The organism is Calidifontibacter terrae (genome assembly GCF_054778835.1).
The window spans coordinates 574286-630890 of sequence record NZ_BAAGZF010000006.1; the positions used below are offsets into that span (position 1 = coordinate 574286).

General features: G+C 66.2%; 53 protein-coding genes, 1 tRNA gene and 2 pseudogenes (2 of these 56 cut by a window edge). 24 read left to right on the plus strand and 32 right to left on the minus strand.

Annotated features, from left to right (window positions below):
- On the minus strand, positions 1 to 710 hold the 5' portion of the coding sequence (locus ACYU98_RS10895) for a M16 family metallopeptidase (protein WP_460468228.1). 565 nt of this gene lie to the left of the window's left edge; only the first 710 of its 1275 coding nucleotides appear in the window; its start codon is at positions 708 to 710; the stop codon falls past the left edge of the window.
- 159 nt (positions 711 to 869) lie between these two features.
- Here ACYU98_RS10895 and ACYU98_RS10900 point away from each other — a divergent pair, with 159 nt between their 5' ends.
- From ACYU98_RS10900 to ACYU98_RS10915, 4 genes are all read left to right on the plus strand, one after another.
- Entirely contained in the window at positions 870 to 1991 is a 1122-nt protein-coding gene (locus ACYU98_RS10900; RefSeq protein WP_460468229.1) for an FHA domain-containing protein, read from the plus strand.
- 43 nt (positions 1992 to 2034) lie between these two features.
- Positions 2035 to 4644: an FHA domain-containing protein gene (locus tag ACYU98_RS10905; protein ID WP_460468230.1), complete on the plus strand. Its 2610-nt coding sequence runs from the start codon at positions 2035 to 2037 to the stop codon at positions 4642 to 4644.
- A gap of 61 nt (positions 4645 to 4705) precedes the next feature.
- On the plus strand, positions 4706 to 5185 hold the full coding sequence (gene smpB / locus ACYU98_RS10910; RefSeq protein WP_460468231.1) for an SsrA-binding protein SmpB: 480 nt from the start codon (positions 4706 to 4708) through the stop codon (positions 5183 to 5185).
- Positions 5186 to 5191: 6 nt separating this feature from the next.
- Positions 5192 to 6391, plus strand: coding sequence for a PQQ-dependent sugar dehydrogenase (locus tag ACYU98_RS10915; protein WP_460468232.1), 1200 nt, complete (start codon positions 5192 to 5194; stop codon positions 6389 to 6391).
- 15 nt (positions 6392 to 6406) lie between these two features.
- On the opposite strand, the gene ACYU98_RS10920 is transcribed toward ACYU98_RS10915, so the two are convergent.
- The 3 genes from ACYU98_RS10920 to ftsE form a co-directional block, all read right to left on the minus strand.
- On the minus strand, positions 6407 to 7675 hold the full coding sequence (locus ACYU98_RS10920; protein WP_460468233.1) for a peptidoglycan DD-metalloendopeptidase family protein: 1269 nt from the start codon (positions 7673 to 7675) through the stop codon (positions 6407 to 6409).
- A 61-nt stretch (positions 7676 to 7736) separates the two neighbouring features.
- Complete coding sequence (gene ftsX, locus ACYU98_RS10925) at positions 7737 to 8660, minus strand: permease-like cell division protein FtsX (protein WP_460468234.1); 924 nt, start codon at positions 8658 to 8660, stop codon at positions 7737 to 7739.
- A gap of 4 nt (positions 8661 to 8664) precedes the next feature.
- Positions 8665 to 9387, minus strand: a complete 723-nt coding sequence (gene ftsE / locus ACYU98_RS10930) for a cell division ATP-binding protein FtsE (protein WP_460468235.1) — start codon at positions 9385 to 9387, stop codon at positions 8665 to 8667.
- Between the two features lie 231 nt (positions 9388 to 9618).
- On the opposite strand from ftsE, the gene ACYU98_RS10935 reads away from it, so the two are divergent.
- The gene (locus ACYU98_RS10935; RefSeq protein ID WP_460468236.1) at positions 9619 to 10650 is read left to right on the plus strand and encodes a hypothetical protein; all 1032 of its coding nucleotides are present in this window, start codon (positions 9619 to 9621) and stop codon (positions 10648 to 10650) included.
- A gap of 122 nt (positions 10651 to 10772) precedes the next feature.
- Here ACYU98_RS10935 and prfB read toward each other — a convergent pair whose 3' ends face one another.
- The 8 genes and pseudogenes from prfB to ACYU98_RS10975 form a co-directional block, all read right to left on the minus strand.
- Positions 10773 to 11882, minus strand: coding sequence for a peptide chain release factor 2 (gene prfB / locus ACYU98_RS10940; protein WP_460468237.1), 1110 nt, complete (start codon positions 11880 to 11882; stop codon positions 10773 to 10775).
- Between the two features lie 69 nt (positions 11883 to 11951).
- On the minus strand, positions 11952 to 12419 hold the full coding sequence (locus ACYU98_RS10945; RefSeq protein WP_460468238.1) for a pilus assembly protein TadG-related protein: 468 nt from the start codon (positions 12417 to 12419) through the stop codon (positions 11952 to 11954).
- Positions 12416 to 12859 (minus strand): pilus assembly protein, encoded by a 444-nt coding sequence (locus ACYU98_RS10950; protein ID WP_460468239.1) that lies wholly within the window; start codon positions 12857 to 12859, stop codon positions 12416 to 12418. Before ACYU98_RS10950 ends, ACYU98_RS10945 begins: the two co-directional genes overlap by 4 nt.
- Positions 12856 to 13248 (minus strand): TadE family protein, encoded by a 393-nt coding sequence (locus tag ACYU98_RS10955; protein WP_460468240.1) that lies wholly within the window; start codon positions 13246 to 13248, stop codon positions 12856 to 12858. The genes ACYU98_RS10950 and ACYU98_RS10955 overlap by 4 nt, the downstream gene beginning before the upstream one ends.
- Positions 13232 to 13426 carry a hypothetical protein gene (locus ACYU98_RS10960; protein ID WP_460468364.1) on the minus strand — a complete coding sequence of 65 codons (195 nt, stop codon included), beginning with the start codon at positions 13424 to 13426 and terminating at the stop codon, positions 13232 to 13234. The genes ACYU98_RS10955 and ACYU98_RS10960 overlap by 17 nt, the downstream gene beginning before the upstream one ends.
- Before the next feature lie 52 nt (positions 13427 to 13478).
- Positions 13479 to 14405, minus strand: a complete 927-nt coding sequence (locus ACYU98_RS10965; RefSeq protein ID WP_460468241.1) for a type II secretion system F family protein — start codon at positions 14403 to 14405, stop codon at positions 13479 to 13481.
- Positions 14402 to 15262, minus strand: coding sequence for a type II secretion system F family protein (locus ACYU98_RS10970; RefSeq protein ID WP_460468242.1), 861 nt, complete (start codon positions 15260 to 15262; stop codon positions 14402 to 14404). Before ACYU98_RS10970 ends, ACYU98_RS10965 begins: the two co-directional genes overlap by 4 nt.
- Positions 15259 to 15630: pseudogene (locus ACYU98_RS10975) on the minus strand (CpaF family protein); the annotation flags it as partial. The pseudogene ACYU98_RS10975 and the gene ACYU98_RS10970, both read right to left, overlap by 4 nt.
- A 50-nt stretch (positions 15631 to 15680) precedes the next feature.
- Between ACYU98_RS10975 and ACYU98_RS10980 the strand changes: the two are divergent.
- The gene (locus tag ACYU98_RS10980) at positions 15681 to 17171 is read left to right on the plus strand and encodes a recombinase family protein (protein WP_460468243.1); all 1491 of its coding nucleotides are present in this window, start codon (positions 15681 to 15683) and stop codon (positions 17169 to 17171) included.
- On the opposite strand, the gene ACYU98_RS10985 is transcribed toward ACYU98_RS10980, so the two are convergent.
- Positions 17172 to 17759, minus strand: coding sequence for a hypothetical protein (locus ACYU98_RS10985; protein WP_460468244.1), 588 nt, complete (start codon positions 17757 to 17759; stop codon positions 17172 to 17174).
- Positions 17760 to 17853: 94 nt separating this feature from the next.
- Here ACYU98_RS10985 and ACYU98_RS10990 point away from each other — a divergent pair, with 94 nt between their 5' ends.
- The 3 genes from ACYU98_RS10990 (at position 17854) to ACYU98_RS11000 (ending at position 19578) form a co-directional block, all read left to right on the plus strand.
- Positions 17854 to 18471, plus strand: coding sequence for a DUF4145 domain-containing protein (locus ACYU98_RS10990; protein WP_460468245.1), 618 nt, complete (start codon positions 17854 to 17856; stop codon positions 18469 to 18471).
- A gap of 31 nt (positions 18472 to 18502) precedes the next feature.
- Positions 18503 to 19150, plus strand: coding sequence for a hypothetical protein (locus tag ACYU98_RS10995; RefSeq protein ID WP_460468246.1), 648 nt, complete (start codon positions 18503 to 18505; stop codon positions 19148 to 19150).
- A 263-nt stretch (positions 19151 to 19413) separates the two neighbouring features.
- Positions 19414 to 19578, plus strand: a complete 165-nt coding sequence (locus tag ACYU98_RS11000; protein WP_460468247.1) for a DUF1508 domain-containing protein — start codon at positions 19414 to 19416, stop codon at positions 19576 to 19578.
- 182 nt (positions 19579 to 19760) lie between these two features.
- On the opposite strand, the gene ACYU98_RS11005 is transcribed toward ACYU98_RS11000, so the two are convergent.
- The 6 genes from ACYU98_RS11005 to ACYU98_RS11030 all read right to left on the minus strand — a co-directional run bounded on the left by ACYU98_RS11005 (position 19761) and on the right by ACYU98_RS11030 (position 24138).
- Positions 19761 to 20450, minus strand: coding sequence for a recombinase family protein (locus ACYU98_RS11005; RefSeq protein WP_460468248.1), 690 nt, complete (start codon positions 20448 to 20450; stop codon positions 19761 to 19763).
- A gap of 69 nt (positions 20451 to 20519) precedes the next feature.
- The gene (locus ACYU98_RS11010; protein ID WP_460468249.1) at positions 20520 to 20915 is read right to left on the minus strand and encodes a C1 domain-containing protein; all 396 of its coding nucleotides are present in this window, start codon (positions 20913 to 20915) and stop codon (positions 20520 to 20522) included.
- A gap of 488 nt (positions 20916 to 21403) precedes the next feature.
- Positions 21404 to 22564: an AAA family ATPase gene (locus ACYU98_RS11015; RefSeq protein ID WP_460468250.1), complete on the minus strand. Its 1161-nt coding sequence runs from the start codon at positions 22562 to 22564 to the stop codon at positions 21404 to 21406.
- Entirely contained in the window at positions 22561 to 23541 is a 981-nt protein-coding gene (locus ACYU98_RS11020; protein WP_460468251.1) for a bifunctional DNA primase/polymerase, read from the minus strand. The genes ACYU98_RS11015 and ACYU98_RS11020 overlap by 4 nt, the downstream gene beginning before the upstream one ends.
- Positions 23534 to 24010 (minus strand): hypothetical protein, encoded by a 477-nt coding sequence (locus ACYU98_RS11025; protein WP_460468252.1) that lies wholly within the window; start codon positions 24008 to 24010, stop codon positions 23534 to 23536. Before ACYU98_RS11025 ends, ACYU98_RS11020 begins: the two co-directional genes overlap by 8 nt.
- Positions 24007 to 24138, minus strand: coding sequence for a hypothetical protein (locus tag ACYU98_RS11030; protein ID WP_460468253.1), 132 nt, complete (start codon positions 24136 to 24138; stop codon positions 24007 to 24009). The genes ACYU98_RS11025 and ACYU98_RS11030 overlap by 4 nt, the downstream gene beginning before the upstream one ends.
- Positions 24139 to 24810: 672 nt before the next feature.
- Here ACYU98_RS11030 and ACYU98_RS11035 point away from each other — a divergent pair.
- The 4 genes from ACYU98_RS11035 (at position 24811) to ACYU98_RS11050 (ending at position 26309) form a co-directional block, all read left to right on the plus strand.
- Positions 24811 to 25416 carry a hypothetical protein gene (locus ACYU98_RS11035; RefSeq protein WP_460468254.1) on the plus strand — a complete coding sequence of 202 codons (606 nt, stop codon included), beginning with the start codon at positions 24811 to 24813 and terminating at the stop codon, positions 25414 to 25416.
- Positions 25417 to 25540: 124 nt separating this feature from the next.
- Entirely contained in the window at positions 25541 to 25705 is a 165-nt protein-coding gene (locus ACYU98_RS11040) for a hypothetical protein (protein WP_460468255.1), read from the plus strand.
- On the plus strand, positions 25705 to 25977 hold the full coding sequence (locus ACYU98_RS11045) for a hypothetical protein (protein WP_460468256.1): 273 nt from the start codon (positions 25705 to 25707) through the stop codon (positions 25975 to 25977). The genes ACYU98_RS11040 and ACYU98_RS11045 overlap by 1 nt, the downstream gene beginning before the upstream one ends.
- A complete protein-coding gene (locus tag ACYU98_RS11050) occupies positions 25977 to 26309 on the plus strand; it encodes a hypothetical protein (protein ID WP_460468257.1) in 333 nt (110 codons plus the stop codon). Before ACYU98_RS11045 ends, ACYU98_RS11050 begins: the two co-directional genes overlap by 1 nt.
- Before the next feature lie 147 nt (positions 26310 to 26456).
- On the opposite strand, the gene ACYU98_RS11055 is transcribed toward ACYU98_RS11050, so the two are convergent.
- The 7 genes and pseudogenes from ACYU98_RS11055 to ACYU98_RS11085 form a co-directional block, all read right to left on the minus strand.
- Positions 26457 to 26834, minus strand: coding sequence for a hypothetical protein (locus tag ACYU98_RS11055; RefSeq protein WP_460468258.1), 378 nt, complete (start codon positions 26832 to 26834; stop codon positions 26457 to 26459).
- Between the two features lie 50 nt (positions 26835 to 26884).
- On the minus strand, positions 26885 to 27049 hold the full coding sequence (locus tag ACYU98_RS11060) for a hypothetical protein (protein WP_460468259.1): 165 nt from the start codon (positions 27047 to 27049) through the stop codon (positions 26885 to 26887).
- Positions 27049 to 27189: a hypothetical protein gene (locus tag ACYU98_RS11065; protein WP_460468260.1), complete on the minus strand. Its 141-nt coding sequence runs from the start codon at positions 27187 to 27189 to the stop codon at positions 27049 to 27051. The genes ACYU98_RS11060 and ACYU98_RS11065 overlap by 1 nt, the downstream gene beginning before the upstream one ends.
- Entirely contained in the window at positions 27186 to 27773 is a 588-nt protein-coding gene (locus tag ACYU98_RS11070) for a hypothetical protein (RefSeq protein WP_460468261.1), read from the minus strand. The genes ACYU98_RS11065 and ACYU98_RS11070 overlap by 4 nt, the downstream gene beginning before the upstream one ends.
- Positions 27770 to 28186, minus strand: a complete 417-nt coding sequence (locus ACYU98_RS11075) for a hypothetical protein (protein ID WP_460468262.1) — start codon at positions 28184 to 28186, stop codon at positions 27770 to 27772. The genes ACYU98_RS11070 and ACYU98_RS11075 overlap by 4 nt, the downstream gene beginning before the upstream one ends.
- On the minus strand, positions 28183 to 28443 hold the full coding sequence (locus tag ACYU98_RS11080; RefSeq protein WP_460468263.1) for a hypothetical protein: 261 nt from the start codon (positions 28441 to 28443) through the stop codon (positions 28183 to 28185). The genes ACYU98_RS11075 and ACYU98_RS11080 overlap by 4 nt, the downstream gene beginning before the upstream one ends.
- A 103-nt stretch (positions 28444 to 28546) precedes the next feature.
- Positions 28547 to 29434 (minus strand): annotated as a pseudogene (locus ACYU98_RS11085) (CpaF family protein); the annotation flags it as partial.
- Between the two features lie 182 nt (positions 29435 to 29616).
- Here ACYU98_RS11085 and ACYU98_RS11090 point away from each other — a divergent pair.
- A complete protein-coding gene (locus ACYU98_RS11090; RefSeq protein ID WP_460468264.1) occupies positions 29617 to 33654 on the plus strand; it encodes an FtsK/SpoIIIE domain-containing protein in 4038 nt (1345 codons plus the stop codon).
- 9 nt (positions 33655 to 33663) lie between these two features.
- Here the strand turns inward: ACYU98_RS11090 and ACYU98_RS11095 are convergent, their stop codons facing one another.
- Positions 33664 to 33951: a DUF732 domain-containing protein gene (locus tag ACYU98_RS11095; protein WP_460468265.1), complete on the minus strand. Its 288-nt coding sequence runs from the start codon at positions 33949 to 33951 to the stop codon at positions 33664 to 33666.
- A gap of 336 nt (positions 33952 to 34287) precedes the next feature.
- Between ACYU98_RS11095 and ACYU98_RS11100 the strand changes: the two genes are divergently transcribed.
- Complete coding sequence (locus tag ACYU98_RS11100) at positions 34288 to 37761, plus strand: ricin-type beta-trefoil lectin domain protein (protein WP_460468266.1); 3474 nt, start codon at positions 34288 to 34290, stop codon at positions 37759 to 37761.
- Positions 37762 to 37812: 51 nt separating this feature from the next.
- Here the strand turns inward: ACYU98_RS11100 and ACYU98_RS11105 are convergent, their stop codons facing one another.
- Positions 37813 to 38307, minus strand: coding sequence for a YflT domain-containing protein (locus ACYU98_RS11105; protein WP_460468267.1), 495 nt, complete (start codon positions 38305 to 38307; stop codon positions 37813 to 37815).
- A gap of 137 nt (positions 38308 to 38444) precedes the next feature.
- Here ACYU98_RS11105 and ACYU98_RS11110 point away from each other — a divergent pair, with 137 nt between their 5' ends.
- Genes ACYU98_RS11110 through recD form a run of 4 tightly spaced genes read left to right on the plus strand, consistent with a single transcriptional unit; the run spans position 38445 to position 47742 of the window.
- Complete coding sequence (locus ACYU98_RS11110; protein ID WP_460468268.1) at positions 38445 to 39260, plus strand: transglutaminase-like domain-containing protein; 816 nt, start codon at positions 38445 to 38447, stop codon at positions 39258 to 39260.
- Between the two features lie 60 nt (positions 39261 to 39320).
- Positions 39321 to 42653 (plus strand): exodeoxyribonuclease V subunit gamma, encoded by a 3333-nt coding sequence (recC, locus tag ACYU98_RS11115; RefSeq protein ID WP_460468269.1) that lies wholly within the window; start codon positions 39321 to 39323, stop codon positions 42651 to 42653.
- On the plus strand, positions 42650 to 45976 hold the full coding sequence (locus ACYU98_RS11120; protein ID WP_460468270.1) for a UvrD-helicase domain-containing protein: 3327 nt from the start codon (positions 42650 to 42652) through the stop codon (positions 45974 to 45976). Before recC ends, ACYU98_RS11120 begins: the two co-directional genes overlap by 4 nt.
- Positions 45973 to 47742 carry an exodeoxyribonuclease V subunit alpha gene (recD, locus tag ACYU98_RS11125; protein WP_460468271.1) on the plus strand — a complete coding sequence of 590 codons (1770 nt, stop codon included), beginning with the start codon at positions 45973 to 45975 and terminating at the stop codon, positions 47740 to 47742. Before ACYU98_RS11120 ends, recD begins: the two co-directional genes overlap by 4 nt.
- Before the next feature lie 90 nt (positions 47743 to 47832).
- On the opposite strand, the gene ACYU98_RS11130 is transcribed toward recD, so the two are convergent.
- Positions 47833 to 47909: transfer RNA gene (locus tag ACYU98_RS11130), tRNA-Met, on the minus strand.
- 205 nt (positions 47910 to 48114) lie between these two features.
- Here ACYU98_RS11130 and ACYU98_RS11135 point away from each other — a divergent pair.
- The 3 genes from ACYU98_RS11135 to ACYU98_RS11145 are packed head-to-tail and all read left to right on the plus strand — an operon-like array spanning position 48115 to position 50218.
- Entirely contained in the window at positions 48115 to 48903 is a 789-nt protein-coding gene (locus ACYU98_RS11135) for an ABC transporter ATP-binding protein (protein ID WP_460468272.1), read from the plus strand.
- Positions 48900 to 49634, plus strand: coding sequence for an ABC transporter permease (locus tag ACYU98_RS11140; protein ID WP_460468273.1), 735 nt, complete (start codon positions 48900 to 48902; stop codon positions 49632 to 49634). Before ACYU98_RS11135 ends, ACYU98_RS11140 begins: the two co-directional genes overlap by 4 nt.
- Positions 49631 to 50218, plus strand: coding sequence for a TetR/AcrR family transcriptional regulator (locus ACYU98_RS11145; protein WP_460468274.1), 588 nt, complete (start codon positions 49631 to 49633; stop codon positions 50216 to 50218). The genes ACYU98_RS11140 and ACYU98_RS11145 overlap by 4 nt, the downstream gene beginning before the upstream one ends.
- A gap of 1 nt (position 50219) precedes the next feature.
- On the opposite strand, the gene ACYU98_RS11150 is transcribed toward ACYU98_RS11145, so the two are convergent.
- Positions 50220 to 53108 (minus strand): UPF0182 family membrane protein, encoded by a 2889-nt coding sequence (locus tag ACYU98_RS11150; protein ID WP_460468275.1) that lies wholly within the window; start codon positions 53106 to 53108, stop codon positions 50220 to 50222.
- Between the two features lie 61 nt (positions 53109 to 53169).
- On the opposite strand from ACYU98_RS11150, the gene ACYU98_RS11155 reads away from it, so the two are divergent.
- Positions 53170 to 53712 carry a PPA1309 family protein gene (locus ACYU98_RS11155; RefSeq protein ID WP_460468276.1) on the plus strand — a complete coding sequence of 181 codons (543 nt, stop codon included), beginning with the start codon at positions 53170 to 53172 and terminating at the stop codon, positions 53710 to 53712.
- Positions 53713 to 53715: 3 nt separating this feature from the next.
- On the opposite strand, the gene ACYU98_RS11160 is transcribed toward ACYU98_RS11155, so the two are convergent.
- Positions 53716 to 54843, minus strand: a complete 1128-nt coding sequence (locus ACYU98_RS11160) for a YlbL family protein (protein WP_460468277.1) — start codon at positions 54841 to 54843, stop codon at positions 53716 to 53718.
- Complete coding sequence (locus tag ACYU98_RS11165; RefSeq protein ID WP_460468278.1) at positions 54840 to 55265, minus strand: molybdenum cofactor biosynthesis protein MoaE; 426 nt, start codon at positions 55263 to 55265, stop codon at positions 54840 to 54842. Before ACYU98_RS11165 ends, ACYU98_RS11160 begins: the two co-directional genes overlap by 4 nt.
- A gap of 147 nt (positions 55266 to 55412) precedes the next feature.
- Between ACYU98_RS11165 and ACYU98_RS11170 the strand changes: the two genes are divergently transcribed.
- Positions 55413 to 56605, plus strand: the 5' portion of a protein-coding gene (locus tag ACYU98_RS11170; RefSeq protein ID WP_460468279.1) for a zinc-dependent metalloprotease. 301 nt of this gene lie beyond the right edge of the window; only the first 1193 of its 1494 coding nucleotides appear in the window; the start codon lies at positions 55413 to 55415; its stop codon lies beyond the right edge, outside the window.

Sequence of the window (56605 nt, forward strand, 5' to 3'; positions counted from 1 at the left end):
GGCTCGGTCAACGGCGGCAGCGGATCACTCAGCGGGGTCGGCGCAACGTCGACCCGCGGCAGATCGCCGAAGTACTTCTGCGCCAGAGCCACGCCGTCATCGGCCGTGACATCGCCGACCAGGGTCAGCACCGTGTTGTTCGGGCCGTAGTGGCGCCGGAAAAAGTCGTGAACGTCCTCCAGCGTCGCCGCGTCGAGATCGGCCATCGAGCCGATCGTCGAGTGGTGATAGGGGTGCGTCTCGGGGAAAAGATGGGCGTAGACGTCATCGAGCGCGTGACCGTACGGGCGGTTGTCGTAGCGCTGCTGCTTCTCCTCCTTGACCACTGCACGCTGGTTGTCCAAGCAGGTCTGGTTGATCGCATCGAGCAGGTGACCGTGGCGGTCCGCCTCCATCCAGAGCGCCAACTCCAGCACTCCGCTAGGCACCGTCTCGAAGTAGTTCGTGCGGTCGAACCAGGTGGTCGCGTTCAGGCGTGCGCCGTGAGCCATCAACACCTGCATGTGTTCGCCTTCGGCGACGTTGCGTGAGCCCTGGAACATGAGGTGCTCGAACAGGTGGGCCAACCCCGTACGGCCGGGGCGTTCGTGGCGCGAGCCAACACCGACCCACAGGTTCACGGCAACGATCGGCACGCTCGGGTCTGGGCTGACCACGACGCGCAAGCCGTTGGGCAGCGTGTGGTCGTGGATCGGGAAGTCCGTCGACATGGGCGCAACACTACGTCGGCACCCTTGTGCTTCTGTCGCGACCTTCTGCCGACGAAGTGGCAGGTCAGCGCGTGCCGCCCGGTAACCTGATGGCGGTTCGGAGGGCCTGATCGGGAGCTCCGGGCAACCATGCACCGCCTCGATGACGTCGGAGACCTGATGAGCAACGAAAACGATCCTCGGTACACCCACCCGCAAGGGGCCTCCCCCGCACAGATCGTGTGGCACTCCGACGCGCCCGCCACGACGCCGGCCTGGCAGGGGCCCGGTGCGTTCTCCGCCGAGCCGGCAGCCGCTGAACCCGCTGCTCCGCAGCCACCCGCGTCGTCGCTGTCGACCGCATGGGCAACCTCCTCAACCGATGACTCGTCCGCGAGTGCTCCCGACGCGCCCGCGCAGTGGGCCCCGTCCGCCCCGGCTGCCGCGTCGACGTCGCCGGCCGCACCCGAGGCGGCGCGGCCCACCGACGATGTCGCTGCGCCAGCTGCGCCGCAGGATCCCTGGGTCAAGCCCGGCGCTGCCGACACCGCCGAGGAGGTCCACCGCGACTGGACCGACCGCAACGGTGACCTGGCCCCTTCGACGCAGACGTCGCAGCAGAACGCCCCGGCGCCGCACACCGCATCGCCCTACGCCGAGCCGCAGCAACAGAACGCGCCGTCGCCGTACGCCGACCAGGATCGCAACGCGCCCGCCACCTCGTGGTCTGACGAGGGCAACTCCGGCTCCTCGTGGGCCGACCGGCAGGCGCCTGCCGCCCCGGCCGCACCTCCGGCGCCTTACGCCGGCGGGCCTGCCGGAGCTCCGGCGCAGGGCAGCCAGTCCTCGACGGCGTACGACCCCTACGCCCGCCCGCGCGAGGAGACCATCGCCCCGGCGCAGGGTGGCCAGGACCCGCAGGGTGCCCAGGACGCGTGGGCCGCCCACCACGCGCAGAACGCCGACTCACCGATGGCCGAGGACCCGGCGCAGGGTGACGCCATTCCCGCACCGCCGCAGAACGACGCACCGTCGTCGGCCGAGCCGGCCTCCGACGAGGACGCGCTGAGCATTGGCCGCGGGCGCGAGAACTCGATCGTGTTGGACGACATGTTGGTGTCCCGCAAACACATTCGGATCACCGCGGACGACCAGGGCCTGCTGCTGGAAGACCTCGGCAGCCGGAACGGCACCTACGTCAACGGCCAGCGAGTCGACCGCGCGCACCTCGAAGAGGGAGACCGCATCGGGGTCGGCGCGACGACCTTCGAGGTCCGCGATGGATGGCTCGTGACGATCTGAGCGCCGCTGACCGCACCCGCACGAGCACAAAGGGGGACGGGTCGTGAGCGACCTGCGTATTTCGTACGGCGAAAACCTGCGCCGCATTCAGAACAACGAGATCCTGACCATCGGCCGCGGCCGAGAGAACGACCTGATGATCACCGATGCCGGTGCGTCGCGGCGCCACGCGCAGTTGCACCGTCGGGGTGAGCAGATCGAGGTCTCCGATCTCGGTTCGTCGAACGGCACCTTCGTGGACGGGCGACGGATTTCCGGCCCGACGCTCGTGGGACCAGGCGGGCGGATCCAGCTCGGCGGACCCGACGCGATGCCGTTGGGTGTCGTCCTGCGCCAGGCGCCAACCGCTCCCGGCGGCAGCCCGGACCGTACGTCGAACCCGTCGTCCGCCACCGGCGCACCCTCCCGATCGGCCTCGGGCCCGCTCCCCCAGAAACGCGGTAGTGGTCCGAGCGGTCCACTGCCACAGGGGAACTCGACGAGCCGCCCGGCCTCCCAGCCGGTCGCTGCGGTGAACCGACAGACCAGTGGGCCACTGCCCCGCCGGCTTCCGGCCGCCGCGTCGGTGCCGCGCGTTCCCACCCACACCGGCGTCGTCTTCGACCGCTACGAGTTGGAACGAGCCATGCAACCGGTTGGTGCACCGAGCGGCAACACCGCACTCACCGGTGCCCGCCCGCAGCTGGTCCAGCAGCAAGGTCAGGCCGCCGCACCCTTCACCGTCGGTCGCGGCTTGGAGAACAAGGTCGTCGTCGACGACCTGCTGGTCTCTCGGCAACACGCGCGCCTATCGCCAGCCCCCGGCGGCTTCGAGGTCGTCGACCTCAGCTCCCGCAACGGGACCTACATCAACGGTCGTCGGATCGACCGCGGTCGCCTGGGCGAAGGCGACCTGCTCGCGGTCGGCCACTCCCGCTTCACGGTTCTGCATGGCGAACTAGTCGCCAGCATCGACGAAGGTGACGTCAACTTCGTCGCCAACCACCTGACCTTCCAGCTCGACAACGGCAAGAAGTTGCTCGACGACATCTCGTTTGCGCTCGAAGGTTCGAACCTGCTGGCGGTGATCGGCCCTTCCGGAGCCGGCAAGTCGACCCTGCTGAAGGCGCTGACCGGTTCGCAGCGCGCGACCACCGGCGAGGTCTACTACGACGGCCGAGACCTCTACGAGAACTTCGATGACCTACGCCACCGCATCGGCGTCGTCCCCCAGGACGATGTGGTGCACCGCCAGTTGACCGTCCGTCAGGCGCTGCGGTTCGCCGCGGAGCTGCGCTTCCCGGACGACCTCGACAAGCACCTGCGCGACCAACGGGTCGATGAGGTGATGGCCGAACTCGACCTCACCCCCCACGCCGGCACCCGCGTCGACAAGCTGTCCGGTGGCCAGCGCAAGCGCACCTCGGTGGCCCTGGAGTTGCTCACCCGCCCGTCCCTGCTCTTCCTGGACGAACCCACCTCAGGCCTTGACCCGGGTCTAGACAAACAGGTCATGCAGACGCTGCGCGGACTCGCCGACGGCGGCCGTACGGTCGTGGTCATCACCCATTCCGTCGCCAACCTCGGAGTCTGCGACAAGGTGCTCCTACTCGGCCCGGGCGGCAAGGTCGCCTACTTCGGCCCACCGGAGAAGCTGTTGCCCTTCTTCGGTCTCAGCGATCACGCCGATGTCTTCACCTCCGTTGCTCGCGACCCCGAGGGCGCGCAACAGCGATTCAAGGCCTCGCCGCTGGAAGCCGAACAGATCGAGGCGCCATTGCGCGCGCCCCGACCGGCTGCTCAGCCGCTGGAGAAACCCCCGCGCCAACAGTCGATCCCCTCTCAGTTGTCCACGCTCGCCCGTCGTCACCTGCGGGTGATCCTCGCCGACCGCGGATATGCGGCCTTCATGTTGCTGCTGCCGGTGGCCCTGGCGGTATTGGCAATGGTCGTTCCCGGCGAGAACGGGTTGGCCTTCCCGGCCCCCGGCGCGATCGTTCGGCTCAGCGAACCGATGACGCTGCTGGTCGTCGTCATCGTGGGAGCCCTGTTCATGGGCACCGCCGCGAGCGTGCGCGAACTGGTGGGCGAGCGCGCGATCTACCAACGGGAGAAGGCTGTCGGGCTCTCCCCCGCGGCCTACCTCTGGGGAAAGCTGACCATCTTCGGGCTGCTGACCCTGATCCAATCGGTCGTGCTGGTGTTGCTGGTCACCCTCGCCAAGAGCGGACCCACCGATGCGGTGCTGCTGGGATCGCCGACCACCGAACTGATCATCGGAACCTGGTTCACCTGCTTCGCCGCGGTGGCTCTCGGGCTTCTGATGTCGAGTTTCGTGTCGACCTCGGAGCAGGTGATGCCGCTGCTGGTGGTGTCGATCATGGCCCAGATGGTGTTGTGTGGCGGCTTGTTCGCCGTTGACGGGCGCCCCGGCCTGGAGCAGCTGAGCTGGTTCACGCCCGGACGTTGGGGCTATGCGGCCGCCGCCTCCGTCACCGACATGAAGGGCATGCTGCCCGACGACCCCCGCTATACCGCGTCGCGCTCGAGCGTTGCCGACCCGCTGTGGGATCACAACTTGCTCACCTGGCTGCTGGCGTTGGTGATGTTGCTGGTGTTGAGTGCCATTTTCGCGGCCATCACCCAGTGGCGTTTGGCGCGCAAGAACGACTGATCCCCCGACCGTTCGGAAATCCGCGAGCCGTCTTGTGTCGCGGCCCCGTATCCTGGACGGCATGCCCCGCGAGTCCGGCAAGAAGATCATTGCCAACAACAAAAAAGCGCGTCACGACTACTTCATTGAGGAGACGGTCGAGGCGGGCTTGGTTTTGATGGGCACCGAGGTCAAGAGCCTGCGGATGGGCCGGGCGAACCTCACCGACGGTTTCGCCAGCGAACGCAGTGGCGAGTTGTGGCTGGAGAACGTCCACATCCCCGAGTATCTCCAGGGCACCTGGACCAACCACTCGGCCAAGCGGCGCCGCAAGCTGCTGCTGCACCGCCACGAGATGGCCAAGCTGATCAGCAAGTCGCAGGAGTCCGGCCAGACGCTCATCCCGCTCTCGCTCTATTTCCTCGACGGTCGAGCCAAGGTCGAAATCGGCCTCGCCCGCGGTAAGAAGCTCCACGACAAGCGCGAGACGCTCCGCGAGAAGCAGGACAACCGGGAGGCGGCGCGCGCAGTGTCGGACTCCTTCAAGCGCGGACGCCGCTAGGCCACCATGCGCGGCGGGCAGGTCACCGGATGGGTGCTGCTCGCCGGGCTTGTCGCTGGCTGCTCGACCCCGACTGCCATCGAAAAAACCACCTCCGCCACCTCAACACCGCTCATGTCCTCAGCTGCCGACACCGGCACCCCACACCTTCAGGTCACCGAGGTGGTCCGCGGCCTCGACAATCCGTGGGACATCGCCTTCCTGCCCGACCGGAGCATGCTGGTCAGCGAACGCTCGGGGCGGCTGCGGATCGTGCCCGCCGGTTCTGGAACAGCCCACACCGTGCGCGCCGATCTGAGCGAGGTTCGCGCGCGCGGCGAAGGCGGCCTGATGGGACTGATCCTCTCCCCCGACTTCACCACCAGCCGGGAGTTTTTGACCTGCCAGACCTGGCAGGGTGGCGCAGCGGCCGGCGACATTCGTGTCGTACGTTGGCGGTTGGCCGCCGACGGCTCGTCGGCCACTGTGGATCGCCCGTTACTGACCGGAATCCCGTTGTCCGACAGCGGCCGTCACTCTGGTTGCCGCCTGCTCATCGGCCCCGACGGAGCCCTTTATGTCGGAACAGGCGACACCGCCTCGGCGCGGGTCCCACAGGACCTCACCAGCCTCGGCGGGAAGATTCTGCGGCTCAATGCCCTCACCGGCGAACCGATGCCCGACAACCCGTACGCCACCGCTGCCAACCACAACGAGCGCTACGTGTGGTCCTACGGCCACCGCAACGTGCAGGGGCTGACGACGTGGCAGGGCAAGGTCGTCTCCGCCGAACACGGACCAGACAACAACGACGAGGTGAACCTCGACGGCCGCGGGATCAACTTCGGCTGGGATCCCTCGCGCGGCAGCAGCCGGCGGGACTACGACGAATCGGTCTCGATGACCGACCTGACCCGCTTCCCGCAGGCCCGCTCCGCGCTCTGGTCATCGGGCAGCACCACACAGGCGATCTGCGCGATCACAACCCTGCAGGGCGCCGCCTGGGGTCGCTGGAACGGCGCGTTCGTGGTCACCGCATTGAAGGGCGCGAAGTTGCTGCTGCTGACGCCCGGCCCGGACGGTCGACCCACCCGAGTCGAAGTGCCGCCACAGACCAACGGCCCGTACGGTCGCTTGCGCGCCGCGCGCCAAGGCCCCGACGGGGCTCTGTATGTCTCGACCAGCAACGGCAGCGACGACGCAATCTTGCGGATCAGTCCGAACTGACCAATCGAGTCGTGGTCAGCCGATCCAGTTGCGCGGGTTGATCGGCACACCGTCTTGCATGACGGTCCAGTGCAGGTGGCAGCCGGTCGACCGACCGGTGGTGCCGGAGTAGCCGATCAACTGGCCCTTGGAGACGTGGCCGCCGCGCACCACGAACCGGCTGAGGTGTTCGTACATCGTGGCGAGGTTGGTGCCGTGGACGAATCCGTGGTCGATGGTGACGTAGTTGCCGGCCGCGTCATTGAACGCGACGTCGACGACGTCGCCGGCCGCCGCCGCGCGTACGGGGGTGCCGCAGGCGTAGGGGAAGTCGACCCCGGCGTGCAACCGCATCACGTGATCCACCGGGTTCATGCGCATCCCGAACTCCGACACGATCGAACTCGGCGACATGGGCGGGGTGAAGTAGCCGTTGCCGCTCGAACTCAGCGCCCGCGGGGTGCCACCAGCGGGCATCGCCATGTTCGCCTTCTTCGCCGCCTTCGCCCGCGCGGCCGCGCGAGCCTTCAGGATGCCGACGATTCGGGCTTGGTTGGTCTTCTCGGTGGTGAGCGTCTTCAGGTCGGCGGTCTGCTGGGTCGCCAGCGTCGCCTTCTGCTCGGTTTGGGTCTTCTGCAGCGCCACCAGCCGATTGCGGGCTGTCGTTGCGTCCGTACGGGCCGTCGTCGCCGTCGTGACCGCCGACTTGGCCTGCACGCTGAGCGTGTTGACCCGGGTGGTGGCCGCGTTCAACCGGCTGATCGTCGCCTTCTTGCTCGCCTGCTGCCCGGACAACGAGGTCAGGACCCCGCTCTGCTGCCGCATGACAATGTCAGCGAGCGACATCGTCGAACTCGGGTCCTGCTGACCGATCAGGATCTGCAGGGTGAGATCGAATTTGCCCAGCCCACCGGTCATGTAGCTCTGGCGGGCGATGCCACCGACCAGCGCGGTCGTGTTCTTCTCCGAGGTCTGAATCGAGCTCAACTCACGCCGACTCTTGCCCTCCGAACTCTGGGCGATCTTGAGCTGGGAGTTGACGCTCTTGAGGTGGTTCTGCGCCGTGGTGAGCGCTGCCTCCTTGGTGTGCAACGTGGCTGTCGCCGTCGTGACCTTGGCGTTCGTCGCGGTCAGGTTCGCCGACGCGGTAGCCAGCGCCGCACTCGTCGAGTCGTAGTCGTGCTGGGCCTTGAGGACCTTGGCATCGGCGGTCTTCTTGTCGTTATTGGCATCGCTGACCAGCGCATGGGCGGTGCCAGAGAAGAACATCAGACACACCGCGCCGGCAGCGACGCCGCGCGTCACCGTTCGTCGATCCGCGCCGACCCCGAAAGACCTACCTGACAATCGCAGCATCATCGTCTCCTCAGACCCGGACCTGCCGCCGCAGGCTGAACCACGACACGATCATCGACAACACAGCCGCCCCCAGCAGCAGCCAGGGCGCGATCGCAACCACGTCGGAGGTGCCGATGAGGGAAATGACGTCACCGTTCCCCCCGGAACCGTTGAACAGGTCAGATACGCCGTATTGAACCACCGCCCAAAGGATCCCAACGGCCAAACCGGCTCCGACGACCGCGGCGAGCACGGTCTCGACTATGAACGGCAGATAGATCACGGTGGCGGTGGCTCCGACCAACCGCATGATTTCGACTTGCCGTCGGCGCGAGAAGGCAACCTGGCGCACAGTGGTGCTGATCAACAGGATGGAACAGACCACCATCAGCCCGGCGAGGGACACCGCGGCGACGCTCAGAACGTTCAGCAGCTTGAAGAAGGTGTCGAGCACCTTGCGTTGGTCGCTGATCGCCTCCACCCCTGGTGATCCGTCGATCGCCGCGACCACCTCGTCGTAGCGGTTCGGGTCGGCCAGTTTCACCCGGAACGAGGCGGGCATGGAACTGGCGGAGATGTCCGAGAGATACGGACTGTTCTTGAACTGGGTCTTGAACCGGCTGAACGCTTGGTCAGGGCTCTCGTAATAGACGCGCTCCACCAGCGGACTCATGCTCTCCAGGTCGTGCTTGACCTGCGCGGTCTGCGCGGCGGTTGCCGCGCCGCTCGAACACGAAGCCGCTGCTGCCGAGTCCTTGGTGCAGAGGAAGACCGAGACCTCGACCTTGTCGTACCAAAAACCCTTGGCAAGCGTCACCTGCTTCTGGGCGAGCAGGCCGAGGCCGAGGAAGAACATCGAGACCATCGTCACCAGGATGACCGAAACGATCATCGACAGGTTGCGGCGCACGCCGCCGACAATCTCGCTGAGCAGGAACCGAATTCGTGTCATTGGCTCAGTCGACCTTCCGCCCGCGCGGGGCGTCGGGGTCGGCGGCGGCGATGTAGCCGGCCAGGGATTCGTCGCGCAGCAACTCGCCCGAGCGCAGCTCGATGACGCGTTTGCGGAATGTGTCGACGATCCGCTGGTCGTGGGTGGCCATCACCACGGTGGTGCCGGACTTGTTGATGCGATCGAGCACCTTGACGATCTCCGTGCTGGTGTCGGGGTCGAGGTTTCCGGTGGGTTCGTCGGCCAGCAGGATCTGCGGCTTCTTCACCATCGCCCGGGCGATCGCGACTCGCTGCTGCTCGCCGCCGGAGAGTTCATGCGGGCGACGTGAGGCGAGATGGTCGATGCCAACGAGTTCGAGGATCTCCGGCACCATCTGCCGGATCCGGTGGCGGCGGGTGCCGAGCACCTCAAGGGCGAACGCAACGTTCTGCCCGACCGACTTGCCTTCCAACAACCGGAAGTCCTGAAAGACAACACCGATGTCACGTCGCAGCGCGGGGACCTGCCGGTTCGGCAGCTCGTTCAGGTTGTGGCCAGCGACTCGCACGCTGCCGCTGCTGGCTTCCAGCTGCCGGGTGACCAGCTGCAGCATGGTCGACTTCCCGGAACCGGAGGTTCCGATGAGGAAGACGAAGTCGCCGCGTTCGACGTCGAGCGTGATGTCGCGCAGCGCCGGGCTCTGATGACCCGGATAACGCTTGCTGACGCTGTCGAAGGTGATCATCGGATCGCGCTGCTGCCTGCCTGTCGGGAGTCGGTCCGCACCCCCGCGAAGGGTTGCGACGTCACGGTACGGCGAGCGCTTGCCGGGTTCATGGCGGCACGCCGAACACCGCTGGAATTTCAGGGTTTTCCCGATACATGGGGACTTGTCCCCATTCCCACGCCCGGTCAGCGCACCTAACGTCCTGGTCGTGCCTGGGGATATGCCCGGGCCTAACTCGGAGGAACCCTCATGAACCGCATGTTGACCACTCTTGCTGCCACCGCCACTCTCGCCGCCGGCGTGGGAGCCACCACTGCCGCGGCCGGTGCCGCGAACGCGGCACCACCGACGTACGGAACGGGTTGGACGGCCGTCATCCACCACGCCCACGCCTGGAACGACAATCAGGGCACGCTGCGGATGGTGAGTGCGACCGGGTCGAGCGTGACCATCGGCGCGGTGTCCGACGACGCGTCGCTGCAGGATGTGTCGGGCGATGGCAAGCAGATCACCACGGTGCGTTGGGTTGGCGGCTCGGACAACCAGAGCACTCACTTCGCGTTCTGGGATACCGCGACGTCGACGGCAAGGTTCCTGCACCTTCCGGGCCTCTGGCACTCGAACTACACCTCGGGCGGCAACATGCTGACCTGGCGCGATTCTGACGGTCTGGCGTATCTGCGCAACTCCAGCGGGACCGCGACGCGGGTCCTGCACGTCGGCAAGGATGCGGCGCTCTCGGTGAGCAGCGACGGATCCAAGTTCGTCGAGCGCCAGGGAAAGGGGATGGTCGTTCGTGCGACCGCGGACGGGCGACTGCTGCGCACGGTGCCCAGCATCACCGGGTTCAACTGCTCCCCCGGCGTCCAGTGGGATGCCTCGTCCTTCACCGCATCGTGTGAAACCGCCGCTCAACTCGAGACAGTCCGGGTCTATCGCGTCGGATACACCTCCAGCGTTCCGACAAGTGCGTTGTCTGACGACGGTATTAACGGCGTGCTGGCGACGAACCCGCGGGTCGGAAGGTTGGCGGCCGGTGCTGGGCCCAGCGCGTTGTTCTCGGTGACACCGACCAGCCACAAGCCGCTTGCCGGAGCGCCCCTGGGTGAACTGAGCGGCGGCTACGCCAACTGGGCGTTCCTCGCGATCCCGGTCGGCGATCTGACAACTGGCCAGAGCCGGCTGATCAAATACAACACCGTCACCGGCAACTACTCGACGCTCGCCGGCGGGTTCCGCGGCGGAGTCATCACCCAGACCCAGACCATCGACGGGCACTAAGCCGATATCGACGGGCACTGCGCCCGTTGATCTCGAAAACGACGAGCCGGTGTGGCATCAGGGGGTCACATCGGCTCGTCGTGGTTTCGCTGTTGCCGGCTCGCCGGCGTGTCTTGGCTAGGTCAGGCCTGCTTGACCGCGTTGCGCTTCCAGCGGATGCCCGCTTCGAGGAAGCCGTCGATGTCACCGTCGAACACCGCGGTCGGGTTGCCGGTTTCGTAGTCGGTGCGCAGGTCCTTGACCATTTGGTAGGGGTTCAGAACGTAAGAACGCATCTGGTCACCCCAGCTGGCCTTGATGTCACCGGCCAGTTCCTTCTTCTCCGCGGCTTCCTGCTCGCGGCGCAGCAACAGCAGTCGGGACTGCATCACGCGCAGCGCGGCGGCGCGGTTCTGGATCTGGCTCTTCTCGTTCTGCATCGATACGACGGTTCCGGTGGGGATGTGGGTCATCCGCACCGCCGAGTCGGTGGTGTTCACGCTCTGTCCGCCGGGGCCCGAGGAGCGGAAGACGTCAATCTTCAACTCGTTCTCCGGGATCTCGATGGAGTCGGTGGTCTCGATCAGCGGAACCACCTCGACGGCGGCGAAGCTGGTCTGCCGGCGCCCCTGGTTGTCGAACGGGCTGATCCGCACCAAGCGGTGGGTGCCGGCCTCGACGGACAGGTTGCCGTAGGCGTAGGGCTCGTTCAGCTCGAAGGTGACGGACTTCAGGCCGGCCTCTTCGGCGTACGAGGTGTCGACGACCTTCGTGGTGTAACCGTGGCGCTCGGCCCAGCGCAGATACATCCGCAGCAGGATCTCGGCGAAGTCGGCTGCGTCGACGCCACCGGCGCCGGCGCGGATGGTCACGACCGCTTCGCGCTGGTCGTATTCGCCGTTGAGTAGGGTGCGGACTTCGAGCTCACCAACGGCCTTCTGCAGGGAGGAGAGTTCCTTCTCCGCCTCGAGCATGGTGTCGTTGTCGTGTTCCTCTTGGCCCATCTCGACCAGCACTTCGAGGTCATCGATGCGCGAGTCCATCGTCTCAATGCGCTCGACCTCGGAGTTGGCTCGCGACAGCCGGGAGGTGACCTGCTGTGCCTTCTCGGGGTCGTCCCACAGGTCGGGGGCGCCGGACTCCTGCTCGAGCTGCTTGATCTGCACGCGCAGGTGATCGACGTCGATCACCTGCCGCACCGACTCCATGGTCGAACGCAGGTTCTTCACTTCCGAGGGAAAATCAACAGCCACGAGGAGCAAGACTACGGCAGTGGTGGGCGGGCGCACCGCGGCCGACTCGCGCCGGTCGGGTTTTGTGGCTCACGGCTCGATCTGCGAGTGAGCCCGCGACTCCACCCGCACCGTGATCGAGGACCCGAAGAACGAGAACATCCCGCCGGTGATCGGCGGCCGAACAGCCGCTTCGACCTGCACGACGGCGGTGTCCTGACCCGCGACCGACGATCCCGCAACCCGCCAGCCGGTCACATTGGTCGGCACCTGCTGACCGGACAGGCTACGGGTGGCTTCCTGTTGCACTCCTCCGGCGGTCAACGGCACGCCGCGGCCGATGCCGTCGCGGTAAAGCGCTCCCTTGTCGGCGCTGTCCGCTCCGGCGAGCGCGGCTGAGTCGGCCGCATCGAGGACACGCATCTTCGCCAGTTGCACGGCGGTGACATCGATCCCGCCCACGATCAGCAGGCCGAGGATCGCGAAAAGACCCGCACCCAGGATCAGGATCCGTCCCTCTTCACGGTCCTCTTTCAATGCCGGCAAGCGCTTCTTCACCGCCGGTACTTCCCGACCGGCTCGTCGTGGCTGCTGGTCAGATGGATCGAGGTCGGCACCACCGCGCTGAGGAAACTGGGCACCAGCGGCAGGTCGACGTCGGTCGCGGCCGTGGCTGTGACGGTCGCCCCGCGGGTCAAACACGGGTTGGCGCTGCACCTCATCCCGACCTGCCCGATGACGCCATGGTCGGCGAACACCAGGGCCGCTCCGTCCTGAGCTCGCGCGGGCGCACTGTCGCCCTCGGGTGTGGTGACATACATCCGGCCCGCTTCCCGAGCAGCTCCGGACACGGCGTAGGCAGCCGACTGAAGGCGCGCCATGGTGACCACCAGATAAAAGATCGGCAGGGTGAGCAGGATGCCGACCACCAGGAACTCCAACACCGCACTCCCGCGGTCGCCCTCGCCGAGTCGCGCCCGTAGTCGCTGCAGGTTCACTGCGCCTCCGCGTAGGCGCGTCCGGTGACAGTCATCGCGCCCGGTGGGCCGAACGGTCCGAGCACCGGCAGGGTGGTGTGAATTCGTACGATCACCACTCGCCCGCCACCGGCGCTCCCCTCGGTCACCGACACGTCGTCGGCGTAGCCGTCGGCAAGCGCTTGCCGAATGAGGGTACGAGTCCGAGCTGCACCGGCTGCCGGACTCGAATCGGCGCGAGCGCCGTAGCGGGCGCCCTCGACGGCGTACGCCGTCAGGCTGTTGCGCACGTAGAGCGCAAAGCCCAGTTGCAGCGCACCGAGGAAGACGATCACCAACAACGCCGAGACCATCGCGAACTCGGCTGCGGCTGAACCTCGTTCGGCGGCGCTGTTACTTTCCGCCGCCATTGACCGAGTGGATGGCGGTATCGAAGAGCGAAGTCAGTTGCGGCTGGGCGAACTGCCACAGCGCGGTGACCAAGCCCGCGGTCATGAGGGTGATGAGAACCCAGCCGGGAACGTCCCCACGCTCGCGATCGCCGGCGGCGACCAAACGTCGGAGCATCCGCTGCTGGAGGGTGCGCATAGTGATCATGTCGTCCTTCTTTCGTGCTTCTGAGTGGATTGAGACGGTGCGGTTAAACAGTGAGTCGAAGGGCCGCAAGCCCCGGGAAAACTGCAAAAAGAACGGTGACCGGGAGCACTAGAAAAACGACGGGAACCATCATGGCGAGCTCGCGCTGGCCGCCCAGCTCGATCAGTTCCTGCTTGGCAGCATCCCGGGCGTCCTGGGCTTGCGCGCGCATCACATCGGCGAGTGGTGTCCCTCTCTCCATCGCCACGACCAGACCGTCGACGAACCGAGAAACACTGGCCAGTCCTGTGCGGTCCGCCAGGCCTTGCAATGCCTCGGGCAGGCTTGCGCCGGCTCGCGCGTCGATCAGGCAGCGGGTGAGTTCGCCAGACAGTTCACCGGTCGAGAGCCGAGCTACACGTTCCAAAGCGGCTGCCGCGCCTTCACCGGCGGTGACCGCGAGCGCCAGGAGTTCGGCGATCGCTGGGAACTCGGCGAGGATCTGGTGATCGCGTTTCTCGGCCGCCCGGGTCAACCACTGGTCGCGGGCGATCACCCCGGCTCCCGCGGCCACCAAGACGAGAACGACTGCGGCAGCTACTGATTGGTTGCCTGCTGCAACCCGGGTGGACACCCAGAGCGCAGCGAGCACCGCCGCGATGCAGCCGCACAACGCCTGTTCGGCGCGAAAGTCCTCCAGCGACGTGTCGCTGCCGGCCCGCTCCAGTCGACGTCGTACGGACACACTCCCGCCGAGCACGTTGTCGACCCACCGGCCGAGGGTGTGCAACACCGCGCTCCATCCGGAGGTGGGGCCCGCGCCGGAGACCAGGAGAAACCGGGACGGGCGCGGGTGGTCGCGCACGTAGGGATCCATCCGATCGGCCAGGGTCGGCCGACGACGCATCGGCAGCCGATGCCAGATGAGTAACAAGCCGCAGGCGACCAGCAGGCCGATCGTGGCACCGGCCCAGAGCAGTTGCGGGTTCACGCCATCACCCGAACCTCGGTCGGCAGCTGTCCGATCCGTCGCATGATTCGGTAGGCGACGAACGACACCGCGCCGCCGCAGGCCAGCACGACCACTCCCGTTCCCGAGCTGTAGGCCTGCAGCGAGTTGCCTCGGGTCGCCAACATGACCAACACCAGCCAGGGAGCGACCAGGGCCAATCGGGCGGCATTGACCGTCCAGGACTGCCGAGCTTCCAACTCCGCCCGGGTGCGCGCGTCATCGCGCAGGAAGGTCGACAGGGTGCGTAACAGTCGGCCGAGGTCGGTGCCGCCGACCTCGCGGGCGAGCCGCAAAGACTCCACCAGCCGGTCGGCGACCGGGTCGGAGAGTCGCTGTTTCAGGGCGTCGAGGCAGACGTGGAAGTTGCCGGAGCTGCGGTAGTCGTGCGCGAACTCCGCGAACGCAGGGCGCAACTCTTCCGGACCGCGTACGGCCAACTGGGCCAACGCTTCGGGCAGCGCGAGCCCCGCTCGTACAGCGGAGGAAATGTGGTCAACCGCGTCCGGCCACAACTCACGCCGATGGTGCCGGCGACGGCGCGCACGCCCCCGGACGGCCGCGACCGGCGCCCAACCAACCAGCAGGGAGAACGCGAGAGAAACCGACCAGACACCGGTAATCGCCATGCCGACCAGCCACACGAACAGGGCCGCGCCCGCACAGCCAGCCAGCAGCGTCGGAACTCTGAGCCCGGAAATCCCACTGAGTCGTACGTCGGCGCCGAGCGTGTCCATCGCGCTGGGGCGCCGCTGCCGGGTCGACTCCGACCGCGGCCAGAACGACCAATAGATGCAGAAGACACCCATCCCGAAGATGGCGCTCACCAGCGGGATCACGAGTGGTCACCTAGGAGCTCGCCGACGTCATAGCCGGCGAGTGCGAAGCGCTCCTCGTGCGGCGGGAAGCCGGAACCGCGCACCAACACTCGGTCACGGCGTACGAACAGTTCCGCGAGCTCGATCACGTTGCCTTCGAAACGACCCGGGACGGCCGCGATCTCACGAACGCAGCGACTGCCATCGCGTTCCAAACCAACATGGACGATGAGGTCGATCGAGCTGGCGACTGTAGGCATCACGAACTGCGAGCCGACGTTCGGGCCGGCTAGCAACGGCAATGTGCACATCTTTACGACGGCTTCGCGCGCCGAGTTGGCATGCAGGCTCGCCATACCGGGCAGTCCGCTGTTCATTGCGATCAACAGGCTAGAATGCGACAATTGACTAGCGGACCAATGCCAGCAACTGTATCCCTATGGGGAACGAGAACGAGAACCGCAAGGTGGTCGCATACCTGCGTATCAGCCGTGACGCCGAAGGACAGAGCCACGGCGTGACGCGGCAACGAGAGGACTGCGAGGAACTGGCTCGTCGGCATGCCTTCGAAGATGTCGAGTACATCGAGGAAAACGACATGTCGGCAAGCCGATTCAGCAAGAAGCCCCGCCCTCTGTACGACGCGATGATGGCTCGGATCGGCCACGGAGAGATCTCGACTGTTCTTGCGTACTCAACCTCCCGGCTGACCCGTCGCCCGCGAGAGCTCGAAGACCTCATAGAAGCTGCCGAGACTCACGGCGTCCGGTTCATCACGATGGTGTCCGGCGACTTCGACCTGTCTACCTCCGGCGGCCAGGATCAGGCGCGCTACGCGGCCAACCGCGACGCTGGTGAATCGAAAGTCATCTCCGAACGAGTGAAACGTGCGGCTCGGCAACGTTCTGAACGCGGCGAGTACCACGGCGGTATGCGCCCGCCGCTTGGCTACCTGCTGAAACGGGACGAGACGACCGGCAAGAACAAGCCGGTCATCGACCCCCAGCGCGCTCCCCTGGTGCGCGACGCGATTGAACGACTCCTCAACGGTGACACGCTCTACGGAATCTGCTCGGACTGGAACCGACGCGGCATCACCACCAATACCGGCGCGCACTGGCGATCCGTCACGCTGCGATCCGCGTTGCTGTCGCCGTCGCTCGTCGGCCAGACCTCAGCACGGGTGCAGGGGTGGGAACCCCTTGTGTCCGAGGTCGATTGGGAACGCGTTGGCCGGCTGCTGCGCGACGACTCCCGCAAGTTCCCCGTCGCCGAAACGGGCTACACCGGCAAGCGCGCCATGGGTGGTGGCCTCACCGTCTGCGGACTCTGCGGCAAGAAGCTCATCTCGCAGAAGTACAAGAGTCACGTCCGGTTGATCTGCCACTCGCAGGCCATGGGTGGATGCGGCAAGGTCACCATCGACCACGACCAACTGGAGGAGTACGTCACCGCTCGCGTGTTCGCCGCTCTGGAATCGGACGAGACCACGAAACTGCTCGGCACGCCCGCCGACACTGCGGAAGAGAGAGACCTGCGCCAACGGCTGCGGGACCTGCGAAACGAACGAAGCCGCGCGTACAACGCGATGGTGAAGGGGTGGGTCGAGGAGGCCGAGTTCGACCACCAGCGCCAGCGCATCGACGCTGAGGTCATCGCGGTCGAGACGCGCCTGACCGAACTGGCGTCTGCTGGCATCGTCGGATCGCTCGATGAGATCCGCGACGGCTGGGACCAGAGACCGCCGTTGGCACGTCGAGCAGTCCTCCAGAGCGTCGTTCGCGTCGTCCGGGTACAACCGCACCCGAAGGGAGTTGCGACGACCCTGACGCCATTCAAGGACGAATGCGACACCTGCCTCCAGCGCCGTCGCCGCCGTCACCGCGAGGCCACGCTCGACCAGCGGGTCCAGATTGAGTGGCGGGTGTAGCTACCTATGAGTGAGGGCACTAATGAACGATGCAACAAGCGCCGCCGCAAGGCTCGCCAGCGACGCAGCTATAACGACCCTTTGGAACCTCTCTCCGGACATGCGTTCTTCGTCAGAAGTACGAGTTGCCTCGGACACATCTGCCAGATGAACTCCTCGCCCCTGCTCAACCGCCCTACCTGCGGACAGAACACGCATGCGGGCCGACTCCCCTCTGGTCAGCAACATTGGCGTCAGCTGCACGTTCCACGTGCCGTCGGTCTCAGCGACTTGCCCAGTCGTTCCGAGAAGAGTCACAACCGTCGCATCTGTGAATGCGACGTAGCACTCTCCTCCGTCGAACGCACTCGGCTGAATGTCGCCTGGGCCGAGATTCGTGAACGTGACCTCTGTCAGGTGGGGCGCTGCAATCTCCCCGCCGTGCCAGGTAACGGTCAGACCCGGCACATCGTCGGCTGCGACGAGCTTCGTTACCAAGACTTCGATCCCGAGGCGCGTGCGGCGGTTGCCCCACCACCACGTCGCCAAGAGCCCAGCTCCCGCCAGCACGACCGCAATGACAATTCCTATGACCCACCACTTGTCCACGGCAACATCCTGCACGACGAGGGATGTCGGCGCTCTCCCTTATGTTGAGCGCATGGCGAAAAGAGTGTGTTGGAAGTGCGGGCAGGCCTCCCATATGACCCGCTTTGGCGACCCGTGGGCGCTGACGGCTTCGAAAACAAAGGTAGGCGACCTATTGGCTGCGTTCTACCGCTGTGACAACTGCATGTGGCCCAGCGCCGCTACCGGCGGCGCGGTGCCCGAGTACCAGGGACTGGCCCGCACCGACGGTAGCCTGGTGCTAGGGCCTCATGAGGAATCAGATCACACGTGGTACCCCGAAGCTGCAACCGGCATGGACTTCCCAGACGTCCCGGAGCACATCGCCAGCGCGGCAGACGAAGCAGTCAAGTGTCGCAGTTTTCACGCGTTTCGCGCCGCCGTCCTCATGGCCCGCTCGGTCGTGGAGGCGACGTGCAAGGAGAAGGGGATCACGTCCGGTCGGCTCGTGACCAAGATCGACAGCCTCGCGAAGGACGGCCACATCCGCGCTCACATCAAGGACGCGGCCCACGAGATCCGCCATCTCGGCAACGACATGGCGCATGGCGACTTCACCGAGTCCGTGACCCCGGAGGAAGCGGACGAGATCCTCGAGTTCATGGGCGAGATCCTGCACGACGTGTTCCAGTCGCCCGCGAAGATCGCTCGACGACGGGCGCTTCGCGAAGCTCGCGCAGCAAACGAGACCTAACTCGCCGACTTCCCGTGACAGGGTGTTGCCCATGGACGAAGCCGAGGTCACCGCGATGCATGAGAAGCGCTTGAAGGCGTTCAAGCGACGGGCGGACGAGATCCGCTCATGCCGCCTGTTCCAGCACCCCTACGCACTGCTGTGGGGCAAGCAGCTCATCGTCGAAGTTCGTTCGGACGGTCAGAATCGAATCGGTCGCAACCTGCCTACGAAGGCTGAGGTGGCGTACGCAGTCACCCTCATTCGCGCACTGACGCTCAACGACGAGAACATCTACCACCAGAAGGTTCTGGGATCGATCAAGCATTTCGCCGACGAGTCCTTGCACGACCGGATCAAGGCGACGAAGAAGGCATGGAAGGAGTACCCGCCGAGGTCTATGCAACTGATCCTTGGCAGGGAAGACGACCCCGATTGGCAAGTCGAGACCTGGGACAACGACCTCGCTAACGCGTTCGTCTACGGAAACCTCGTTCACGCGACCGCTGAGCAAGCTGACTTGGTCGACGAGTTCGCCGAGGAGGACGTTCTGTTCGCCGCGAGCGGTGCGATGTCCACCGCCTTCATGCTTGTGCACAACACCGTATGGCTCTTGCACCAAGTCCGGCCCGACCTGCAGGACGAACCAGTTTTGCCCGACGGCACCAAGCTTCCCGGCGGCAAGGTCATCAAGAACTAAGCCACGACCTACTCGCGGCCAGGGCGCCCTGCCAGTTGTCTCGAAACATCCGTGCTCAGCGGGCCAGTACGCGGCAACTTGCGGAAGCGCAGCAGGATTGCACATCCGCAACCTTTTGTGTTGGACCTGCGCGCACCGGCGTGTCGCATCGCGGTTGTCGGCCCGCCGTGCTTCACTCCTAGTGACCCGGCGGCGCCCGGGTCGGGTCGCCGGTGTTCACACCGGACACCGGGTACAACTGAATACGGGCGGGAAGGTTCATCATGATCCACACGATCAAGATCCTGCAGAGCAGTAACGGTCAGTACTGGTTCCGTGTCAGTGCGACGAACGGCAAGATTCTGTGCAGTTCGGAGACCTACTGGAACTACAACGACTGCTACAGCGCAGCCCGCATGATTCAGAACGGCGGCGGCAACATCGAGTGACGTTCGCCTGACTGAACAACACGAGGCCCAGACGGCTCCGGAGTACCACTAATACCCCGGAGGCATCTGGGCCTTCGTGCTGGTCCAGGAGGACGATGGCGCTACCGCGCGGTCATCCCCGGTATCGCCAGCATTGCACAAAGTTCGCAAGTGTCGGACAAGGCGCGCAACGTTGCGCACACTTAGCCCACGGTACGCAGCGGTACGCCCGGAGACAGCACGCATCGCACCGCGTTCGGTCGCCAGCACGTCGCGCCCTGCCCTGTCGGCACCTGGTCGTCGTTGAGAGCGTCCGCGATCTGGCGGTAGGTATATCCGCTGGCGCGGAGGTTGCGAACCCGCTCGCGGACGTCTGAGGGAACGGTGGAACGCCGGCCAACATGCACGCCCTTGGCCTTGGCTGCTGCTAACGCGTCCTTCGTCCGCTCGCCGATCACGCGACGCTCCCACTGCGCCACAGCGGCCATAACGTTCGCAACCAGCTCCCCCGCTGGTGTGGTGGTGTCGATCCCGAGATCCAACGCGACCAACGCCCAACCTTGATCACGCGCCATGTTCATCGTCTCGGCGAAGTCGAGCAGCGACCGCGACAGTCGGTCGAGCTTGGCGACGACCAGTGCCTCGGCTTGACCCTGCCTCAGCATGGCCAGCGCCTGAGTGACGCCAGCACGGCGCATGCTCGACGCCGACGCACCTTCGTCGACGACCCACGTCACGGACCACCCGCGACGACCTGCCTCCTGCTGGATCGCGTCGCGCTGCGCGTCCAGTCCGAGGCCACTCCGGGCCTGCTCTTGCGTACTCACTCTGAGGTATCCCACAACGTTCATGTGGCTACAGAATCGAGCTCTCGTCGCCCTGTCGAACACCATCCCTCGGGATGGTGAACAGCGTTCGTCCAGAGGCGATCTGAGCCTCGTAGTCACCGGCTCCGGTAGCTGCTACCCGTACGAACTGAACGCCCGCGAGAACGCCTCTCCATTCCGCTGACCGATCAACCAGAAGTCCATCGTCGGCCACGCTTCCGGCCAGTCCCCGCACAGCAGGTCTAGCACGGCGTCGTGTTCGTCTCGCGCCAGCGAGAGGAACACCGCGAACCGGTCGTCCTGCTCGGCCACCGGATCAACCGCCGCGATCGCTTCCCGCTCCATCCGGCCGAACGACAGCGGCAACGCGCCCAAGTGCAACGCCGCATTCTGCCCAGCGTGAACGCTCATGCACTTCTGGTGGACGTGGACGCCACACCATCGGCATCTCGGCACGGTCGCCCCGATCTTCAACGTGTCCGAAACCGTGTGGCAGACCGCGCAGTCGTAGACCCGCTCGGCCTTCTTCATCCTCGGCAACGGACCATCCGCACGCGGTGCGGGTCGCTTCGGTGGCACTCGCTTGCCGGTGCAACTCTTGGTGTGCGCCGTCCGGCACTTGCTGTGGACGTAGACCTCGCACCCAGCACGCGGACACCGTGTTGAAGCGCCCTCTTCGCACACGACGCACTCTCCTGCTGGCTTAGGTCGAGCAGCACAATTGGCCGTGTGCCTGCTCCGGCACGTCGCGTGCACTGTGGCTCCGCAACCGCGCGGACACTCCCCTCGGCTTGCTTCACCACAAACGACACAGTCGTTCATTTCGCTCTCGCATTCTCGGTAGGTTTCGGATCCCCGCTGCGGAGGTGTTGCCGTCCAAACGCCCCCTCCGCCTCTCCATGCCTCCCCCTCTCCATTGATCCCCGGTTCCGACTACTGGTACTGGTTCTGGCGGTTCTCTAGAGAACCGCTCAGAACCAGCTACCAGAACCAGTCACGAGCGGTTCTGGAACCAGTTCTCAACCGGTTCCAGAACCACCAGCACTGGCTTCCTGCCGGCCGATATCGGTCACCTCCATCCCGACCACGCGACCTTGCCCGTCGTGTTGCAACTCCACGAAACCGTTGTCCGCAAGCCACTCTCGGACCTGCCCCAACGTGGCCTTGCCGATCCCGGCGACCCCGGCCAGCCTGTTGTGGGACAGACCGGGATCGTCGATCAGCACCCGCAGGACGTGGCGGCCATTGCTGACCAACCTCTCTGTCACCCGCGAGTACGCCTCCGTTGCGGACGCCAAGTCCTCGTGTGTGCTCGACCGGCGAACGAACAAGTTGCCTCGTTCACCGACGGACTCAACCTGCTGGGTCACGAACCGGATCGGAGGAAACACCGGCCCGAACTTCTGCTTGACGTTGGTGATGGTGTTCGACTCGATCTGCATCACGACGTCCAACGCTTGCCGCTGACGAGACGACCCGCGTTCCCGGCTGGTGTCCCACCCGGTGTGATGGACCAGACCGACCGCCGCGCCGGTTGCATGGCCGATCCGCTGGATCGCTTTCTTGACGACCGAGAAGTCCTTGGCCTTGTCCTCGTCGCCGGATGCCATGTGGTCCGCCTGGGTGTCGAACACCACCAGCCGCCACGGCTTTCCTCGCTCGGTCGCGTACGCCTGCAGGTCCTCGATCATCGTCTCGACCTGCTGGTCGTCCATGAGGTCCAGCCCCTGCTCGACGGAGTAGACAACATCCTCGTCGGACTGGCCAGGGTTGCCCGCGAGCCACGCCTCGATGCGCTCGCCAGCATCTGCACCGCCTTCTCCGAGGACCATCGCGACCAAACCCGACGCCGCGACGGGGTAGCCCATGAAGTCCGACCCGTTCGCGACCGCCGCACACATCGCGACGACGACGTACGACTTGTAGCTGCCTGTCTGGCCGAAGATCTGGAACAGCCCGCCTTGCGGCAACACCGAGTCGATGAGGAAGGGCGGCGGCTTCTGCTTTCGGACCTCCTTCGACCGGGTCAGATTCAGCCGCGGTCGCCGCGCTGCGGCTTCCTCGCGCTGGAACCGTTCCCGCGCCTCGGCATCCACACGCAGCCGGTCAACCTTGCGCCTGACCTGCTGGTCGTGGGTCGGTGGCGTGTACCCGGATCCTTCCAACCATGAGTCGCTCAACCGCGCCACCCCCAATCCTCGGCCTCCCAGTAGGACACGGCTTGGCGGATGCACTTCTGCGCCTCGCGCCACGAGAACGGATGCGGCTGCTGCCGCGTGACTGCCCACACCTGTCGAGTGAGGTCGTAGACGGCTGTCTCGTCACTCGTCCGATTCAGGACCGACCTCGCGAACGCCAGACAATCCCGATTCCGACTGCCCGACCAATGACCGAACCCGCGTTCCAGCCACCACTCGAAAGGGGGTGTCTCGACGTCGTTTCGTTCACCGATGGAGGGTTCGACCTGGAACGACCGAACGGCCGTCAGCAACGCGTCTGGCACGTCTGGAAGGTCGCTGAGGTCGCCGGCCTCGATCTGATAGGACCGCCAGATCTCGACGGGCGGATCGTTGGGCGGATCGCTGAAAGCTCGCCTCAAGGACAACCTCACACGCCACAAAGACGGCGGGGCCAACACCAGCACCCCATCCGCTTTGATCTCGACGCCAGGGAGCCAGTTCATCGACCGTTGTCGCTCGCGTAGCCGGAACCAGTAGTGCAACCCGTCCGTCGGAGTCCGAACTCTCGGCACGGTCGAGAGGTCGACGCCCTTCACATCGGCCCACTCAGCGAACTCTCCCGGCCCGTCTTGTCCGACGCGGTGACGATCGCAGTCCACGACCAGCAGGTTGTTCGCCACCCCGGTCGGCACCCCGATGTTCGCCCATTTGTCCTGCGCCCACCACGACGCGACCTGCTGGGGATCGGTCGATCCGACGAAAGGTCGAGCGTCGTCGCGTCGGTATGAGAACCCGTCACCGAGCATTGCGTGGGGTGCTTTGCGGCATTGGGTCGCCCGCGCTGCAGGGAACACCGCCATGCCCGCCGACGCGTACGTCATCGCGGCCCATGCCAGCCCTTCGGCGGTTCCTGGCTGATCCCCAACCTCGCCTGCGGTCAGCGGGTGGATCTCGTTGTGCCCGATAGATTTAGACACACGGACCACCTTCTCGGTTACCCACCTCGTCGGTCCCGCCACCCGTCGCGATGCCCTCGCGGCGGGTGTTCCTTTGGATCGCGTCAACGTCGTCAATCACGCATGCGCAGACCGCACAGATGATCGCCTGGACCGCCTGACCGTCCGCGCCGAACTGGATCGTCAGTTGCATCACCTGGCGCGCGTCAACCCACTGGCCACAGTCGATGCACGAAACCCAGGCCCGCTCCGCATCTTCTGGATACTCAAACGGATCCACCGCGACCTCCCAGGGGTCGTCACCGATCACGCTCCCCAGCAACTCGTATACGAGTTGGCCGAGGTGGCGCACCCCTGGACCGTTGCGATGGGGATCAGTCCGCTCGCCGTTGAACACCGCCCGAAGGGTGGGCCGCTTCGCCGGGTCCTTCGACCGCTCGACCGCTGCCTTGAATCGGTCGTCCGCCCACTCGCCAATGACGTCGGTCATGCCTTGTCACCCCCCGACTTGATCAGGGTGACCACGCGAGCAAGGGTCGTCTTGTCGTTGACCACAGGCGGGAGGCCCTGCGATGCACGGGAGTTCGCGACCCACTGCTTGAGTTCTTCACGACTCATCGGGCCACCCCCGCACGGTTGCCCGGACCCTTTGACTGCGGCACCGCAGCCAGTGACTCCGCCGTAAACAGGTCGGTCAACGGTCTGCCCAACTTTGCGGGCAGGCGGTCCCTGAGGACATGTGACGGTGTGGTGACTCCACGGCACGCGCAGTAGAGCTGGCGCTCGGTAACGCCGAGCTCAAGTGCCAAACGTGGATAGGTCCAACGTTGATCGAGCATGATGCGAGCTGCTGGCTGCTCGCCGAACCTCTGTCCCTTCATCGGAACGAAACCCTTCGCACATCGAGGTGACCCTCGAACGTGTGCCTATTGGCTTCGTCGCTCCCCGATCTGCGGGACGGTGGCCGTGGCCTCGCGACTGGTCTCCACGGAACTTTGGTCCGTGTGCCCTTCCTCCTGGTGGCTACTGCGTTGGACTGCTCACCAGCGTCTTGTTCGCTGTCAATATTGAATCACCAAGTGCAGCGTCTGGCAATTGGCCCTGGTCTCCAGTTCCGTTGGGACACATCAAGTTCCACTTCTACGCACGACACTGGCGTGAACACCCCACCACGTCCTATCGTGGGTGCCACGCACGCGGAGGTACTGCGGCACTACGGATGCCCGGTACCGCCGCGTTTGGCTTTTCCGGCTGTGGTGTCGCACTCCGCCCAACACCAAAGGAACTGCCATGACCTTGATCCTCCGAGCAGGCGACTACAAAGGTCGCGCTCGACAATGGTTTGCCGAGAACCCGCGAGGGCCGCTGGAACCCGAACCGCCTCGACGGATGCCCGCACTCATGCACGGCGTCTCCGGCAAGTGCCAGCCTCAATTCGAGTTCCCGGAGGACACGACCCTGGACGAGTACGTCGAGTGGTGGCGCGACTGCATCACCGCGGAAGCACGTCGGTTGATTGCACAGGACGAATCGGCCCGTAGATGTGAAGAGGAGAGACGACAACGGCCCGTGGACTTGCCGCACCCCTCGGGACCTCAGCCGAAACTCCGCCAACGCAAGATCTGGCACGTCGTGGCCCACGGTCTCGGCACGTCCGCGACTGTCGATCACTTCTGGTCGCGCTTCGGCGACCACCCGGCCCGCCTGAGTGACCGAACCAACATGGTCGTGACTGCAATCGACTGCCATGACGGCGACCTACGGATGGTCGTGGTTTACACCGTGGCCGGCGGCCATCCGTCGGACTTTCGACGCTGGGTCGGTCGCCAAACCGTTGGTCGCAAACTCACCCCGGAAGAACTCGATGCGACCTGCGTGGAGAAGTTGGACGCATGACGTCCTGACCTGGCTCGATGTACGAAACTCGCTGCACCGCAACGACTCCCGCGTTTACACATGGGCCATCGCCTAGTTCTGTTGCTCTCGTTGCCGGGAGGTACCCGGCGACGGAGAGGAACCGATGAACATCGACGAGACCATCTCAGCCGCGTACGGCGCGCACCCCTTCGAGGTCGCCCGGCTGGAACGCGACCTGCTGGCCCTGATCCACACCCACTACGACGCCGACGTGGTCGCCCGCGCTCACGACGCCCTCGCCCAGATGCGGACGAAGGTGGCGAAGTGATGACCGTGGACCAACTCCGCGACCTGCTGGCCGACCTACCGGGTGATGCCGAGGTTCGCCTCGCGACGCAGCCCACCTGGCCGCTGGCGTTCCACACCGGCGCTGTCGTCACCGGCGACGAACTCGCGGGAGAGGCAACGTGCGACCAGCACGGTGACTACTCCTGCGAGGACTGCGAGGACGAGTCGATCGTCTGGATCACCGAGGGCGGCTCGGTTCACGACGCGCCCTACGCACCGTCTGGCGTGTTCCAGATCGGGGGTCGATTCTGATGCCGCACGTCAAGAAGCCCCGCAACGCTGCCGCGGAGGTCGACCTCACCCGCAAGACGCCATGGGGAACCGAGTACCGCGTCGCACGCACGGTCACCGCCGGAGTCGAGTGCGATCAGCGGTGGGTCACGATCTGCCTGGAACACAACACCCAGCACGGATCGGACACGTTGCGGACGGCCTGCACCGCTGGCACTCGTGGCGCGGTCGCGGACTGGTGTGACTCCTGCGCGACGCTGCGCAACTCTCCCCCGGAGCCGGCCGCCGAGCGCGAGCCGGCCCCGGCACCGAAGACGCCTAGCCGCCGCACGCGGAAGACGACCACGACGTAACGCACGCATACGACGAAGGACCCCGGCACTGGTACTGCCGGGGTCCTTCTGTCTGCGACGCTATCGCGGCGTCTGAGCCTCGTCGGTCACGCTGGCGGTTGGTTATCCAGTCCAGCCGCGAACGATGCTCAGCTCGCCTCCGAGGTGCTACGGAGTACGTAATTCCGCACTGTCGTCCGACGGGTCGTAGCGGCAGGACCGATACATGCCACTCGTAGTTCGATCCTCGTTCGTGCCGGTGGGATTGATCTGCCAACGCACGTGCACGTCCCACACGATGGATTCGGCCGCACCCTTCCCACTGTTATCGACGCCTTCCGGTTGTCCGTCGAACTCGATAGCCGACGCGGTGTGCATGTAGACCGTGCCCACGCTGTCCTTGGCGTTGTTCTGGATCGCTCTCGTGCACGCCGCCTTCGTTTTCGCGGTAGTGGCGGCGTCAGCGAACGTGGTCGACGCCGACGGGATCTCGTATGTCGTTGACTCTCCGCAACCACTTGTCACGAGAACGACCGCGGCGACCACCAACCCATAGCGCATGTGGACACTATGGCCGAGGCCGCCGTCGGTCCTGGCTACTTGGGGTCTTCTCGTGGCAACTTGACCTCGATCACCTGGCCGCCGTCCGCCGTCTTGGCCCGCAGGACCATCCACGGCAACTCCGGGTTGTGCTCGATCGACACGTCCGGGAAGCTCGTCGTCACGAACAGCTCCCGCTTCTCGGCGTTGCTTTCGCCCATCAGTCGTTCTCCTTCTTGGGTAGGGGTACCTCGACGCCTTCGTCCGGGTCGACGAACATGCGCCGCCGCTCCTTGGCGTAGTCGTCCTCGTAACGACGCGGGTCGCCGTCGCCGCCGAACTCGGACCGCTTGTCGCTCATCGCTGGTCCTTCAGCCGTTGCCGCATCTCGGCAGCGCTTGGGTTGATCGGGGCCACCTCCGCGAGGCGATCACCGAACGTGGTCAGGTCCGCGTCTGGCGACCTGGGTATGTCGCTGTCCGAGTAGTCGGGTCGAGGCTCTTCGAGGACGTCGGCATCAACGATCTCCGGTCCGTCATCGACAACCTCGACCGTCGTGTAAGCGGCGGCCATGGTCTGCTCGAACTTGTGGGTCACGGAGATGTCCGACGCCTTCGCACCGGCCAGCCCGCTTCGGTCCAGCAGGGACTCGGCGATCTTGCGCCGTTCCTGGATCGGCACCTTGGGATCGCTCATCCACTGCACCAACTTGCTGGCTGCGTCGTCCGCCGCCATGAGGATGCGCTCGGCGGCCTTGGCCTTGACGTGCGCCGACGCTCCGCCGTGGTGCGTGCAGACGACCCCGCCCTTGATCGCGCGACGAAAGCACTGCTTACCCGTCTTGTTCTTGGCGTGGCACCGCGTGGCGTCGGGATGATCCGCCCACCACGCTTCGTCGAGCTTCCGTCGGAACCCTGTCCGTACCGGCTCTATCTCGCCGCTCATCGCCGCAACACCGGGTACTTGGACAACAGCCGGTCACGTTCGGCTGCCGGATCGTCCAGGACACCCCTCGCAGCGGCCAGATCAGCCGTCAACTGCGCTTGCTGGTCGGCAAGGTCGGAGTATGTCTTGCGCGCCGCTCGGAGCCTCTGAACCGCTTGGTCCTTGGTGATCCGCCCGGCCTTGGCGTCGTCCAGCACGTCGCGTGCCTCGTGTGCCAGGCCAGTAAGTTGACCCTCGATCTGCTCGGCCTGCTCGGCCAGCCGGTGGGTTTCCTGCGCTGCACGCTCGCGCAGCACGTCCGCGGACGCCTCCGCGTCCCGCTGGTCATCTTTGGCGAACTGGGCTTGCAGTTCCTGGCGCTGCTGCTCCTGCGCGATGACTCCGAGCACGTCGGACGAGTGCGCGGCACTCATTGCTGCACCCCGTACTTCGCTCGCAACTCCGAGTCTTCGCGACGCTCCGGTTCTGCGTACAGCGCGGACCGCTCCGCCTCTCGCTTGCCGAGCGCGACGACCGAGTCCTCAGCCTCGGTCAGCAAAGAGTCGACGGACTGGTACGCCGCCGCCAGACGGTCGTCGTGGATGGTGCGTGGCTGGGTCTTGCTGCGGCTCGGCGTCACAACGGCCTTGTTGCCACTACCGACGTTGCTGCCCGTCGCGACGGGTGCCACGCTGGATGGATTGGTACTCAACGGAATTCACTCCTCTCACGTGGCGGCCGCGCGACTCTTCGCGTGAGAGGTGTCCGAGCTACGCGGCCGCCAACCTCTGGGACAATCCGCTAGTCAATTCCTGGGTTATGAACAGGTCGAGGCTCTCTTCCTGACGCACCTCACCCACGATGATCCGGCTGGGTCGCATCCGCAGTGCTTCCTTGACCAGGCGGCGCAACGGAATTTCGCCGGTGCCCTCCAAACTCGGCTGGCGGCATTGCAACGCCGCCCAGTCACGCAGATTGAGTCGCAGCTCGAACACCTCTTCGCAGGAGACGACGCGCTCGGTGGGTGGGATCGCTGCGGCAAGGCAGTTCAGAAGCGTGGTTTTGCCAGCCTGAGTTCCTCCGGTGACCAAGATGTTCAACCCGGCCGACACCGCCCCGCGCAAGAAACGCGCGGCGACCTGGGTCAGCGAACCCATCGTGACCAGGTCATCGAGGTTGTGCGCCCGGGCGACGAACTTGCGGATGTTGACATACCACCGGCCGGGGGTGACATCGGGAATGGCGACATGCAATCGCGATCCGTCCGGCAGGGTTGCGTCGACAAATGGCGACGATAAATCGACGCGCCGACCGCTTGGTTTCAGCATCCGTTCGACGAGGTTGCGGACCTCTTGCTCGGTCAGGATCGTCGACGTCAGCTCGGGCACACCCTTGCGGGCAATGAATACCCGGCTCGGTTCGTTCAACCAGATTTCTTCAATCGTCGGATCATCGAGGTACGGCTGCAAAGCGCCATAGCCAAGAACTGCGTCCAGCACGTTCCGGGTGGCGACGTCACGATCACCGAGCGGCTCCAGGCCACCATGCAGCGACCGTTCCTCGTAGTCCTGCACAACGTCGTGAATCAGCGTATTCAGGCTGGCGCGATCGGTGGTCGGGTCAAGCCGGCGTCGCCGGATGAGCTCGCGGACCTCGCCCTCGACCACATGGATGCCGTTCATTCGTGACCCCCCTTCCGAGTCAGTTCCCTGGGTAGGAAGGAAAGCGCACCGCGGGGCAGAACGGCGGTCTGCACGAAGGCTTTACCTTCTCTTTGTCCTTTCTTGACTGTTTGCTGACCGAACAACCTGGTTATCCACAGGGTGCTCTGCACGAATCGGCAAGAACGACGATCATTCGCGAAATGAGCACCATCCCGGATCCCGAGTTCGCGATAACCGTCGTCGACGACCGCGGCCTCCGCCACGACCACGTCGTCTCCCCGGCCGCGGGATCGACCTGGGGCGACCTGCGCAGCGCGCTCTGCCTGACCGGCGACTGGCATGTCGGAACCCGGCGGCTCGAATCGGCTGACCCGCTGCGCCGCCTCCCCCACGGCAGCCTGCTGTTGCCACACCCGCTCGCCACCGGCATCGAGCTGCTCCACCTCACCTGCATCGAGGGTCCCGCCGTCGGCGCACGCCTGCGACTCACCGACCGGATGCGCATTATCGGGCGCGGCCCTCTTCTCGATCTGACGCTCCCCGACCCGGACCTCTCGCGCCGCCAATGCGGCGTCCGGGTGGTTGCCGGTCGGGTGCAGGTTCGTGATCTCGGCTCGACGAACGGCACCTGGATCGGCAGCCGACGCCTCGATCCGACGGTTGAGGAGGACCTGCGCGCTGGCGACCGGCTGCGGTTGGGCAACTGCGTCTTCCGGCTGGATCAGCGCTATCAACCCCCGCCGATGACGGAGAACTTCGTTGCGGTGCAACGTCATCCGTATCACGCCCGCGAACCGCAGTTGATCGTGTTACGACCGCCGACTCCGCCGACGGGTGCCGACCGGCGACCCATCCCCTGGCTGGTAACTCTGCTGCCGTTGATCGTCGCGCTGATGCTCGCGTGGTGGCTACACAACGCAATGTTCCTGGCATTCGCCGTTTTCAGCCCGGTCATGATGCTGGCTCAATACCTCAGTGACCAGCGCTCCGGACGACAGTCCGCCGCCGCCGGACGGGCGTCGTACGCCCTGGCCGTGCGGCATCACCAGCAGGTTGTCACAAACCATCTGCGCGAGGAGTTGGCGGCTCGCCGGGCCATCGCAGCGCCGCTCACCCAGGCGGCCGACGCCGTCGAGTTTCGGTCAGCAGCCCTGTGGCATCGGCATCCAGAGGAGTTCGGGTATCTCCAGTGGCGGATCGGAACGGGGATCATGCCTTCCGGCGTACGAGCGCGGGCGGCCGACGAGGTCAACGACCCTTTGGAATCCCTCCCCTGCTGCCCGGTCACCGTCGATCTCGCCCGACACCGACTCGTCGGAGTGCAGGGATCGGCTGCGACGCGACCGGCCACCATCGACTCCCTACTCGTGCAGTTGATGGCATGGCACTCGCCCGTCGTGGTCGAGATCGCCCTCGTCGGCGCGCAACCTATCGGGCGCCACCCGCAGTTGGCGTGGGTTCCCCACTTGCGCCCCGACGTACGTTCCCCGCCTCGGGTCGTCGACTGCTCCGACGACGAGTCTGTGTCGTCGCTGCTGGCACACCTGGGAGAGGCCACTGAGCAGGACCGCCCACCTCGTACGGTCGTGGTCGTCACCGACCCCGACGCCTTCCGCGCCTCCGCTCTCGCCGGGCTGCTGGCGTCTCCAGCGCGCTACGCGGCCACGGTGGTTTGTTTCGTTGAGACAGATACAACACTGCCAGCGCGAAGCCGGCCCGTTGTCCGCCTGGATTCGGCGTTGTCTGGGCACTGTGAGCAGATCCACTTCGTCCCGGACCTGCCGACGGCGGACCTCGTTCGGCGTACGATCCGCGGCGTCGTGCCGCTGATTGATGCTGCTCCGGGCAACGGGGCGGAGAGTCCCCCACCGAACGTCGATCTCGAATCGGTGTGGCGAGCCGACCACGGCGACGACCTGCTCTCGACGGCCGACACCGTCGCCCGATGGACCGCCTGCCCCCACTCCACCCGAGTGCTCCTCGGCAGCGGAGGCGGCGGCCCGTTCGCCGCCGATCTGCGCCTCGACGGACCGCATGCCCTCGTGGCCGGAACGACCGGCGCCGGCAAGTCCGAACTGCTGCAGACGTTGGTGGCCGCCCTCGCCGCGGCCAACCGACCGGACGAGCTGTCGTTTGTGCTCATCGACTACAAGGGCGGCGCCGCCTTTGCCGAGTGCGCTCGGCTGCCCCACACGGTCGGCGTCGTCACCGACCTGGACACACACCTGACCGAGCGTGCGCTCGACTCACTCTCAGCCGAGCTGCGCCGGCGCGAGCATTTGCTGGCGGCCGTCGGCGCAAAGGACCTTGACGATTACCGGTCGGTCGCCGGTCGCGCTCGCGTTCCGCGACTGGTGCTGGTCATCGACGAATTCCGGGTGCTCGCAGAGGAATTGCCGGACTTCATCGCTGGGTTGGTACGGCTCGCAACGGTCGGACGGTCATTGGGTGTTCACCTGCTGCTGGCTACCCAGCGCCCTGCGGGGGTGGTCACCGCCGACATCCGCGCCAACGTAAACCTGCGCATAGCGCTGCGGGTGCGTGACGACGGCGATTCCCACGACGTGGTGGAGGCGGCCGACGCCGCGCGGATCCGCGCAACAACGCCGGGCCGGGCCTACGTACGCAGCGGCTCGGGCGACCTCGTCACGTTCCAGACCGCGCGGGTCAGCGTCGCGCCTGCGGCCGAGAAGCAGCTGACCGTGACATCCGCGGCTCGCCCCGGGCTGACTGCTCGACCTACGTCATCGCCCGGTTCGACGGTTCTCGGGGAACTGATCCGGGTGTTGGACGCCGCGGCGGACCACCTGGACATCGCTACCGGAGCGCCGCCGTGGCTGCCACCGTTGCCGACCACGATCGGTTCGGAACCGGTCGAGAGTGCCACTGATGAGGCGGTGAGCATCACCGGTCTCGCCGTGACCCCGTTCGCAGTTCTCGGCCGTCAGGATCGACCTGCCGAACAGACCCAACCGCTCTTGGCGTGGCAGCCCGATGAGGACCAACACCTCGCGATCATCGGTGGCCCCCGCAGCGGACGTTCGACCGCGCTGCGTCGGCTGTTGCGCGACGCTTGTGGACGACGAACCCCCGCCGAACTTCAGGTCCACCTGCTCGACCTGGGCCGCGCCTTGTCCGACCTCGAAGATTGGCCACACCTCGGCAGCCGAATCGAGTCCGACGAACCGAGCAGACTCGCCCGATTGATGGACCACCTCACGAGCGAGGTCAGCCTCCGTCAACAGCGCCAGGGGGTCGACCCGATGCTCGTTCTTGCGATCGATGGCTGGGAAGTTCTGGTCGAGACGGCCGAGGATTTGCTGTTCGGTCGGGTGATGGACCAGTTGACCGCAGTGCTGCGCGATGGTCCGTCGGTGGGCATCCAGGTGGTCACCACCGGCGGCCGGGGGCTTCTCACGAGCCGCTCGCTACCGCTGTTCCGCAGCCAGTTGGTGCTGCGCATGACCGATGTCGACGACATCGCCGCAGCCGGGATCCCCCGGCGTTGCGTCCCGACCGAACTGCCGCCCGGGCGGGCCTTGATCGCGCCCAGCGGCGTGGAGTGTCAGTTTGCACTGCCCGCGACGGATGCACCCGAGGGTGACGCCACCGGCGTGACCCGAATCGACGCTCTTCCCGAGCAGGTGCGGCTCACAGACTTACCGGCCTCACGCGATCTCCGGGTCGGTCAGGGCACGAGCCAACTCCTCGGACTTCCGTACGGCGGGCGCGGCGACCTGGTGGCGCTGGTTGCCGGGCCCCCGGGGTCGGGCCGCAGCGGAATGCTGCACACCGCGGCGAACGGACTGGTCGATCGACCGATTGCCTGGGTGAGCGGCTCGGCAGGTAGCAACCCGCCGGCTGGCGCCGTACGCATGACCGCTGCGGACCAGCTGTCGGCATGGCTTGCCGATCATCCCGCCGGAGCCGTCCTCGTTGACGACGCCGAGACGGTTTTCGGGACCGACATCGAGGACGTCCTGGCCACCCATGCCACCCGTGCTGTGCACACCGGCGGCGTTCTCCTACTCGCCTCATCTGCCCTCGACTTGAATGGCAATTACCGCGAGCTGGTCGCGGAGTTGCGGCGCCGCCAGACGGGTGTATTTCTCACACCGACACAGGCCGAAGGCGAGTTCCTCGGCTTGCGCTTTCCCCGGCTCGACCGACCCCGCCCCGGAGCTGGATTCATCTGCCTGCGGGGGCAATTGAGCGAGGTGCAGGTCGCCCTAGCGTGAGGCGCCAGCTTAGGACGAGGTAGCGACCTGCGGGCAGTAGGCGGCAGTCGCCGCGGAGACCAGTCGGTCGGCGGCTGCCTGCCCGCCCACCTGCGTCGCGAGTTCACCGACGGCGTCGTGTCGCGAACCGGTCTCGACGGTTTTGCAGATGGCTTTTCCTTGAGCCTTCAGCTGTGACTCCGAGCGTCCGGGAAGCACACCCCGGGCAGTGCTGAGGTAGGCGGCCTCGGCTCCCGCCCCGGTCATCGACGGCGTGGTCGCACCCGTCAGCGACGGCATCGTCGACGACCCAGTCATCGACGACCCGGTCGACGAAGCGGACGGAGAACCCGGCGCCACGACGGCAACAGAGGACGAGCGAGGGGACGCCGTCGGCTGCGACCCACACGCCGCTAAGGCGAGCGTCAGCAGTGCCAGAGTCCACGGCCGCTTGTCCATCTGTCGAGTATCGACCCGAATCACCGTTCGTGCATCGAGGCCGGGAAAAGCTGCAACATTTCGCGCACTCTTCCCTGATTTCGCGGGCAGGTTGCTTTGATGCGTTCTATCTTGTGGATCGCTCAACATTCGAAGTCCCGAGGGGGGACTCGCAGTCCCGAGGGGGGACCTTTCTTGTTGCATCGCCATGCCTTAATGCCCCGAGTGCTTGCCGGCGTCATCGCTTTCATCGCAGCGCTGACCACGTCCGCTCTCACGGCTCCCCCAAGTCACGCGGACGTCACGACCATCTCCTACGACAATCTGCGGACCGGATGGGACAAGAACGAGGCTGGCCTCTCCCCGGCGAGCGTCTCCGCGACCGACTTCGGCAAGTTGTTCGCCACCCAGCTGGACGGCCAGATCTACGCCCAGCCGATCGTCTCCAAGGGCGTGCTACTGGTGGCCACCGAGAACAACAAGGTCTACGGTCTGAACCCAGTCACGGGTGCGATCACGTGGTCCCGCAGCGTCGGCGCCGCGTGGCCAGCGTCCTCCATCGGCTGTGGCGATCTCGTTCCGAACATCGGCATCACCGCGACCCCAGTCGTCGACCAGGTGACTGGCACCGCCTACTTCACGGCCAAGGTGAATGACGGCGCTACCGCAGCCACCCCGCACTGGTATCTCCACGCGATCAACATCGTGACGGGCGCCGAGCGCCCGGGATTCCCGCACACGATTCAGGGACACCCGAGCAACGACCCGACGAACACCTTCAATGCCAAAACGGCGATGCAGCGCCCAGGTTTGCTACTCATGGGCGGCGTTGTCTACGCAGGTTTCGCCAGCCACTGCGACTACGGCCCGTACGTTGGATATGTGGTGGGCGTGAACGCCACCACCGGCGCGCAAACCGCCCTGTGGTCAACCGAAACGGGCACCTCCAACACGGGCGCCGGGATTTGGCAGTCTGGCGGTGGCTTGGTCTCCGACGGCCTCGGCCGGATTTTTTTCGCCACCGGCAACGGCACAGCACCCGCTCCAGGAGCGGGCACCAACCCGCCGGGGCAGTTCGGCGAGTCGGTCGTACGCCTGCAGGTCAACGCCGGGGGCACCCTCTCTGCCAAAGACATTTTCAGCCCGGTGAACGCCACGCTCCTCAACCGCGACGACACCGACTTCGGGTCCGGCGGTCCGCTGGCCATCCCCGACGGTTACGGCACCGCTGCCCACCCCCACTTGATGGTGCAGGTCGGCAAGGACGGTCGGGTCTTTCTGCTCGACCGCGACAAGCTCGGCGGCGTCGCGCAAGGACCAGGCGGCGGTGACGCTGTGCTTCAGGTGAACGGGCCTTACCAGGGCGTCTGGGGCCACCCCGCGTTCTGGGGCGGCGACGGCGGTTACGTCTACATGATCACCAACAACGGACCACTGCGCGCCTTCCGCATCGGGAAGGACGCGGCCGGCAATCCCAGCCTGGCCGGCGCCGGAACCACCACGACGAAGTGGGGTTACACCTCCGGCTCGCCGATCGTGACCTCCAACGGAACCGCTTCGGGAAGCGCTCTGATCTGGGCGATCAACTCCTCCGGCCCAACGGGGGCGAACAGCCAACTGCAGGCGTACGACCCCGTCCCCGTCGCCGGTGTGCTGCAGCTGCGCTACTCCGTCCCGGTGGGCAACGCCTCGAAGTTCGCTGTGCCGGCCACCGATAACGGTCGTGTCTACGTCGGAAACCGCGACGGAGTCATCTCCGGCTTTGGTCGTCCGACAGTGTCCGCGCTGAACGGCACTGGCACCGACTTCGGGTTCGTCGGTGTCGGCCAGGAAGCCAGCCGAACTCTCACCTTCACCGCTTCGAAGGCCGTCACCGTGAACGCCGTGACCGCCGGGGCGCCCTTCACCGTCAGCAGCGCCCTGCCCGTCACTCTCGCCGCGGGTGCCAAGGTGAGCGTCACGGTGACGGCGAAGCCGACGATCGGCGGCCAAGCGGTAGGGACTCTGATGTTCTCCACCACCGCCGGACAGGTCCCCTTTGATGTCCGTGCCTACGGCGCGGTGGCAGGTGTGTCCGCTGGCCCAACGAGCCTTTCGTTCGGCCAGGTGCCGACCAGCGGCACCGTCACGAGCAGCGTCAGCATCACCAACACCAACTCCCTCCCGACGGCCATCACCTCCGCGACGCTGCCGACGGCTCCGTTCGCGGTGTCGAGCGTGCCCGTGGCCGGCACGATCCTCGGCCCCGGCGCATCGGTGTCGGTTCCGGTCATGTTCTCCCCGAAGGCGACCGGGACGTTCACCTCGCAATTGACCGTCCAGACCGCAACCGGCTCCGTGACTGTTCCGCTCAGCGGCACCGGCGTCGCCGGTGCTCCGCGGATGGATCTCACCCCGACCGTCGTCGACTTCGGGCAGGTCCCCGTCGGCAGCCCCGCGCGCAACCGCACGTTCAAGCTGACGAACACCGGAAACCTGGTCCTGACGATTACCAAGGCGGCGCCGCCTACGGCACCGTTCAACGTCGCAACGCCGATTTCGGAGGGGCAGCAGCTCGAACCGGGTGACAGCTTGACCATCTCGGCGTTCTTCCAGTCGGCGGCGGTGGGCACCTTCACCGGCACCTACCTCGTGACCTCGAACGACGGAACCGGACCACATGCCGTCACGTACAAGGCGACGGCAACACCCGCGCCGGTGGCGGTCGCCGATCCGGCCTCCGGGCGATGGACGCTCAATGGGTCCGCCACGCGGGTCGGCGGCACCCTCACCCTGACCCCAGCGAAGACCTTCCAGGCCGGCAGCGCTGTCTACGCCGGGCCGGTGGCGGGCCAGGGTTTACACGCCCGTTTCACCGCGAAGATCGGCGGCGGCCACCTGGGTGGTGACGGCATGACGTTCGCTGTCCTGGACGCGACGAAGACCACGGCGAAATCGGTCGGCAGCTCCGGCGGCGCGCTGGGGTGGGCTCCCCTCGCCGGGTTCGCCGTCACCCTCGACACCTATCAGAATCCAGGCGAACCCTCGGGCAACTTCGTGGGCGTCGCAACAGGGTCCGGCGGAGCCGGCAACGCACAGTTGAAATACGTCGCCACCTCGAACCTGCCAACCTCGCTGCGGACCGGAACCCACCTCATTGACGTCACCACGTCACTGACCGCATCGACCGTCACGGTCTCCGTCGACGGCGTACGGCGAATGGTCGCCACGGTTCCGATCCCACCATCCGCTCGACTGGCGTTCACCGGCGGCACCGGCGGCTACACCGACATCCACCAGGTCAGCGGTGTCACCGTCACGCAGACGCCGCGATGGGCCCAAATCATCGGGTTGAACGGCAAGTGTGTCGACGTCCGTTCCGGGGGAACCGCCAACGGCACGCCGGTGCAGATCTACACCTGCAACGGCAGCGCCGCGCAGTTGTGGGCCGTCGCGCAGGACAACTCCTTGCAGGCACAGGGCAAGTGCCTCGACGCGGTCCACGCCGGGGTGACCAACGGCACCAAGCTGCAGCTCTACACCTGCAACGGCACCGCGGCGCAGACCTGGGTTCTGCGCGCGGACCGGCGGATCTACAACCCGAAGTCCGGCAAGTGCATCGACGACTCCTCGCGCGGCAAGGTGAACTCGACCCAGCTCCAGATTTGGTCATGCACGGGTGGCACCAACCAGTACTGGACGTACAAGTAGTCGTACGGCTTGGGCGGGCGGCGAGCGCACCGCCAGCCCGGCCGTACGAACTCAGCCCTGAAGGTGGAGCTGTTCCAGCAATTCGCGGGCGCGCTGCGCGCCGGAGTGCTCGACCAACACTTCATATTTCGTCGCAACGACCTGGGTGACCGAGGTGAAGTCACGCCGACCGCGGGTGGCGGTGTAGCCGATGGCCGCCCACACCGCGCCGAAGACGGCGCCGAAGAGCACCGTCGAAATGATGATGCCCAGCAGCGAACCGTTGCCGAACATCGAGAAGATCAACCCGACGAACAGGCCCATCCAGGCACCGGAGGCGAGCCCACCCAGGAGCACCTTGTTCCAGTCGAGCCGTCCGGTGATCCGCTCCATCTGCTTCAGGTCGGTGCCGACAATGAGGCAGGTCTCCACCGGGAACTCGTGGTCGGAGAGGTAATCGACCGCGCGCTGTGCGTCCTGGTACTTCTCGTAGGTCCCGAGCGACATCGGGAAGTTCAGGTCGAGGGAGGGGAACCGCGGGGAGGGGCGCATGCCGGGGGTGCTCATGGTTCCAGTCTCCCCCACACCGCCCACCGCCGTACGAGGTGGCCGCAGATCGATCCCCGCGGTATGACGCATCGCGCAGGTTCTCCGGGACCGTACAGTTGGGTCAGGAAAACGTCGCTTCCCGCAGAAGGAGAACCGTGTCCACACGCACCGTGCAGATCGGCTGCACCTTCCGCTATTCCTCGCTCGCTCCCACAGCCGCGGTCTTCCAGATCGAGGGTCAGAGCAGCGACTTAGTCACGGTGTCCAACGAGAGCTGGGAGATCACCGGCGGGCTCCCGCTGCACCACTACCGGGACCTGTACGGAAATCCGTGCGCGCGGCTGACGCTCCCCGTTGGTGTCACAACGCTCACGTACGGCGCCACCGCGGTCGTCCCGGACGCGTTCGACTCCTGGGATGAATCCGCGCAGGAGATCAACCCGACCGACCTGCCCGACGACGTGCTGATCTACACAACGGCCAGCCGATACTGCCAACCGGACTTGCTCGGCAGCCAGGCATGGCGGCGGTTCGGACACATCGCGCCGGGCTTTCAGCGGGTCCAAGCGGTCAACGCGTTCGTGAACGACTGGCTGGTCTACACCGTCGGCTCCACCAGCAGCACAGCCACCTCGATGGACACCTTCGGCACTGGCATGGGCGTCTGCCGCGACTTTGCGCACCTGATGATCACCTTCTGCCGCGCCCTCAATATCCCGGCGCGCTATGTCCACGGCTACATCACCGAGATGGACGTCGAGCCGACCGGCCGACCGATGGACTTCCACGCCTGGACCCAGGTCTGGATCGGTGGCAGATGGTGGAACTTCGACCCGCGCTGGAACAAGCCGTTGAAGGGCCGCGTCGTGATCGGCACCGGGCGCGACGCCGCCGATGTGGCCATGGTGACGACGTACGGCGCCCCGTGGCTCCAACTGATGACCGTCACCGCGCGCGAGATCACCGGTTAGTCCACAGCTCTTCGGGCAACCCCGACGCGGCTGTCGGTGGTCCCGTCTAGGGTTCACGACGTGGCTCTCGTACTGCACCGTTCGGACCACCCGGAGGCCTTGGCCGACGGGCTGGCCGCGATGTTACGCGCCGAACCACTCGACGTATTTGCCCAGGAATGGATCGTTGCCCCGACCCGCGGAGTCGAGCGCTGGCTGGCCCAACGGATCTCCCACACACTCGGCGCGCGCAACGGGTCCGATGGTGTGGCGGCCGGCATCAGGTTCTTCACCCCCGCCTCTTTGGCGTCGCTGCTGCTCGACCGAGACCGCGACGATCCGTGGTCACCCGACCGTCTCGTCTGGCCGGTCCTGACTGCGATTGACGAGTGTTGCGGAAAGCCCGGATTCGAGGCGTTGACTGCCCATCTGGGTGCCGGTGATCCGGAGAGCGAACCCGAGGCCGAGTGGCAACGGCTCGCCCGTCACTCTCGGCGCTACGCCGTGGCGCGCCGGATCGCCGGGCTCTTCGCGTCCTATGCGCGCGAACGGCCGACACTCCTGGCCGAATGGGAAGCCGGTTCCAGCGCGGCGTTGCCCGACGACCTGCGATGGGAGCCACCACTGTGGCGAGAGACTCTGGCGGCAGTGGAGAGCTTGACCGGCCATCGTGAGTCGCCGGTGCAACGACACGAACGCGTGGTGGCCGCGTTGCGCGCTGGCTCATCCGAACTCGCTCTGCCGCAACGCGTCTCGTTGTTCGGCCACACCCGTCTGAGCGTGACCGACGTTGAACTCCTCACCGCGCTCGGTGACCATCACGATGTCCATCTCTGGTTGCCCCACCCCTCCCCGGGACTCTGGTCCGCCCTGGCAACCACCGGCGAGGTCGGCGCATCGCGCGCTGACGACCGATCGGCCACGCTGGCGCATCACCCCCTGCTGGCCACCCTGGGCCGGGATGTCCGCGAACTCCAACAAGTGCTCCAGCCGGCGACCGACCTCGGCGTTACGCCCTCCCCAAGAGTCGCCACCTATAGCCGACTTTCGCTGTTGCAGAACGACATCCGCGCGAATGTCCCACCCGATCCAAGCCGCAGCGGCAGCGACGACGACCTGTCGGTGCAGGTGCACGCATGCCACGGCCCGACCCGCCAGGTCGAGGTGTTGCGCGAGGTCCTTACCGCACTCTTCGAGAACGACCACACCCTTGCGCCACGCGACGTGCTGGTGATGTGCCCCGATGTCGAGCGCTTCGCTCCGCTGATCCGGGCCGCGTTCGACGGCGCCGCCGAGTGGGGCAGCGACACCCACCCCGGCCGCAGCCTGCGGGTCCAACTAGCCGACCGTGCCCTTGCCGCCAGCAACCCCTTGGTCGACCTCGCCCACCGTGTGGTCGCGCTCGTCGCCGGCCGCATGACGGCCTCGGAGATCCTGGATCTCGCCGCCCACGAAACGGTCGCTCGGCGGTTCGGATTCGACGAGGAGGATCTCGACCTGCTGGCCGGTTGGATCAAAGAGACGGCGGTCCGCTGGGGGCTCGATAGCAACCACCGCGGCGAATACGGTCTGCGAGCTGTGCCTGACAACACCTGGGCCGGCGCCTTGGACCGTCTGGCCCTCGGCGTTGCTGTGGCCGAAGACACCGATGGCAGTGCAGGCGAACTCCTGCCGGTCGACGCGGTCGGCAGCAATGACATCGCCACCGTCGGCCGGTTCCTGGAACTGATGGCGCGGATCGAACGCGCAGCCGCGAGGGTCCGGTCCGTCAGCGCTGCGGCGCCGAGCAGTCGCGGTCGATTGACGGCGAGTGAGTGGACAACGTGGCTGCGGGAAACGGTCGATGATCTCGCCGCTTCCGCCGCTGACCAACCGTGGCAGGTCGAACAACTCGGGCGCGAACTCGCCGCGATTTCCGACGCGGCCGGTGATCGAATCTCGCTGCGATTGGCCGATGTCCGGGTAATGCTTGAGCAACGCTGGAGCGGCCGGCCGAGTCGAGCGAACTTCCGAACCGGCGCCGTCACCGTCTGCACCATGGTGCCGATGCGGTCGGTGCCCCACCGCGTGGTCGTGGTGCTGGGTGTCGACGACGGGGTCTATCCCCGCTCCCCCATCACCGACGGTGACGACGTGCTCGCGCGGGCTCCCCGGGTGGGCGAACGCGACCTGCGCAGCGAAGACCGGCAATTGCTGCTCGACGCCGTGATGGCGGCCGGTGACACCTTCGTGGCGATCTACTCGGGCTTCGACGAACACACCGGCCTGCGCCGGCCACCGGCTGTGCCCCTCCAAGAGTTGATCTCCGCCGCATCATCCACCGTCACCGCACCAGGCGGCTCCGATGTTTTCCTGCGACACCACACGCTCCAGACCTTCGACGACCGCAACTTCGACCCGTCGATCGCGGCGGTGCCCGGTGGGTCGTTCGACCGGGCCGCGCGCGATGCAGCGCTGGCGTTGCGAAGACACCGGGCCGATCCCGCGCCCATCCCGTCGCTGATGGACTTGCGGTTGTCGCCGAGGCCAACGACGGCGGTCACCCTCGAGGAGTTGCGGGCGTTCTTCGACAATCCGGCGCGCGAGTTCCTGCGGCGCCGACTCGACGTCACCGTTGCGTGGGAGGCCGACGAGGTCGACGACTCGTTGCCGATTGAACTCGACAGCCTCGAGCAGTGGGCGATTGGTGACCGGATGCTCGGAGCCGTCCTCGATGGATCGGGCTTGGATCGCGTCCGCGCGGCGGAGGAACGTCGCGGCAGCCTGCCGCCAGGTCCGTTGCGTGCGCGAACGCTGGAGAAGATCTCGGGCGACGTCGCCTCGCTCACCAGCAACCTCGATACGTCTGGTCGCCGTTCCCATCAGGTCGGTCTCGATCTCGGCGGCGTGCGCCTGACCGGGGTGGTCACCGGCATGGTCGGTTCCGCGCTCGAGGTCCGCACCTTCTCCAAGGTGTCGGCGAAACACGTTCTCGGCGCGTGGATTGATCTCCTCGCGGTGGCCGCTGCCAACCCTGCGGTCGCCCCGGCCGCTGCCCTGCACGGCCGCAAGGGCAACGTCACCCTCAAAGCCCCGGAACCCGATGAGGCGCGCCACCTGCTGGGCCAACTGATCAGCTATCGCGACAAGGGTCTGCAGTCTCCCCTCGGCATCCCGCCGAAGACCGCGAGCGCCTACGCCTGGGCGGTGCGCAACGCTCCAGACCTGCGTGACCGCGGGGCGATCGGTCGCGGGTATTCGCTGGCCCGGACTATCTGGGAGGGCGACAAGTTCGCCGGAGAGAACGACAACCACTGGTGGCAGAGAGTGCTCGGCAAGGGGTCGACCATCGAACAACTCGACGGCAATCAGTCGCTGCGCTACTGGGCACCGCTGGTGTGGCAGCCGATCCACGACCACGGCGGTCACGTATGAGTCAGCCCACCAGTCACTCCATGCCCGAGATGCGCTCATTCGATCCAGTCGGTCCACTGCCAGTCGGCACCACGCTGATCGAAGCGAGCGCCGGAACCGGCAAGACCTGGGCGCTTGCAGCGCTGGTCACCCGCTACGTCGCCGAAGAGGGCCTCCCGCTCGACCAACTACTGGTCGTCACCTTCAGCCGGATGGCCAGTCAAGAACTGCGTGAACGCGTACGCACTCAGCTGGAGGAGACCCTGCACGCCCTGTCCCGCCCGGCCGACCCGGAGGATGACGTCCTTCTGCGCCACCTTCGGGACACCGACGACACAGAGCTGGGTCGGCGCATCGAACGGCTCCGCATCGCCCTCGCGGACTTCGACACCGGCACCATCGCCACGATTCACCAGTTCTGCCACTACGTGCTGGCCGGTCTCGGAGTCGCCGGCGACTCCGATCCGCAGGCCCGATTGGCCGAGGACCTCGAAGACCTGCAACGCGACGTCATCGACGATGCCTACGTCGCGTACGGCGTCGACTCCGCCGGCACTCCCGGCCCGTACGACGTCGCCGTCCGTGCCGCCCGGGCCGCCCTCGCAAACCCAGTTGCCCCGCTGATGCCCGATCCGCCGCCAGCCGCGCAACGACGGTTGTTCGATTTCATCGGGCGGGTGCGCGTCGACTTCGATCACCGCAAGCGCCGCGCCGCATTGCTCAGCTACGACGACTTGCTGACCCAACTCGCCCAAGCGCTCCACCGCCCCGGCAGCGTGGCCCGCGAACGGATGCGGGCCCGCTGGTCGGTGGTGCTCGTCGATGAGTTCCAGGACACCGATCCGGTGCAATGGGATGTCTTTGCAACCGCGTTCGCCGACAACGCCAAAACGTTGGTGCTGGTCGGTGATCCAAAGCAGGCGATCTACGGATTCCGTGGCGGCGACGTCCACACCTACCTTCAAGCGGCAGCGGACGCCGACACTCAACTGTCACTGCCGGTCAACTGGCGCTCCGACGGTGCCTTGGTCGACGCCCTGCAGCAGCTGACGGGGAACGTCGAACTCTCCCCGGGGATCGTCGTCCACCCGATCACGGCTGCCCGGCAAGACCGGCGGCTGGCTGGCGCCCCCGACGATGGTCCGGTGCGGCTGCGGGCCTTCATAGGAGATCGGGTGAGCATCAACATCGCTCGATCACGGGTGGCCGCTGACGTCGCCGAAGACATCGCCCGACTCCTCACCAGCGGCGCGACCTTCGACGAAGAACCTGTCTCGGCTCGTCACGTCGCGGTGTTGGCCCATACCTATCGGGAACTCGAACTGGTCCGAGACCAGTTGCGGCTGCGCAGAATCCCGTGCGTTCTGGTATCGAGCGCATCGGTGCTCCACACCGAGGCCGCCGGTTGGTGGCTCACCTTGTTGATGGCCCTCGAACAGCCACACCGGTCTGACCGAGTGCGCGCTGCGGCCCTCACCCCGTTCCTGGGCTGGACGGCCGAGCAACTTGATCAGGCCGGCGACGATGCCACCGACCGGATCGCAGAGACCTTGCGCGATCTGTCTGCCGATCATCGCCGCGGTGGGGTCGCGGCCGTGCTCGACCGGTTACGAGCCGACGGGCTAAGTGCGCGACTGCTGGCCAGCCTCGGTGGAGAACGCAACATCACCGATCTCGAACACTGCGCCGGACTGCTTCAAGCCAAGGTGGCCGAAGGCATGAGTGGGATCACCGGGCTGGTCACCTGGCTGCAGCGTCAGTCGGCCGACGATGCGACCCGAACTCCGGCTGGCGCTCGAATTGTGCGCCTCGATTCCGATGCTCACGCCGTCACCCTGTCGACGATCCACGGCAGCAAGGGCCTGCAATATCCGGTGGTCTATGCCCCGTTCCTGTTCGACCGCTGGATCAGTGACCGCGATCATCCGGTGCTCGTGCATCGCGACGAGCAGCGCGTCCTCGCCTTTGACAACGGCGCCACGACCCAGGGATCCCACGCCGACGAAGCCAGAGCCGAAGACCTGCGGCTGACCTACGTCGCGATCACCCGCGCTCAGTCCCAGCTGGTGCTGTGGTGGGACCACACTTGGAACAACTCCAACGGCGGCCTACACCGACTGCTGTTCGCCCAGGGTGGCAGCGCCACCGCGATCGAGGCGCGCGCCGCGATGGCTCCCGGTGCCCGTCCGATCGTGCAACCCGGCGGCGATCGGAAGATCTCCGACGCCGGTGTCATCCGCGGGATCTTGCAGTCCTGGGAGTCTGCCGGAGCCTTCAGCTTCACCGAGATCACCACCACCGAGGCTGTGACCAAGGTTGCGGAGCCGGTGAACGACCGACCCTGCGTCGCCCGCAAGTTCACCGCCGCGATCGACCCACTGTGGCGGCGTACCTCATACAGTTCGCTGGCTACCGCTGGCGAAGTCGACGCCGCCACCGAGCCGGAGACCGTCGACCTCGGCACCCACGACGAGGAGGAGGTCACCGTCAGTCAGGGAACCGGCAACGTCGGCCACGATCGTCCCTCCCCGATGGCCACCCTCCCGATGGGCGCGACCTTCGGGTCATTAGTCCATGCCGTGTTGGAGGAGGCCGACCTCCAGGCCGCCGATCTTCGCGTCGAGTTCGAAGGGAAGACACGCGAACTCCTGCGCCGCTGGCCGGTCGAGCTCGACCCGACGGAACTCGCAAACGCGCTCGAGCTCGTCTGCGAGACACCGTTCGGGCCACTGGCCGAAGACCTGTGTTTGCGCGATCTCACCGAGAGCGACCGGTTCGCGGAGATGGACTTCGAACTTCCTCTGGGCGGTGGCGATCGACCCCACCCGAACGCCAAGCTCGGCGATATCGCGAGTCTGTTGCGCCGCCACCTGCCCGACGGCGACCCGCTGCTTCCCTACGCCGACGCCCTCGACAACCCGGCACTGGGCGACCAGGAGCTGCGCGGCTATCTCACCGGATCTGTCGATCTCACCTTCCGCCACGGCGGCCGGTTCTTCGTCGTCGACTACAAGACCAACCGGCTGGGTGAGCCCGAGACCGATCTCACCCTGGCCGACTACACCCCCGACCGGCTCGCAGCGGCGATGAACCACTCGTCCTATCCACTGCAGGCCCTGCTCTACGCCGTGGTGCTCCACCGCTACCTGCGCTGGCGATTGCCCGCCTACGACCCGGAGAGCCACCTCGGCGGCGTGCTGTACCTCTACCTGCGCGGGATGGCGGGCGCCGACACTCCACGTGTGGATGAGGTCCCGTGTGGCGTGTTCGCCTGGCGGCCGCCGGTCGCGCTCGTTGAGGCAGTGTCGGCTCTGCTCGATGGCGCGCGTGAGGAGGTCCGATGACCGAATCGCGCATCTCTATCGCGACCGATGGTGAGTTGCGGGCGCTGAACGATGCCGGCTTCCTGGACGGCTCCGACGTTCTGGTGGCCCGCCGCGTAACCACGCTGCTGCAGGAAGGCGATCCGGCGGCTACGCTCGCGCTGGCGTTCACCATCCGAGCCGTACGAGAAGGGTCGACGGCGCTTGACCTCGCCTCGGTACAAGGGTTCCGGGCTGCGGCCGGGTCGGGCGATCTTCTCGAGGCCGAAAGTGGCGAGGGTCCAGCATCGATCGTGGATCTCCCTGCTGCGGCCGAATGGCTAGAACGCGTCGCGGCAAGCCAGTTGGTGGCCGCTGGCGTGCTGCGAGTCGATCTCGGGCTGGTCTACCTCGATCGCTACCACGCCGACGAGTGCCGAATCGCTGATGCGCTCGTCGCGCGCAGCCAGGTGGTCCTTCCGGCGATTCCGGTGTTGCCCGAACACCTCCCGCCGGACCTGACCGAGCAGCAACTTCAAGCGGCGTCTTCCGTTGCGGCTCGAGCGACCACGGTGTTGACCGGAGGGCCGGGAACGGGCAAAACCCACACGATCGCCGGCGTTCTCTCCGCGGTGACAAAGGCTTCCCACGGCAACCTGCGCATCGCGCTTGCAGCGCCCACCGGAAAGGCCGCCGCAAGGATGACCGAATCGCTGGCCACCGTTGCACCACAGCTTGATTCATCTCTTCATGCGGTCACGCTTCACCGACTCCTGGGCTTCCTTCCGAGGAACCGCCAGCGGTTCCAACACAACGCCCGAAACCCATTGCCCCACGACTTGGTGATCGTCGACGAGGCGTCCATGGTGTCGTTGAGCCTGATGGCCCGCCTGATCGAGGCGCTGCCTCCTCCTTGTCGACTGCTGTTGGTGGGAGACCCCGACCAGCTCGCCTCGGTCGAGGCTGGATCGGTTTTGGCCGACGTCGTCCGAGGCCTAGACGGCAGCGGTCAGATCGTCGCTCTCACCCACGATCACCGCCTCGGAGGTGGCCGCGCGGACCTCGCGCGCGCCTTCCGCGCAGGAGACCAGCAGGCGGTTCTCGCCGCGATCGATGCAGCCGGCGAATCGGTGACGTTTGTCGAGACAGACACCCCGAGCGCCCAAGATCTGGCTCCCGTTTTGCGCCACGCGGTCGAGCTCCGTCAGGCGGCGGTCGCGGGCGATGCCGATGCGGCCCTCGACCTGTTGGGGCGGTCGCGGTTGCTCTGCGCCCACCGGAGTGGGCCGTTTGGAACCGGCCGGTGGAACCGCCTGATTGAACAGGCGTTGTCCGAGCAGTTCCCGGAGATCGGCCACCAGCCGATGTATTTCGGTCGTCCTGTGCTCATCACCCGAAACGACTACGCGCTCGGGGTCTTTAACGGCGACACCGGGGTGATCATCCGCGGCGCCGACGGTCGACCGGTGGCTCTGGTCGACACCGGCAGCGGGCGTCGCGAGATCTCGCCCTGGAGACTGTCCGACATTGAAACGATGCACGCGATGACCGTCCACAAAGCCCAGGGCAGTCAGGCGGAGCAGGTGACCGTTCTGGTGCCGCCTATCGATTCACCGTTGCTCACGCGTGAGCTTCTCTACACCGCCGTGACCCGCGCCCAAAAGCACCTCACGATCGTGGGTGCTCGTCCGGCAGTCCTGAAGGCGGTCGAGACTCCGGTGCTCCGATCCTCGGGTCTGACTCGGCGCCTGAACGCCGCGGCCGAGAACCCTGGCCCCGACCCCGGCGGGGCGGCGCCGGAAAGCTAAGGGGGCGGTCGGGGCCAGGGCCACCCGAAGCGCTGGCCACCAGCCCTGACAAGCGCTTAGGCCCGGGATCCGAAGATCCCGGGCCTAAATTGGTAGCGGGGGCAGGATTTGAACCTGCGACCTCCGGGTTATGAGCCCGGCGAGCTACCGAGCTGCTCCACCCCGCGTCGGTAAGACCAACCATACGTGACACCTCGTTCGTTCACCAAATCGACAACTTCCGAACGCCCGCGGCATCACCAACCAAAAGCGCGAAAGCAGCTGTGGGCCAGTCGATTTCAGCACGGAAAGTGGTCGCTATAACGACCGAAATGCATTACTACGGGCGTAGTGGGGTTGACGGGCGGTGATCAGGCAAGCACTATTCAGCACATGATGAGTTCAACGCGTGATGAGTTGCCGGACACCGGCACGAACACCGCTGCGATCAGCGTCGACAACGTCGTGGTGCGTCGAGGGAAGACCGAGATCTTGCACGGCCTGACCTTCACCGTCCCCCGTGGCAGCGTCGTCGGGTTGATGGGCCCCAGCGGCTGCGGAAAAACCACACTGATGCGCTCCCTGGTGGGCGTTCAACACGTCGCCAGCGGCGACCTCACCGTTCTCGACCACCGCCCGACGGACGCCGCCCTCCGCCCGAAGCTGGGCTACGTAACCCAGGCCGTCAGCGTCTACGGCGACTTGTCGGTGCGCGCGAACGCGCAATACTTCGCCGCCCTTCAAGGGGTCACTGCGCAGGACGCCGACCGTGCGATCGAAGCCGTCTCCCTCACTCCGTACGCGGACCGACGGGTCGGGACGCTCAGCGGCGGGCAGGCGAGCCGGGCATCGTTGGCCTGCGCGCTTGTCGGGCACCCCGCACTGCTGGTCCTGGACGAACCGACGGTCGGCCTTGACCCCGTCACCCGCGAGGACCTCTGGGCCCACCTACGCGCTCTCGCCGACGACGGCACCACACTCCTGATCTCCAGCCACGTGATGGACGAGGCCGCTCGCTGCGACAGCGTGCTGTTGATGCGCGACGGCAACTTGTTGGCCCACCTGTCACCGCGCGAACTGCTCGAACGCACCGGCGCCGACTCGATGGAAGACGCTTTCCTCACCCTCATCCGCTCCACCGAAGCCACCGAAGCCACCGACTCAGATCGGGAGTCCCGATGAACCTGCGCATCCTGACCGCAACCATCAAACGGATCCTGCTGCAGCTCAAGGAGGATCACCGCACGGTGGGACTGATCGTCGGAGTTCCGGCGTTGCTGCTGATCCTGCTGTACTACGTCTTCAATGGCGGCGCCGCCTTCGGCCGGATCGCCGTATTGATGCTGGGCATCCTTCCGATGCTCGTCATGTTCTTGGTGACCTCGGTCGCGATGTTGCGCGAGCGCACCTCCGGAACACTCGAGCGCCTACTGACCACCCCGCTGCATCGCGCCGACCTGGTGGTCGGTTACGCAATCGCCTTCGCCGCGACCGCGTTGGTTCAGGGGTTGGTGCTCGTCGCGGTCACGCACTGGGCGCTGAGCGTTGACCCCGCCGGGCCGATCCTGTGGGCCCTGCTTGTCGCCGTGGTCGCCTCGACCGTCGGCGTGGCTACCGGACTGTTGGCGAGCGCCTTTGCCCGCACCGAGTTCCAGGCCGTGCAGTTCATGCCGTTGATCATCGGGCCGCAAATCTTCCTCTGTGGCCTGCTCGCCCCGCGCGACGGCATGCCGACGGTCCTGCAGTGGCTCTCCGACATCCTGCCGATGACCTATGCGGTCAAGGCGCTCCAAGCCATCGCCACCACGGCCGACCCCACCGGTGACGTTCTGCGCAACGTCGGAGTCCTCGCCCTGTTCGCGCTTGGCGCCCTGCTGCTCGCCGCCTTCTCAATGCCGCGGCAGACCCGATGAGCCCGCGCGGCGGTCGACGAGTCGGCAGTCCGGACACCCGAGGAATGATTCTCGAGCAGGCTCGAATTCTGTTCGGCGAGAAGGGGTTCGACCGCACGACGATGCGGGAGGTGGCCGCTGCCGCCGGCGTCGACGTGGCCCTGATCAGCCACTACTTCGGCAACAAGCGCGGCTTGTTTGTGGCGACGATCGACTTCCCGGCCGATCCTGACGCGGTGATGGGCTTCGTCGCCGATTGCCCCCGAGATGAACTGGGCGAACGAGTGGTCGCCGCGGTCGTCGGGGTCTGGGACAGCGATCTGGGACCGGCGTTGGCGGCCCGGTTCCGCGCGGCGATGCTCGACACCGAGTTCGGAACGATGCGTGAATTGCTCCTCGGGGTGATCGCCGAACCGCTGCGCAAAAAACTCGCTGGCACGCCGGACCTCGAGTTGCGGATCTCGCTGTTCGCGGCCCAAATGGGCGGCCTGCTCATCCTTCGCAACTTGGTGGGCCTGCCCGAACTGAAGGAGCGGGACACCCAGTCGTTGGCCCGGTTGGTCGGGCCGTCCATCCAGCGCTACCTCACCGGCGACCTGCCCTGACCTACTTCGTCGAAGACAGTTTCCCCACCCGGTCGAGCGCCGACTTCATCCGTCCCATCGCCGCCTGATAGCCGCCGAGGTCACCGCGCTTCAAGGCCGCCTGCCCCTCGTTCCACGCCGTGCTGGCATCAGCGATCGCCTTGGGAACGGTGTCACCAGCGACCGGTTTCGAGGTTCCCGTGGAGTTGCTGAACAGCCCGTTGAGGGCGCGCTCAAGGGTGTCGGCCCAGGCGATTCGTCCACCGAACTGCACCACGACGGCTCGTTGCAGTGGATAGCCGGTGGTGCCACCGGACTTCACATACAGCGGCTCGACATAGAGCAGCCCGTCACCGAACGGCAACGTGAGCATGTTGCCGAACTGCACCCGAGTGCCGTTGTTCGCCAGGAACTGCGAGAGCGGCTGGTCGGACCCGGGGATCGAGGCAGCCTCGCTCGAACTGCGCAGATCGTTCTGGAACTGGGCTGGGCCCTTGATGGTGGTGGTGCGTGGCATCGTCCACAACCGCAGGGTGCCGTAGCTCCCGTTCGGCTTGCCCGGCGTCGGCGTTGCGTCGGAGTCGACCGCCAGATAACCGGCGAGGTTCTGCCGCGAGCCGTTGGGGGTGTAGGTGCTCGACAACGAATATTCCGGCGTCTTCTGCCCCGGCATCGCCAGCGACAGGTAGTAAGGCGGCTGGCTCTCCCCCGCCGTACGGGTGGGGTCGGCCGGCACCTGCCACAGGTCGGTGCCGCTGAAGAAGGTCGAGGTGTCTTGCGGGTGGTAGCGCGCGAGCACCTCACGCTGAATCTTGAACTGGTCGGACGGATACCGAACGTGGGCGCGCACCGCTGCTGGCATCTTGGACGCCGGCTGCACGGTTCCGCCGAAGGCCTTGCGCCACGCCGCCAGAATTGGGTCTGAGGTGTCCCAGGCATACAGCTCGATCTTGCCGGTGTAGGCATCGACGGTGGCCTTCACCGAGTTGCGCAGATAGTTGATCTTGCTGTCACCGGCAGCTCGTACGTTCGTGTTCGCCTGGGTGAGTGTGTCCTGAGTGCTGGCGAGCGACTCCAACTGCGAATAGGGGTAGCGGTCGGAGGTGGTGTAGCCATCGACCACCCACTGCAGACGGCCATCGGCGACGATCGGATAAGGGTCTCCGTCGACGGTGAGCCAAGGGGCCACCTTCTTCACCCGGGCGACCGGGGAACGGTTGTCCAGAATCCGCGAGTCATTGTTGATCGCGTCGGAGAACAGGAAGTTGTATTCGGAGTATTTGATCGCGTAGGCCGCGCGACGCATGAAGCCCCCGAGCGCGACTCCCCCGCCGCCGGTGTAACTGGTGCGCTGCTCCGCCCCCTTGGAATCGGGATAGTCGAGCTCGACCGGGGCCGACCCCTTCGCCCCACCCACGATGGAGTAGGCCGGGGAATCCTCACCGAAGTAGATCCGCGGCTGGTAGGGTCCGGCGACTTTCTGCATGTCCATCTGAATGGGCTCGCCCTCAGCATTGCGCTGGTTGCCGTAGACGGCGACCAGCCCATAGCCGTGGGTGTAGACGGTGTGTTGGTTCACCCAGTTGCGCTGCTCCACGGGGATCCCGCTGAGGTCGAGTTCACGCACGCCTACGACGGCGTCGGTGATCTTGCCGTCGACGGTGTAGCGGTCGACATCGAGCAGGTCTGGGAAACGGTAGTACTGCTTGAGCTGGCTCTGTTGCAGGGTGGGCGCGATCAGGTCGGGGTCGATCAACCGAATACCAGGGACGGACGCCGAGTCTTGTTCTTTGGCGGCGGTCGTCGGCGTGGTCTGCGGACTCTGATCGATCGGTTGCACGTTCGCGACGCCATAGGCCGCCCGGGTCGCCGCAATGTTGCGGGCGATATAGGGCGCTTCGAGCGAGCGTGCGTTCGGGCCGACCTTGAAGTTCTGGACCAAGGAGGGATAGATCCCGCTCAGCGCGACGGTCATGACGACCATCGACACCACGGCCACAACCGGCAATCGCCAGGTGCGGGTCCAGATGCAGGCGACGAACAGGCCCGCACACAACACCGCCGCGACGGTCAGGATGGTCTTCACCGGCTCCTGCGCGTGGGCGGCGGTGTAGTCGACACCTGTGATCAGCCGGGACTGCTTGGTGGTCAGGTCATAGCGGCCGAGCCAATAGGCGACGGCCCGCACCAGCAACAGCAAGGCGGCTGTGACTGCCAACTGGATGCGTGCGGCCGGGGTGAACCGTTCGCCGACCTCTCGGGTGAGCGAGATGGCGCCGTAGAGATACATCGTCAGCAGGCCGGCAACAAGGGCGAGCACCAACGCGAGGGTCAACTCGGTGACCAAGAACTGCCACCAGGGCAGGCTGAAGATGTAGAAGCCGATGTCTTTGCCGAACTCCGGGTCGCGCTGGCCAAAACTCTGCCGGTTCCACCAGAGCAGCAGCAACTGCCACTGGCTGGTGGCGACCCCACCACCGAACAGTCCGAACAGCAGCGGGACGCCGCGGAAGGCAAGCTTGCGCATCGGCTCGATCGCGTCGCGATAACGCTCCATCGAGTCGCGCTCCACGGCCAACGGCACCAGGAACGGGCGATAACGGTGGGCGAGCTTGATCGAAGCCAGGATCAGACCACCGGTCACCACGAACCCGCCGACGAACATCCCGCCCTTCGCCATCAGCTGGTTGCGGTAGACCTCGGAGTAGCCGACCGATTGATACCAGAGGGCCTCGGTCCAGATCTTCACCCCGAGACGGAGGGCAAGGTAGGCACAGAGCACCGCAATGGCGGTGTAAAGGACCCGGCGCGCGGAGCGTCCACCCAACGGTCGACTACCCCACGGGCTCGCCGGACCCGCGTCGCGGTCGTCGGCCGATTCCACGGGCACCTCCACGGGGATGAGCAGCACTTTCCCGACTAACCTAACCCGCCGCACCGACACCGCTTGGCGGATACGGAACGATGGGGGCATGAGTTCCTCCGACGAACCGGTCGTCCGCCCCCTGCTCAGCCCGCTCGGCGAATGCGCCGTCGACACCGAACGACACGTTGCGGCGGCCGGCTGGGACCAGCCACCGCGCCTTTTCGCCCTCGCGCGCAACGCTTCACTGATGGCCAATGAGCCGGCGCTGGTCGACCAATTGAATGGCGCTGACCCCGACGGGATCAGCGCCATCGAACAAGAAGGCATGCCGCGTACGTCGTCGGTCGAGTCGATGCTCGGCCGGCTCGCGTGGCCGCCCGAGGTCGAGGGTGTCGCCCTGGCCATCGAGCGGATCGTGGTGCCGCCGGAGGCCGAGAACGACCTACCAGCCAACGCAGAACAGGCCGCCGAAGCCTTGGCGAACCACCCCGACCGCCACGACGTACGGCTGCTCGTCGCCGTCGCCCGTGACGGCGAGTTCCTCTGCCTGCTGCGCCAGCGTGACCACGACACCGACGACAAGGTCGCCCTGGGCCAGGACATTGCGCCCGGGCTGGTGGCCGCCTTGAAAGCGACCCTGGAAGGCTGAGCGTTACTTAGTGCACGCCGGCATGCCGGTGCGCGCTCCGGTGGCAATCTTCTTCATCGCCGCGAGCGCCTCATCGACCGTGGCGACCTTGACGACAGTCATCCCCTTCGGGATGTTGCCGACCACCTCGTCACAGTCGCTGGCCGGAGCCAGGAAGTAGGTCGCGCCCGCATCCTTGGCGCCGACCATCTTGTGGGCAATGCCGCCGATCGGGCCGACGGAGCCGTCTTCGGAGATGGTGCCGGTTCCGGCCACCTTCTGGCCACCGGTGAGCGCGCCAGGGGTGATCTTGTCGTAGATCGCCAGGGTGAACATCATGCCGGCGGATGGGCCGCCGACATCACCGACGTTGACGCTCACCTTCGCCGGCAGGGTGTACGTCGGGTCGAGGCCGATTCCGAGGACTGCCCGTCCGTCGGTGGACTTCGCGGTCTTGGCTTGCACGGCTACCTGCTTGCCGGCCCGAAGGACCACGAGGGCCACCGTCGCGCCGGGGGTGACCTTGGCCATCGCGTCGTGGACCGTGGCGAGGTCGCTGACTTCCGTGCCGTTGACCGACACCAGTTGGTCCTTCACCTTCAGGGCCGTTCCCGAGGGCGCCTTGGGGTCAACCAACCCGATCAGGACCCTTTCCGGGACCGTCTTTCCCGCCTTGCGCAGCGCGACCACCTCAGCTGTCTCCTGCGAGTCGACCATGTCGGCGGTGTTCTGCTGTTGCACCTGCTTGCCGGTCACGCCCTTGGGGAACCACATCTCCTGCGGGTCGATTTCGGCGTTCTTTTCAAGGAACTTCGCGTGCAGGTAGTCCCACACCGACACCGGATAGTTCGGACCGCCGGCCAACGAGACGGTGGTGAAATCGAGCGATCCGGACGTCGGGTAGGTGCTGACCCCGGAGATCGAAATGATCTCCTTGTTGTCCCGCTGACCCAGAGTGTTCGTTGCCGGCCCAGGCCGCAGGATCGCGTAGGGAACGTGGATGAAGTTGAGCGCGGCAATGAGCACCACCAGCGTCGCGGTGATCGCCAACAGCACGATGTTGCGGGTGCTGACACCCTCTGGCTTGGCCGTGGCGGTCGCACCACCGGTGGCCCCGTCGCCAGTGGTCGGGTTCACGTCGCCTTCGGTCATGCCAGTCCTACCCATTCGTCGCTGCCGTCGGTGAATCCCTGCTGCTTCCAGATCGGCACGGCAGTTTTCAGCTCGTCGATCAGACGCCGACAAGCATCCAGGGCCGCTGCGCGATGTGGAGCGCTGACGGCCACCACGACCGCGAGGTCGCCCACTGCGAGGTGGCCGATGCGGTGGACTGCCGCCGCCTTGGTCACCTCGTCGCCCAACACCCGGTCACACACGTCGCGCAGCTGCTCGACCGCACTCGGGTGGGCGCTGTAGTCGAGCCCGACGACGCCCTTTCCACTGTCGTGATCGCGGACAACGCCGACGAAGAGCGCGATGCCGCCGGCCCGCGGGTCTCGTACGGCTTCGGTCACTTCGTCGACCGACAACGGGGTGTCGCGGATGTCAGCCAACGTGACTCTTACGTCGTGCATATGTTTCACCTTCCGGTTGCTGGTCGTAGCGTAGGTGGTGAGCACCCCGTGTTCCCTGTGCGCTTGCCCAGGGAACGAATCCAGCACCGCCTCGGTTGTCGCAGACAGTGATCAAAATCTGCCGACAACCACCTGCGAAGGAGCGTCATGACCGATGACCAGCCTCGTCCGGACGAGGACGGCGAACCCGATTTCAACGAATTGCTGCGCAACCTGATGGGCGGCGACTCCGCGCAGATGAGCGAGACCCTCTCGCAGCTCGGGCTCGGCCACATCGATCCGGCCCAATTCCAGCTGATGCAACAACAAATGGCCGCGATGATGTCCGGCTCCGACGAGGGCGGCTTCAACATGGACGCCGCCCGCGACGTCGCCCGGCGCACCCTGTCCGAAGGCGGTGACCCGAGCATCGGCGCGGCGACCGCCCGCGATGTCGATCAGGTCGTCTCAGTCGCGAACCTCTGGCTCGACCAGACAACCGATTTTCCCTCGACGGGCGCCGGCAAGGCGTGGAGCCGGTCGGAGTGGGTCGAGGCAACGATGCCGACCTGGCGCCGGCTGGTCGAACCGCTGGCCACCGCCGTCAACGACGCCGTACGAACGGCGATGCACGAGCAGATCGGCCGCCTCGGCTCGGAACAGTTCGGCATGCAACCGCAGATGATGGGCCAGATCGAACCGATGCTGGCCAAGATGAGCAGTGCGGTGTTCGCGATGCAGCTCGGCCAGGCGGTCGGCACCCTCGCCACCGAACTAGTGACCGGCACCGAGGTCGGCCTGCCGTTGACCGAAGGGCAACCGGCGGTCATCCTCCCCAGCAATGTCGGCTCCTTCGCCGAGGGCCTCGGCCTGGACACCGGTGAGGTCCACCTCTACCTCGCGGTCCGCGAGGCGGCCCGCACCCGCCTGTTCGACAGCGTTCCGTGGCTTGGCCCGGCGCTGATCGCGGCCGTGCAGTCCTACGCCGCCGACGTCACTGTCGACTCCGAAGGCATCGAGCGCGCCTTGTCCCAGACCGACATGCAGGACCCAGAAGCGATGCAGGAAGCGCTGTCCGGTTCGATGTTCCGCCCGCAACCGAGCGAGAATCAGCAACGCGCGCTTGCCCACTTGGAGACGCTGCTGGCTCTGGTCGAAGGCTGGGTCGACGTCGTGTCAGACCACGCCGTACGCCCGCATCTCCCCCACGCAGACGCACTCTCCGAGGCCGTACGCCGTCGGCGCGCCACCGGCGGTCCGGCAGAGAAGGTCTTCGCGAGCCTGGTCGGACTGGAATTGCGACCTCGCCGGCTGCGCGACGCCGCCGCTCTGTTTGCTGCCCTGGAAGACGCGCGGGGTGC

What these genes read in the sequence shown, in the direction of transcription:
- ACYU98_RS11025 (WP_460468252.1), bottom strand. Translation starts at nt 24,010, where the DNA reads ATGACCGACGTCATTGGCGAGTGGGCGGACGACCGATTCAAGGCAGCG.
- ACYU98_RS10900 (WP_460468229.1), top strand. Translation starts at nt 870, where the DNA reads ATGAGCAACGAAAACGATCCTCGGTACACCCACCCGCAAGGGGCCTCC.
- ACYU98_RS11050 (WP_460468257.1), top strand. Translation starts at nt 25,977, where the DNA reads ATGCCGCACGTCAAGAAGCCCCGCAACGCTGCCGCGGAGGTCGACCTC.
- ACYU98_RS10935 (WP_460468236.1), top strand. Translation starts at nt 9,619, where the DNA reads ATGAACCGCATGTTGACCACTCTTGCTGCCACCGCCACTCTCGCCGCC.
- ACYU98_RS11165 (WP_460468278.1), bottom strand. Translation starts at nt 55,265, where the DNA reads ATGCACGACGTAAGAGTCACGTTGGCTGACATCCGCGACACCCCGTTG.
- recD (WP_460468271.1), top strand. Translation starts at nt 45,973, where the DNA reads ATGACCGAATCGCGCATCTCTATCGCGACCGATGGTGAGTTGCGGGCG.
- ACYU98_RS10960 (WP_460468364.1), bottom strand. Translation starts at nt 13,426, where the DNA reads ATGCGCACCCTCCAGCAGCGGATGCTCCGACGTTTGGTCGCCGCCGGC.
- ACYU98_RS10990 (WP_460468245.1), top strand. Translation starts at nt 17,854, where the DNA reads ATGACCCGCTTTGGCGACCCGTGGGCGCTGACGGCTTCGAAAACAAAG.
- ftsE (WP_460468235.1), bottom strand. Translation starts at nt 9,387, where the DNA reads ATGATCACCTTCGACAGCGTCAGCAAGCGTTATCCGGGTCATCAGAGC.
- ACYU98_RS10915 (WP_460468232.1), top strand. Translation starts at nt 5,192, where the DNA reads ATGCGCGGCGGGCAGGTCACCGGATGGGTGCTGCTCGCCGGGCTTGTC.
- smpB (WP_460468231.1), top strand. Translation starts at nt 4,706, where the DNA reads ATGCCCCGCGAGTCCGGCAAGAAGATCATTGCCAACAACAAAAAAGCG.
- ACYU98_RS11155 (WP_460468276.1), top strand. Translation starts at nt 53,170, where the DNA reads ATGAGTTCCTCCGACGAACCGGTCGTCCGCCCCCTGCTCAGCCCGCTC.
- ACYU98_RS10955 (WP_460468240.1), bottom strand. Translation starts at nt 13,248, where the DNA reads ATGGCGGCGGAAAGTAACAGCGCCGCCGAACGAGGTTCAGCCGCAGCC.
- ACYU98_RS11090 (WP_460468264.1), top strand. Translation starts at nt 29,617, where the DNA reads ATGAGCACCATCCCGGATCCCGAGTTCGCGATAACCGTCGTCGACGAC.
- ACYU98_RS11160 (WP_460468277.1), bottom strand. Translation starts at nt 54,843, where the DNA reads ATGACCGAAGGCGACGTGAACCCGACCACTGGCGACGGGGCCACCGGT.
- ACYU98_RS11060 (WP_460468259.1), bottom strand. Translation starts at nt 27,049, where the DNA reads ATGGGCGAAAGCAACGCCGAGAAGCGGGAGCTGTTCGTGACGACGAGC.
- ACYU98_RS11120 (WP_460468270.1), top strand. Translation starts at nt 42,650, where the DNA reads ATGAGTCAGCCCACCAGTCACTCCATGCCCGAGATGCGCTCATTCGAT.
- ACYU98_RS11135 (WP_460468272.1), top strand. Translation starts at nt 48,115, where the DNA reads ATGATGAGTTCAACGCGTGATGAGTTGCCGGACACCGGCACGAACACC.
- ACYU98_RS11140 (WP_460468273.1), top strand. Translation starts at nt 48,900, where the DNA reads ATGAACCTGCGCATCCTGACCGCAACCATCAAACGGATCCTGCTGCAG.
- ACYU98_RS11065 (WP_460468260.1), bottom strand. Translation starts at nt 27,189, where the DNA reads ATGAGCGACAAGCGGTCCGAGTTCGGCGGCGACGGCGACCCGCGTCGT.
- ACYU98_RS11040 (WP_460468255.1), top strand. Translation starts at nt 25,541, where the DNA reads ATGAACATCGACGAGACCATCTCAGCCGCGTACGGCGCGCACCCCTTC.
- ACYU98_RS11005 (WP_460468248.1), bottom strand. Translation starts at nt 20,450, where the DNA reads ATGGTGTTCGACAGGGCGACGAGAGCTCGATTCTGTAGCCACATGAAC.
- ACYU98_RS11075 (WP_460468262.1), bottom strand. Translation starts at nt 28,186, where the DNA reads ATGAGTGCCGCGCACTCGTCCGACGTGCTCGGAGTCATCGCGCAGGAG.
- ACYU98_RS11100 (WP_460468266.1), top strand. Translation starts at nt 34,288, where the DNA reads ATGCCCCGAGTGCTTGCCGGCGTCATCGCTTTCATCGCAGCGCTGACC.
- ACYU98_RS11095 (WP_460468265.1), bottom strand. Translation starts at nt 33,951, where the DNA reads ATGACTGGGTCGTCGACGATGCCGTCGCTGACGGGTGCGACCACGCCG.
- ACYU98_RS11145 (WP_460468274.1), top strand. Translation starts at nt 49,631, where the DNA reads ATGAGCCCGCGCGGCGGTCGACGAGTCGGCAGTCCGGACACCCGAGGA.
- ACYU98_RS11045 (WP_460468256.1), top strand. Translation starts at nt 25,705, where the DNA reads ATGACCGTGGACCAACTCCGCGACCTGCTGGCCGACCTACCGGGTGAT.
- ACYU98_RS11030 (WP_460468253.1), bottom strand. Translation starts at nt 24,138, where the DNA reads ATGAGTCGTGAAGAACTCAAGCAGTGGGTCGCGAACTCCCGTGCATCG.
- ACYU98_RS11010 (WP_460468249.1), bottom strand. Translation starts at nt 20,915, where the DNA reads ATGAAGAAGGCCGAGCGGGTCTACGACTGCGCGGTCTGCCACACGGTT.
- ACYU98_RS11035 (WP_460468254.1), top strand. Translation starts at nt 24,811, where the DNA reads ATGACCTTGATCCTCCGAGCAGGCGACTACAAAGGTCGCGCTCGACAA.
- ACYU98_RS11000 (WP_460468247.1), top strand. Translation starts at nt 19,414, where the DNA reads ATGATCCACACGATCAAGATCCTGCAGAGCAGTAACGGTCAGTACTGG.
- ACYU98_RS10980 (WP_460468243.1), top strand. Translation starts at nt 15,681, where the DNA reads ATGGGGAACGAGAACGAGAACCGCAAGGTGGTCGCATACCTGCGTATC.
- ACYU98_RS11070 (WP_460468261.1), bottom strand. Translation starts at nt 27,773, where the DNA reads ATGAGCGGCGAGATAGAGCCGGTACGGACAGGGTTCCGACGGAAGCTC.
- ftsX (WP_460468234.1), bottom strand. Translation starts at nt 8,660, where the DNA reads ATGACACGAATTCGGTTCCTGCTCAGCGAGATTGTCGGCGGCGTGCGC.
- ACYU98_RS10995 (WP_460468246.1), top strand. Translation starts at nt 18,503, where the DNA reads ATGGACGAAGCCGAGGTCACCGCGATGCATGAGAAGCGCTTGAAGGCG.
- ACYU98_RS11105 (WP_460468267.1), bottom strand. Translation starts at nt 38,307, where the DNA reads ATGAGCACCCCCGGCATGCGCCCCTCCCCGCGGTTCCCCTCCCTCGAC.